Source organism: Bacteroides sp. CACC 737 (assembly GCF_013874375.1).
Lineage (GTDB): Bacteria > Bacteroidota > Bacteroidia > Bacteroidales > Bacteroidaceae > Bacteroides > Bacteroides uniformis.
Map to the genome: position 1 here is coordinate 2,188,907 of NZ_CP059408.1, position 57,671 is coordinate 2,246,577.

At 45.8% G+C, this 57,671-nt stretch carries 44 protein-coding genes, 1 tRNA gene, 5 pseudogenes and 1 riboswitch (2 of these 51 running past the window's edge); of the genes and pseudogenes, 24 read left to right on the forward strand and 26 right to left on the reverse strand.

What is annotated here, in order from left to right; genetic code table 11:
• Nucleotides 1-1,418: the 5' portion of a ferrous iron transport protein B gene (gene feoB, locus H1A11_RS09530; protein ID WP_117965418.1), read on the reverse strand. It extends 1,054 nt beyond the left edge of the window; only the first 1,418 of its 2,472 coding nucleotides appear in the window; it begins with the start codon at nt 1,416-1,418; its stop codon lies beyond the left edge, outside the window.
• A gap of 464 nt (nt 1,419-1,882) precedes the next feature.
• Between feoB (H1A11_RS09530) and tilS the strand changes: the two genes are divergently transcribed.
• Nucleotides 1,883-3,151, forward strand: a complete 1,269-nt coding sequence (tilS, locus tag H1A11_RS09535; protein WP_117600354.1) for a tRNA lysidine(34) synthetase TilS — start codon at nt 1,883-1,885, stop codon at nt 3,149-3,151.
• Nucleotides 3,152-3,154: 3 nt separating this feature from the next.
• On the opposite strand, the gene H1A11_RS09540 is transcribed toward tilS, so the two are convergent.
• The gene (locus H1A11_RS09540; protein WP_181758059.1) at nt 3,155-3,988 is read right to left on the reverse strand and encodes a 4Fe-4S binding protein; all 834 of its coding nucleotides are present in this window, start codon (nt 3,986-3,988) and stop codon (nt 3,155-3,157) included.
• Nucleotides 3,989-4,280: 292 nt separating this feature from the next.
• Between H1A11_RS09540 and rho the strand changes: the two genes are divergently transcribed.
• The 6 genes from rho (at nt 4,281) to H1A11_RS09570 (ending at nt 12,321) form a co-directional block, all read left to right on the forward strand.
• Complete coding sequence (gene rho, locus H1A11_RS09545) at nt 4,281-6,344, forward strand: transcription termination factor Rho (RefSeq protein ID WP_174647004.1); 2,064 nt, start codon at nt 4,281-4,283, stop codon at nt 6,342-6,344.
• A 289-nt stretch (nt 6,345-6,633) separates the two neighbouring features.
• Nucleotides 6,634-7,956, forward strand: a complete 1,323-nt coding sequence (gene ffh / locus H1A11_RS09550; RefSeq protein WP_117965352.1) for a signal recognition particle protein — start codon at nt 6,634-6,636, stop codon at nt 7,954-7,956.
• Nucleotides 7,957-7,967: 11 nt separating this feature from the next.
• The gene (gene folD, locus H1A11_RS09555; RefSeq protein WP_009038180.1) at nt 7,968-8,849 is read left to right on the forward strand and encodes a bifunctional methylenetetrahydrofolate dehydrogenase/methenyltetrahydrofolate cyclohydrolase FolD; all 882 of its coding nucleotides are present in this window, start codon (nt 7,968-7,970) and stop codon (nt 8,847-8,849) included.
• A gap of 7 nt (nt 8,850-8,856) precedes the next feature.
• Entirely contained in the window at nt 8,857-10,002 is a 1,146-nt protein-coding gene (locus tag H1A11_RS09560) for a CapA family protein (RefSeq protein ID WP_181758060.1), read from the forward strand.
• Nucleotides 10,003-10,092: 90 nt separating this feature from the next.
• A tRNA-His gene (locus H1A11_RS09565) sits at nt 10,093-10,166 on the forward strand.
• Between the two features lie 460 nt (nt 10,167-10,626).
• A complete protein-coding gene (locus H1A11_RS09570; RefSeq protein WP_138345561.1) occupies nt 10,627-12,321 on the forward strand; it encodes a B12-binding domain-containing radical SAM protein in 1,695 nt (564 codons plus the stop codon).
• A 61-nt stretch (nt 12,322-12,382) separates the two neighbouring features.
• Here H1A11_RS09570 and H1A11_RS09575 read toward each other — a convergent pair whose 3' ends face one another.
• From H1A11_RS09575 to feoB (H1A11_RS19735), 15 genes and pseudogenes are all read right to left on the reverse strand, one after another.
• Nucleotides 12,383-13,885 (reverse strand): glutamine synthetase family protein, encoded by a 1,503-nt coding sequence (locus H1A11_RS09575; RefSeq protein WP_181758061.1) that lies wholly within the window; start codon nt 13,883-13,885, stop codon nt 12,383-12,385.
• Nucleotides 13,886-14,026: 141 nt separating this feature from the next.
• Entirely contained in the window at nt 14,027-15,028 is a 1,002-nt protein-coding gene (locus tag H1A11_RS09580) for a beta-ketoacyl-ACP synthase III (RefSeq protein ID WP_117600361.1), read from the reverse strand.
• Between the two features lie 185 nt (nt 15,029-15,213).
• Entirely contained in the window at nt 15,214-15,567 is a 354-nt protein-coding gene (locus H1A11_RS09585) for a hypothetical protein (RefSeq protein ID WP_117600362.1), read from the reverse strand.
• Nucleotides 15,568-15,635: 68 nt separating this feature from the next.
• Entirely contained in the window at nt 15,636-15,953 is a 318-nt protein-coding gene (locus tag H1A11_RS09590) for a hypothetical protein (protein WP_181758062.1), read from the reverse strand.
• Between the two features lie 161 nt (nt 15,954-16,114).
• On the reverse strand, nt 16,115-16,270 hold the full coding sequence (locus H1A11_RS09595; protein ID WP_252195214.1) for a hypothetical protein: 156 nt from the start codon (nt 16,268-16,270) through the stop codon (nt 16,115-16,117).
• 720 nt (nt 16,271-16,990) lie between these two features.
• Nucleotides 16,991-17,281, reverse strand: a complete 291-nt coding sequence (locus tag H1A11_RS09600; protein WP_060386410.1) for a helix-turn-helix domain-containing protein — start codon at nt 17,279-17,281, stop codon at nt 16,991-16,993.
• Nucleotides 17,282-17,284: 3 nt separating this feature from the next.
• Entirely contained in the window at nt 17,285-17,440 is a 156-nt protein-coding gene (locus tag H1A11_RS09605) for a helix-turn-helix domain-containing protein (RefSeq protein WP_082709332.1), read from the reverse strand.
• Between the two features lie 478 nt (nt 17,441-17,918).
• Nucleotides 17,919-18,695, reverse strand: coding sequence for a DUF6047 family protein (locus H1A11_RS09610; RefSeq protein WP_224207122.1), 777 nt, complete (start codon nt 18,693-18,695; stop codon nt 17,919-17,921).
• A gap of 6 nt (nt 18,696-18,701) precedes the next feature.
• Complete coding sequence (locus H1A11_RS09615) at nt 18,702-19,022, reverse strand: hypothetical protein (protein WP_060386407.1); 321 nt, start codon at nt 19,020-19,022, stop codon at nt 18,702-18,704.
• An 11-nt stretch (nt 19,023-19,033) separates the two neighbouring features.
• Nucleotides 19,034-19,750 (reverse strand): DUF6047 family protein, encoded by a 717-nt coding sequence (locus tag H1A11_RS09620; protein WP_060386406.1) that lies wholly within the window; start codon nt 19,748-19,750, stop codon nt 19,034-19,036.
• Between the two features lie 183 nt (nt 19,751-19,933).
• Nucleotides 19,934-20,881 (reverse strand): DUF6047 family protein, encoded by a 948-nt coding sequence (locus tag H1A11_RS09625; RefSeq protein WP_117742427.1) that lies wholly within the window; start codon nt 20,879-20,881, stop codon nt 19,934-19,936.
• 110 nt (nt 20,882-20,991) lie between these two features.
• A complete protein-coding gene (locus H1A11_RS09630; RefSeq protein WP_060386404.1) occupies nt 20,992-21,627 on the reverse strand; it encodes an RteC domain-containing protein in 636 nt (211 codons plus the stop codon).
• 185 nt (nt 21,628-21,812) lie between these two features.
• A complete protein-coding gene (locus tag H1A11_RS09635; protein WP_060386403.1) occupies nt 21,813-23,111 on the reverse strand; it encodes a sigma-54 dependent transcriptional regulator in 1,299 nt (432 codons plus the stop codon).
• Complete coding sequence (locus H1A11_RS09640; RefSeq protein ID WP_181758063.1) at nt 23,083-25,473, reverse strand: hybrid sensor histidine kinase/response regulator; 2,391 nt, start codon at nt 25,471-25,473, stop codon at nt 23,083-23,085. The genes H1A11_RS09635 and H1A11_RS09640 overlap by 29 nt, the downstream gene beginning before the upstream one ends.
• A 322-nt stretch (nt 25,474-25,795) precedes the next feature.
• Nucleotides 25,796-27,933 (reverse strand): annotated as a pseudogene (gene feoB, locus H1A11_RS19735) (ferrous iron transport protein B); the annotation flags it as partial.
• A 275-nt stretch (nt 27,934-28,208) separates the two neighbouring features.
• On the opposite strand from feoB (H1A11_RS19735), the gene H1A11_RS09650 reads away from it, so the two are divergent.
• The gene (locus tag H1A11_RS09650) at nt 28,209-28,652 is read left to right on the forward strand and encodes a Fur family transcriptional regulator (protein WP_060386398.1); all 444 of its coding nucleotides are present in this window, start codon (nt 28,209-28,211) and stop codon (nt 28,650-28,652) included.
• A 102-nt stretch (nt 28,653-28,754) separates the two neighbouring features.
• Here H1A11_RS09650 and map read toward each other — a convergent pair.
• The 3 genes and pseudogenes from map to H1A11_RS09665 form a co-directional block, all read right to left on the reverse strand.
• Nucleotides 28,755-29,608: pseudogene (map, locus tag H1A11_RS09655) on the reverse strand (type I methionyl aminopeptidase).
• A 1-nt stretch (nt 29,609) separates the two neighbouring features.
• Entirely contained in the window at nt 29,610-31,616 is a 2,007-nt protein-coding gene (locus H1A11_RS09660; RefSeq protein WP_117667436.1) for a heavy metal translocating P-type ATPase, read from the reverse strand.
• A 512-nt stretch (nt 31,617-32,128) separates the two neighbouring features.
• Nucleotides 32,129-32,671, reverse strand: coding sequence for a hypothetical protein (locus H1A11_RS09665; protein ID WP_060386396.1), 543 nt, complete (start codon nt 32,669-32,671; stop codon nt 32,129-32,131).
• 50 nt (nt 32,672-32,721) lie between these two features.
• On the opposite strand from H1A11_RS09665, the pseudogene H1A11_RS18860 reads away from it, so the two are divergent.
• The 16 genes and pseudogenes from H1A11_RS18860 to H1A11_RS09750 form a co-directional block, all read left to right on the forward strand.
• Nucleotides 32,722-33,584 (forward strand): annotated as a pseudogene (locus H1A11_RS18860) (phage integrase SAM-like domain-containing protein); the annotation flags it as partial.
• A 635-nt stretch (nt 33,585-34,219) separates the two neighbouring features.
• A riboswitch (cobalamin riboswitch) is annotated at nt 34,220-34,412 on the forward strand.
• 151 nt (nt 34,413-34,563) lie between these two features.
• Nucleotides 34,564-35,481, forward strand: a complete 918-nt coding sequence (locus tag H1A11_RS09680; RefSeq protein WP_060386395.1) for a DUF4465 domain-containing protein — start codon at nt 34,564-34,566, stop codon at nt 35,479-35,481.
• Between the two features lie 63 nt (nt 35,482-35,544).
• Nucleotides 35,545-37,326, forward strand: a complete 1,782-nt coding sequence (locus tag H1A11_RS09685; protein ID WP_117667438.1) for a PKD-like domain-containing protein — start codon at nt 35,545-35,547, stop codon at nt 37,324-37,326.
• A 14-nt stretch (nt 37,327-37,340) separates the two neighbouring features.
• Nucleotides 37,341-39,431, forward strand: coding sequence for an epidermal growth-factor receptor (EGFR) L domain protein (locus H1A11_RS09690; protein ID WP_060386393.1), 2,091 nt, complete (start codon nt 37,341-37,343; stop codon nt 39,429-39,431).
• A 61-nt stretch (nt 39,432-39,492) separates the two neighbouring features.
• Entirely contained in the window at nt 39,493-40,560 is a 1,068-nt protein-coding gene (locus H1A11_RS09695; protein WP_117667440.1) for a YncE family protein, read from the forward strand.
• An 18-nt stretch (nt 40,561-40,578) separates the two neighbouring features.
• A complete protein-coding gene (locus H1A11_RS09700) occupies nt 40,579-42,657 on the forward strand; it encodes a TonB-dependent siderophore receptor (protein ID WP_146265156.1) in 2,079 nt (692 codons plus the stop codon).
• An 11-nt stretch (nt 42,658-42,668) separates the two neighbouring features.
• Nucleotides 42,669-43,808: an ABC transporter substrate-binding protein gene (locus H1A11_RS09705; protein ID WP_060386391.1), complete on the forward strand. Its 1,140-nt coding sequence runs from the start codon at nt 42,669-42,671 to the stop codon at nt 43,806-43,808.
• Nucleotides 43,809-44,789, forward strand: a complete 981-nt coding sequence (locus tag H1A11_RS09710; protein WP_060386390.1) for an iron ABC transporter permease — start codon at nt 43,809-43,811, stop codon at nt 44,787-44,789.
• Nucleotides 44,786-45,544 carry an ABC transporter ATP-binding protein gene (locus H1A11_RS09715; protein ID WP_060386389.1) on the forward strand — a complete coding sequence of 253 codons (759 nt, stop codon included), beginning with the start codon at nt 44,786-44,788 and terminating at the stop codon, nt 45,542-45,544. The genes H1A11_RS09710 and H1A11_RS09715 overlap by 4 nt, the downstream gene beginning before the upstream one ends.
• A pseudogene (locus H1A11_RS09720) lies at nt 45,541-46,109 on the forward strand (DUF2284 domain-containing protein). The gene H1A11_RS09715 and the pseudogene H1A11_RS09720 overlap by 4 nt, the downstream one beginning before the upstream one ends.
• An 871-nt stretch (nt 46,110-46,980) precedes the next feature.
• Nucleotides 46,981-47,235, forward strand: coding sequence for a hypothetical protein (locus tag H1A11_RS09725; RefSeq protein WP_181757155.1), 255 nt, complete (start codon nt 46,981-46,983; stop codon nt 47,233-47,235).
• Nucleotides 47,236-47,267: 32 nt separating this feature from the next.
• Nucleotides 47,268-48,278, forward strand: a complete 1,011-nt coding sequence (locus H1A11_RS09730; RefSeq protein WP_134855148.1) for a fusion protein — start codon at nt 47,268-47,270, stop codon at nt 48,276-48,278.
• A gap of 64 nt (nt 48,279-48,342) precedes the next feature.
• The gene (locus tag H1A11_RS09735) at nt 48,343-48,933 is read left to right on the forward strand and encodes a hypothetical protein (RefSeq protein WP_117742428.1); all 591 of its coding nucleotides are present in this window, start codon (nt 48,343-48,345) and stop codon (nt 48,931-48,933) included.
• 25 nt (nt 48,934-48,958) lie between these two features.
• On the forward strand, nt 48,959-50,893 hold the full coding sequence (locus tag H1A11_RS09740; RefSeq protein ID WP_060386385.1) for a ParB/RepB/Spo0J family partition protein: 1,935 nt from the start codon (nt 48,959-48,961) through the stop codon (nt 50,891-50,893).
• 128 nt (nt 50,894-51,021) lie between these two features.
• The gene (locus H1A11_RS09745) at nt 51,022-51,261 is read left to right on the forward strand and encodes a hypothetical protein (RefSeq protein WP_060386384.1); all 240 of its coding nucleotides are present in this window, start codon (nt 51,022-51,024) and stop codon (nt 51,259-51,261) included.
• A 359-nt stretch (nt 51,262-51,620) separates the two neighbouring features.
• Nucleotides 51,621-52,082 (forward strand): hypothetical protein, encoded by a 462-nt coding sequence (locus H1A11_RS09750; RefSeq protein ID WP_060386383.1) that lies wholly within the window; start codon nt 51,621-51,623, stop codon nt 52,080-52,082.
• A 21-nt stretch (nt 52,083-52,103) separates the two neighbouring features.
• Here the strand turns inward: H1A11_RS09750 and H1A11_RS09755 are convergent.
• From H1A11_RS09755 to H1A11_RS09780, 6 genes and pseudogenes are all read right to left on the reverse strand, one after another.
• Nucleotides 52,104-52,822, reverse strand: a pseudogene (locus tag H1A11_RS09755) (M48 family metalloprotease); the annotation flags it as partial.
• A 138-nt stretch (nt 52,823-52,960) separates the two neighbouring features.
• On the reverse strand, nt 52,961-53,413 hold the full coding sequence (locus H1A11_RS09760; protein WP_060386382.1) for a copper resistance protein NlpE: 453 nt from the start codon (nt 53,411-53,413) through the stop codon (nt 52,961-52,963).
• 76 nt (nt 53,414-53,489) lie between these two features.
• On the reverse strand, nt 53,490-54,506 hold the full coding sequence (locus H1A11_RS09765) for a hypothetical protein (RefSeq protein ID WP_008781907.1): 1,017 nt from the start codon (nt 54,504-54,506) through the stop codon (nt 53,490-53,492).
• Nucleotides 54,507-54,551: 45 nt separating this feature from the next.
• Nucleotides 54,552-56,888, reverse strand: a complete 2,337-nt coding sequence (locus H1A11_RS09770; RefSeq protein ID WP_181757156.1) for a TonB-dependent receptor domain-containing protein — start codon at nt 56,886-56,888, stop codon at nt 54,552-54,554.
• Nucleotides 56,889-56,980: 92 nt separating this feature from the next.
• The gene (locus H1A11_RS09775; RefSeq protein ID WP_195399624.1) at nt 56,981-57,289 is read right to left on the reverse strand and encodes a hypothetical protein; all 309 of its coding nucleotides are present in this window, start codon (nt 57,287-57,289) and stop codon (nt 56,981-56,983) included.
• 185 nt (nt 57,290-57,474) lie between these two features.
• A protein-coding gene (locus tag H1A11_RS09780; RefSeq protein WP_060386379.1) for a pirin family protein crosses the window boundary here: on the reverse strand, nt 57,475-57,671 show its 3' end. It continues 667 nt past the right edge of the window; the window shows 197 of its 864 coding nt (coding positions 668-864); its start codon lies off the right edge, out of view; the stop codon is at nt 57,475-57,477.

Sequence of the window (57,671 nt, forward strand, 5' to 3'; positions counted from 1 at the left end):
CCTACCAGCCACTCAATCCCCTGCATAGGATAGTCGCCCAGCACAAAGGTGCCTTCGAACATCAGATAAAGGAAAAGGAAGAAAATGGGATAGCCCCATACGCGGTGGGTAACGATTGAGTCTATGATTTGAGTGGTCCGCGACGTATCCTGATGATTGTCCACATAGGTCTCGCGCAGGGCACCGGCTATAAAACCATACTTGGCGTCGGTGATGGCCTGCTCGCTCTCCTCGTTCATCACCTCGGCAATCCGTGCCTCTTCCCGGTCGCAGACGGCAAGAATTTCCTTTCCGTTGGGCAGCTCCTCCACAATCTTTTTCAAGTCTCCGTCGTTCTCCAGCAGCTTGATGGCAAGGAAACGCGTGGAATATTTGTGACGGATGTTCTCATTGACGCTGATGACGCGCTTCACCTCCTCAATGCTACGCTCCAACTCTGGACCGTGATTGATGTGGATATGGCGGAAAAAGCCGCGCGGCTGTTCCACCTCTTCTTTATGGCTGCCGAAATCATGGTCGGGAACATACTCCTGATGCCAGCTGCGAAGGTCATTCAATATCTCGCTGCGTATCCTTCCTTTATGGTCGAGGAAATCGCACCCTTCGTAAATATTGATAATCACATGAAACAGCTGTTCGATGCCCTTCCCGCTACGGCTGACCGTAGGCAACATCGGGACTCCGAACAACTGGCTGAGCTTTACATAATCCAGCGTATTTCCACTGGCTTCCAGCTCATCGTACATGTTCAGTGCAATCACCATGCGCACGTTCATGTCAATCAGCTGGGTGGTGAGATAAAGATTGCGTTCCAGATTGGAAGAGTCCACAACATTGATAATGATATCCGGCGTTTCATTGATGATGTGCCGACGAACATAGATTTCTTCAGGGGAGTAGGCCGAGAGGGAATAGGTTCCGGGAAGGTCGACAATACGGAAGTGATAGCCCTGGAAGTCAAAATACCCCTCCTTGGCATCTACCGTAACGCCACTGTAATTGCCCACATGCTCGTGCGAGCCGGAAGCGATGTTGAAAAGAGAAGTTTTACCACAGTTGGGATTTCCCACCAAAGCCACATTTATAGTGCGGCGTTTGCCGAGGGCCAGTTGCTTCAGCTCATCTTCGCCCAGATGCATGTTTTCGCCCAGCCCCTCGTGGTAATCGGGCTGCACAGCCTGCTCCTTCGCTTCCTGCTCACTGATAATCTCTATCATCTCAGCCTCCTGCCGACGAAGAGAAATCTCATATCCCATTACTTTGTATTTGATAGGGTCACGTAACGGAGCATTCAGCAAGACCTCCACTGTTTTACCTTTAATAAATCCCATTTCCACAATCCGTTTGCGGAAACCACCGTGTCCCAGCACTTTTACGATTACACCTTTTTCACCGGTATTCAATTCGGACAAACGCATAGTCTTTCTGCCTTTCTTTTCTATTTTGGGGGCAAAGATAATACTTATGCCCGCAAGGCACAAATAATTTAGAATGTTTTTAAATAAGCAGACACGGTTCTTTCCTTTAAAGGTGTCCCCCCCCTTAACTCCTATAAATGAAAGAGCCGTGATAAGCGAAAGAGAAAAGATTGAACCATCATTTAATTCCCCCAAAAGATACTGAACAATAATGCCCAAAAGGCAGAACACTATTTCCAGAGATACTAAATCGTAACTTCACCACATCTTTGTTCTTTTCTTACCACAGTTGTGGTAAGAAAAGAACAAAGATGTGGTATGCATAAAACACAGCTGTGGTAAGATTAGCTTTTAGCAAATACGACCTTAGCCGATAAAGATTCTGAAAATAGATACTTGCAGATGTGGCAATAAAAAATCGTTTGCACTATCTTTGCACTACTCTATAGTCGAATAAGTTGAATATGCAGAAGGTAGTACAATACATCGAGCGCCACAAACTCTTCTCGCCGGACGACAAGATACTTGTGGCACTGAGTGGCGGGGCGGACTCCGTGGCGTTACTGCGCCTGCTCCTCAGCCTGGGATACACATGCGAAGCCGCCCATTGCAACTTCCATCTGCGCGGAGCGGAATCCGACCGCGACGAGCACTTTGTACGCCAGCTCTGCCTGGAGCACCGGGTGACGCTGCACACCGTCCATTTCAACACAGAGCGGGAAGCAAAGGAACGGCATATCTCCATCGAAATGGCTGCAAGGGAATTGCGCTACGCGTGGTTTGAAAAAACAAGGGAAGCATGCAGTGCAACCGTCATTGCCGTCGCCCACCATCAGGATGACAGTGTGGAGACATTGCTGCTCAATCTGATTCGCGGTACCGGCATCAACGGATTGCGGGGCATACGCCCCCGAAACGGACATATAGTCCGTCCCTTGCTCTGCCTGGACAGAAAGGAAATCACCGATTATCTGGAAAGTATCGGGCAAGCCTACGTGACAGACAGCACCAATCTGCAGGACGAATATACCCGCAACAAAATACGCTTGAACCTGCTTCCCATGATGCAGGAGATAAACCCCTCCGTCAAGGAAAGCATCCTCAAAACGGCAGAGCATCTGGACGATGCGGCCTCTATATATAATATAGGTATAGAAGAAGCCAAACTGCGGGTCAAGACATCGGAAGGCATAAGTATCAACGCCCTGAAGCAAGAAGCGGCATCGGAAACGGTCTTATTTGAGATCTTGCATCCGCTTGGATTCAACGCCGCACAAGTAAGGGACATCTGCCGGACATTGGACGGACAGCCCGGCAAAGTCTTTACTACCCCCGGCTGGCGTGTTATCAAAGACCGCGGCTCGTTGTTGATAGAACCCGTACAAGAAGCCGTAAAGCCGCTACTGGAAATAAAAGAGCATCCCTATACACCGGATTTCATTATTCCACGCGACAAAGCCACCGCCTGCTTTGATGCCGACAAACTCAAGCATCCCCTCTCGCTGCGCCTTTGCAAGCAGGGAGACAGTTTCGTGCCCTTCGGCATGAAAGGACGGAAGAAGGTAAGCGACTACCTGACCGACCGCAAGTTCTCCCTTCTGCGCAAAGAACGGCAATGGGTACTTTGCTGCGGAGATGACATCATCTGGCTGGTGGGAGAACGGGCGGACAACCGTTTCAGAATAGACGAAAAAACCCGGAAAGTGCTGGTTGTATCAACCACCGGCCAGTAGCCATCACAGAATGATTCTGTCCTCCTTCTGTTTCTTGAAGCAATCGGAAAGCAATACGGCAAACGGCGTGTCATACGTGCGCGCCTTCTGCGGACAGCCTTTCACACAAGCACAACACTTGATGCATTTCTCTGCAACCGTGTTACACTCGTCTCCTTTTATAATGGCTCCTGCAGGACAATGCTTCACGCAATATCCGCAATGCGTACAACGTTCCGCATCCACTTCCGGAGTGCGGGGCATAGGCACCCCACTCTTACGCAACTTGACGACTCTGCGCAAAAAGCGTAGCAACGGGAAGAAAGGCTGGCGCGGGCGCTGGATACGGGCCACATCCACTCCATACAGTTTCTCCATATCTTCGGCTGCCGCAATTTTAGCACGTATCTTTTCACCAAAAAGCTTTGCATACTCCAAATCGTCCGCATCCGGACGTCCGGCCGCTACCGGGTATTTCTCACTGCTATAAGAGTGCTCGCCTACAAACGTAGCGCCTGCAATTACCTTGAAACCCAACTTCGTGACAAAAGCATCCAATTCCACCAAAGCCTTCTCATAGGCCCGGTTGCCGTAAACCACCACAACCACGGCAGGTGCACCGTCAGCACGAAGCTCCTTCATTCGCTCCAATGCCAAAGGAGCCACATGACCGCCATATACGGGCACCGTGATGATCGCCAAAGCATGGGAAGGCACCTCCCTTTTACCCGCCGCTTCCAAGGTGAGGTCCACTTTGGAGACAGACGAAATTCCCGTTCCGTGAACAATTGCCTCTCCCACTTGTTTAGAGGTACAAGTAGGTGAAAAAGTTATCAACTGCACTTCATCTATATTCATAAACCAATCCTTCATGTTGTTGTTAATACAGCAAAGATAAAGTTTTAAATTTAAAAAAAAGATGATTTGTTTATGAAACCAAAAATATTTATTACCTTTGCACCGTTGAAACATTCTGCGACTTCTTGCTGTGGCGAGAATTGTTTATCAGATTTCCGGTTCAATAATAAATATCCCATATAAATCATATATCACAAGGTAAACTTGCCCAAGTTGCTTCCTACAACAACTGCAATTGTGCACTTATGCCTTTCAATAAAAGTAAATTTTAAACCATTCACATATATACTGTATGTATAACATCATTCAACTGAACGACAAAAATTTGTCGGAACTACAAACTATTGCCCAAGAACTGGGTATAAAAAAAACAGACTCACTCAAAAAAGAAGAACTTGTTTACAAGATACTTGACGAACAAGCTATCGCAGGCGCTACCAAGAAAGTTGCCGCCGACAAGCTGAAGGAAGAGCGCAAAGGGGAAAAACAAAAACGCTCGCGCGTCACTGTAAAGACCGTAAAAAAGGAAGGTGCCGACAAAGTGTTCTCAGCCAATAAAAACGGAGACCTCACCAAAGCCAAAACTGAGGAAATACCGGCTGCGAAAGAACAACCCAAAACTGTGGAAGCACCCCAAGAACCGACCATAGAAGCTGCAACGCTGGCGCCAGCCAAAGAAGCCGCCCCCCAAAAACGCAAACCGGGACGTCCCCGCAAGGTAAAGGAAGAGGCTGCCGCACCCCAAGCAACAGAAACCCCGAAGGTTGCCGAACCGGAACTGAACTTCGAGGCTAAAGCTCCGAAAACAGAACCTCAAGCGGAAGCTAAAAAAGTGGAAGCTAAAAAAGCCGTGAAGAATATCGTACCGGACGAAAGCCCTATTCTGGCCGAGGCGGCAGATGACTTCATCCCCATTGAAGACCTCCCCACAGAAAAGATAGAGTTGCCTTCCGAACTTATCGGTAAATTCGAAGCGACCAAAGCAGAAACTCCCGCAACTCCCACTCCTGCCGTTGCCCCTGCCGAACTACAACCGCAACAGCCACAACGCCCACGCCTCCGTCCCCGTGACAACAACAACCCATATAATAATAACAACAATAATAACCGTACCGGTGGCTATAACCAACAGCGCCCCGCGCAGCAGCGCCCTGCACAACCCTATAACAACGGAGAGAACTATCCCGCCGCTCCGGAACGCAAACCCGTAATAGAACGCGAGAAAGCGTACGAATTCGACGACATCCTCACCGGAACCGGTGTACTGGAAATCATGCAGGATGGCTACGGCTTCCTCCGTTCCTCCGATTACAACTATTTGTCCTCACCGGACGATATTTACGTATCACAATCACAAATCAAATTGTTCGGCCTGAAAACCGGTGATGTGGTAGAAGGCGTAATCCGTCCCCCGAAAGAAGGCGAAAAGTACTTCCCGCTGGTAAAAGTATCCAAAATAAACGGACGTGACCCGGCTTTCGTACGCGACCGCGTACCGTTCGAGCACCTCACCCCCCTCTTCCCGGACGAGAAGTTCAAGCTTTGCAAAGGCGGATACTCCGACTCTATGTCGGCCCGTGTCGTAGACTTGTTTGCTCCCATCGGCAAAGGTCAGCGTGCCTTGATTGTAGCACAGCCCAAAACCGGTAAGACCATCTTGATGAAAGACATTGCCAACGCCATTGCCGCCAATCATCCGGAAGTCTACATGATTATGCTGCTCATCGACGAACGCCCGGAGGAAGTTACCGACATGGCTCGCACCGTCAATGCGGAAGTAATCGCCTCTACCTTCGACGAACCGGCAGAACGCCACGTGAAGATTGCCGGCATCGTCCTTGAAAAAGCAAAACGCATGGTGGAATGCGGACACGATGTTGTCATCTTCCTCGACTCCATCACCCGTCTGGCACGTGCCTACAACACCGTATCCCCGGCTTCCGGCAAAGTGCTTTCCGGTGGTGTGGATGCCAACGCATTGCATAAGCCCAAACGCTTCTTCGGTGCAGCACGTAACATCGAGGGCGGTGGTTCACTGACCATCCTTGCCACTGCCTTGATTGACACCGGCTCGAAGATGGACGAGGTTATCTTCGAAGAATTCAAGGGTACGGGTAATATGGAGTTGCAGCTCGACCGCAACTTGTCCAACAAGCGTATCTTCCCGGCTGTCAACATCGTTGCCTCCAGCACCCGCCGCGACGACCTGCTGCAAGACAAGCAGACACTGGACCGCATGTGGATTCTCCGCAAGTACCTTGCCGACATGAATCCGATAGAAGCCATGGACTTCGTAAAAGACCGTCTGGAGAAGACCAAAGACAACGACGAATTCCTGATGAGCATGAACAGTTAACAATAACTGCATACAGATATTGTACAAAAGCTTCCATTTACGTCCATAAACGTAGGTGGAAGCTTTTTTATATCCGTTTTTTCATATATAGAAAATAAGTAAAAAGCCCTCAAAAAACAGAATAATATAGATAATTATCAGTGCCCTGACCGGCACTTCCATTCTTTTCGCCCATCCACTGCAAGTCTTCAATAATATTCTGCTTCAAAAGAAGGCAGTTAAAGGGATTTTTTGTACTTTTGCGCCTCAATAAGAGTAATTTGTAATTTAGTAATTGTAATTAGATACTATGTTCGATAATTTAAGCGAGAGACTTGAAAGGTCGTTTAAAATTTTGAAAGGTGAGGGCAAAATCACCGAAATCAATGTTGCGGAAACCCTGAAAGACGTACGTAAGGCACTTTTGGATGCCGATGTGAACTATAAGGTAGCCAAAAACTTCACCGATACCGTTAAGGAAAAAGCCTTGGGACAAAACGTGCTGACAGCCGTTAAGCCCAGCCAGCTGATGGTAAAAATCGTGCACGATGAACTGACCCAGCTCATGGGCGGCGAGACTTCTGAAATAAACCTCGACTCCAAGCCTGCCATTATCCTAATGTCCGGTTTGCAAGGCTCCGGTAAGACAACTTTCTCCGGAAAGCTGGCCCGCATGCTGAAGAGCAAGAAGAACAAAAAGCCGTTATTGGTGGCTTGTGACGTATACCGTCCTGCTGCCATCGAGCAGTTACGCGTACTGGCTGAACAGATTGGCGTACCTATGTACTCGGAACCGGACAGCAAGAATCCGGTAGCCATTGCCCAAAATGCCATCCAAGAAGCCAAAGCCAAAGGCTACGACCTTGTAATTGTCGATACAGCCGGTCGTTTGGCAGTGGATGAGGAGATGATGAACGAGATTGCCGCCATCAAGAAGGCCATCAATCCGGACGAAATTCTGTTCGTAGTGGATTCAATGACCGGTCAGGATGCAGTGAACACCGCTAAGGAATTCAACGAACGGCTCGACTTCAATGGTGTAGTATTGACCAAACTGGATGGTGATACCCGCGGTGGTGCCGCCCTTTCTATCCGTTCGGTGGTAAACAAGCCCATCAAGTTTGTAGGTACCGGTGAAAAGCTGGATGCCATAGACCAATTCCATCCCTCACGTATGGCCGACCGTATCCTCGGTATGGGTGACATCGTATCTTTGGTGGAACGTGCACAGGAACAATATGACGAGGAAGAAGCCAAACGCCTGCAAAAGAAGATTGCCAAGAACCAGTTCGACTTCAACGACTTCCTGAGCCAGATTGCACAAATCAAGAAAATGGGTAACTTGAAGGAACTTGCCTCCATGATACCGGGCGTAGGCAAAGCCATCAAGGATATAGACATTGACGACAATGCCTTCAAGAGCATTGAAGCCATTATTTACTCCATGACTCCGGAAGAACGCAGTAATCCGGCCATTCTGAACGGTTCACGCCGCCAGCGCATTGCCAAAGGTAGCGGTACGAATATTCAGGAAGTAAACCGCCTGCTGAAACAGTTTGACCAGACCCGCAAGATGATGAAGATGGTAACTGGCAGCAAGATGGGCAAGATGATGCCGAAATTAAAAAGATAAGATAATAGCCTATGACACTGATTGATGGAAAAGCAATTTCAGAGCAAGTAAAGCAAGAGATTGCAGCAGAAGTAGCCGAAATAGTGGCTCGTGGGGGTAAACGCCCGCATCTGGCCGCCATTCTTGTAGGACACGATGGAGGTAGCGAAACCTACGTTGCCGCCAAAGTAAAAGCATGCGAAGTTTGCGGATTCAAGTCCTCCCTTATCCGTTACGAGGCAGACGTTACCGAAGAGGAACTGCTTGCCAAAGTACGCGAATTGAACGAGGATGCAGATGTGGACGGTTTCATTGTACAGCTTCCCTTGCCCAAACATATCTCTGAGCAAAAGGTGATTGAAACCATCGACTACCGTAAGGATGTGGACGGTTTCCATCCCATCAATGTGGGACGGATGTCCATTGGTCTTCCCTGCTATGTATCCGCTACCCCCAACGGTATCCTTGAACTGCTGAAGCGCTATCAGATAGAAACTTCAGGCAAGAAATGCGTGGTATTGGGACGCAGTAACATTGTCGGCAAACCCATGGCTGCCCTGATGATGCAGAAAGCTTATCCCGGCGACGCCACAGTAACCGTATGCCACAGCCGCAGCAAAGACCTGGTAAAGGAATGCCAGGAAGCGGACATCATCATTGCTGCGTTGGGACAACCGAACTTTGTTAAGGCGGAAATGGTCAAGGAAGGTGCTGTCGTTATTGATGTAGGTACTACCCGTGTGCCCGATGCCTCCAAGAAATCCGGGTTCAAGTTGACCGGTGATGTGAAATTCGATGAAGTAGCTCCTAAATGTTCATTCATTACCCCCGTACCGGGAGGCGTAGGTCCGATGACCATCGTTTCCCTTATGAAGAATACATTGCTTGCCGGCAAGAAAGCAATCTACCAATAACAACGTCATGAAAACGCTCGTCGTCTTCATGACTGTCTTACTGTATAGCGTAACCCTTTCCTCCCAGGAAAGGATTACGCTATTATTTGTCGGTGACCTGATGCAGCACCAGGCACAAATAGACGCAGCACATGTATCTGAAGGAAAATATGACTGCTCCTCCTGCTTCTCCCTCATAAAAGAGCAAATATCCCAGGCAGACCTCGCCATAGGAAATCTGGAAGTCACATTGGGGGGCAAGCCCTATCGGGGCTATCCTATGTTCAGCGCCCCCGATGAATATCTTCAAGCCATAAAGGACGCCGGATTCGATATTTTACTGACAGCCAACAACCACTGTCTGGACCGTGGGAAAAAGGGGATGGAGCGTACCATACAATTGCTCGACTCCTCCGGTATTCGTTACGCAGGCACCTACAAGAATCTGTCGGAGCGCAGGCAACGCTATCCCCTGTTCATCAACAGAAACGGCTTTCGCATTGCCCTACTCAACTATACTTACGGCACCAATGGTATCAAGGCTACCTCTCCCAATATCGTAAACTATATTGATAAGAATACCATCCTGCAAGATATCCAAAGTGCCAAGGCACGCCAACCGGATGCCATTATTGCCTGCATGCATTGGGGAGAGGAATATCAGTCCCTTCCCAACCGTGAGCAACGCGAACTGGCCAACTGGTTGCTCCAACAAGGCGTAACACATATTATCGGTTCACACCCTCACGTCATTCAACCAATGGAACTACGTACCAACGGTACCGAACAGCACATCATAGTCTATTCCTTGGGAAACTTCATTTCCAATATGAGCAAGGCCAACACTGACGGCGGCCTCATCTTCACTTTGCAGTTGGAGAAACATCCTCTCCCCCAACCCATCCGTCCCTCTTACATCGGTCAGAGTCAGACGCCCCTGCCAGACTCCAATCCTCTGCCTTTTCCATACTGTCGTGTTTCCTATTGTGGATATAATCTGGTCTGGACCGGCCGGCCGGAACTTACTAAAGAAAAAAATTACATTCTTTATCCTGCCAGTTTTCCTACAGAACATTTAACTCCGGAAGCTCGTAAACACCTGGAAATCTTCGTCAAAAGCTCTCGAAAGCTGCTCCAGCAGCACAATATAGATATCTACGAGAAGAAAAAATAATGCAGAAATCTCAAAAAATTTCGTCTCATTCTTTGCAATATTAAAGATTATCCCTATCTTTGCACCGCATTTAAGAAATGCACTAACATGGTGGCTGTAGTTCAGTTGGTTAGAGCGTCAGATTGTGGTTCTGAATGTCGTGGGTTCGAGTCCCATCTGCCACCCGCAAAGAAGAGGAAATTCGAAAGAATATTCCTCTTTTTTGTTATTGTCCAAACAATTCCCCTCAAAGGGAGGCAACGTGGAATCAATGTAAAAAATTGTAGGGATACTCCTCACAGAGTATCCCTACATCATAGGAAGGAATCAATTACCTAAACCAGTTCTTGTACAAAAGAGTTTACTTTCTCAAAATGTTCAAAATAGCTGGAAACTTATTCCGATATTTTGCATTCTGTATCAATCACACTTAATAGCACTTCCTTCCTTACTTTATCAAGCCAGTGATAAGATAACCCTTTATCACCTTATAGAAATAAGAATACAAAAGAAATATTTCATCTTTCAAAAAACATTCTATACCAACACTCTACTATTTTCGATTTCCGTCATGCAAATATAACCCTTTTTGTTTATACGAAAAGCAAAATCAGTTATCTTTGCAAAGATGAAACTCAATTAAACATGAAAATTCTTTGGATAGACCTCAATAGCTCGTATGCACACTCTTCGTTGGCACTCCCTGCACTGCACGCACAAATAGCAAAGAACAATTCCGTAAAATGGGAAATCGTATCTGCCACCATCAATGAAAACGTAGGAATGATTGTCGACGAAATATACCGGCACCAACCCGACATCATTGCCGCAACGACATGGTTGTTCAACCACGAACAACTGTTGCACATCACGGCGAGATTAAAAGCATTGCTTCCCAATAGCTGCTTCATTTTGGGCGGACCTGAATTCTTAGGAAACAATGAAGACTTTCTGCATAAAAACCCTTTCATCGACTGTGTATTCAGGGGAGAGGGAGAAGAAGCATTCCCCCAATGGCTGTCTTGCTGGAACCAGCCGGAAAAATGGGACAGCATTCCGGGGCTTTGCTATATGAATCCTCAAAAGCAATATATAGACAACGGCATAGCCCGTGTACTCAACTTTTCCCGACTCGTACCGCCGGAAAACAGCAGTTTCTTCAACTGGAGCAAACCATTCGTACAACTGGAGACTACCCGAGGCTGTTTCAACACATGCGCATTCTGCGTCAGCGGTGAAGAAAAACCGGTGCGCACACTGTCCATTGAAAGTATCCGTGAACGCCTTCAAATTATCCACAGCCATGGAATAAAAAACGTACGCGTCCTCGACCGGACCTTTAATTATAATCCGCGCCGTGCTAAAGAATTACTGCAACTTTTCCTGGAATTCAACCCGGACATATGCTTTCACTTAGAAATACACCCTGCACTATTATCCGAAGAGCTGAAAAATGAATTGAAAAAGCTACCTAAAGGATTGCTCCATCTCGAGGCCGGTATTCAAAGCCTGCGCGAACCGGTCCTCCAAAAAAGCCGTCGGATGGGAAGCCTGGAGGACTCACTGCAAGGTCTTCGTTTCCTATGTTCCCTACCCAATATGGAAACACACGCCGACCTCATTGCCGGCTTGCCTCTATACCGCCTATCCGAAATATTTGAAGATGTGCGTACACTTGCCGGATACAATGCCGGCGAGATACAGCTTGAATCCCTGAAGTTACTTCCCGGCACAGAAATGAGAAGAAGAGCGGAAGAACTGGGCATCCGATATTCTCCTCTCCCCCCTTATGAAGTGCTTCAAACAAATGAAATCAGTGTCAACGAGCTTCAAACAGCCCGGCAACTGTCACGTCTTCTGGATGGATTCTATAACACAACTGCTTGGCAAGCCATCACCCGCAAGCTGATTCTGGATGACAACGACTTCCTACGTCGCTTTCTGGAATTTTTAATCGATAAAAATCTTATAGACCAGCCCATGAGCCTGGAAAAGCGAGGTCTCGTACTCTATGAATTCTGCAGTATGCATTATCCGGCCTATAAAATCATGGTCACCATTGCCTGGATAGAGGCTGGCATGTCATTAAAGAAAAAACCAGCAGAGAAAGTCAAGACCAAGCGCCAGATGCCACCGGAATATTGGGAAGTCATCTATGGAAACTACAAAGAAAGCCTCCGCTTATGTTTTCTACCCATTGACGACAATACCCAAAATGGTTATTGGTTCGGCTTCGAATCGGAAATACAAAAAGCAGAACCAGTATTCAAAGCCAAAGGAATAATGGAGAGGTGTCAAAATACACAATCACCGCAGATTAACACAGATAAAAGTTCCTGATTATCAGAAATTCTATAGCAATCTGTGTAACCTGCGGCGAGTTATGCCCTCATTTCTTCTCCTATCCGCAGTGGAAATACTTCTCGACCAGTTTCAGCATCTCCTCCGGACTGTCTTGTATCTCTGCACGCAAGGTTCTATCCTCGTAAGAACGCAGTTTAGAGATAACCCCATCAACCATTGCAGGACTGAACACATGGTATTGTTCAAAGACAGCACGCTGTCTTTCCAAGCAATCGGCAGAAGCGGCACAACTATCAGGAAGCTGTTCCAGTTGTTTCAACTTATCTTCATTTTCTTTCTTGTGGATATTTACATTGACATATGTTTTTTCTGCAATTCCTAAAGCATCGTCTATCTCAAATCCATAACGGCAAGCTACAGCAAGTCCGGCAATCAATTGATACAAATCGGCCGAACCGTCAGGCGAACGCATTTCCACCGTCTGTTTCTGTGTAGTATCATAATGACTTGGGGTCTCCAACGGATTTGCCAACATGCACATATCCGTTTTTGCCGACCAGCCCAACGGAACGCGTACCAATACCGAACGGTTGCGGTCGCCCCAGCAAATGTTGGTCGGTGCTTCCTGATGAGGAACCAGACGAAAATAGGAAGTAGGATTTGTATTACCGAAAGCCGTAATGGAAGAAGCCAGCTTCATCATGCCCGCAATGGCCTTACGGGCTGTTTCAGAGAGTACCCCATCTTTCAGCATCTGGTTCTGCCCGTCCTTCATGATACGCATATGTATATGCAATCCGGAACCGGCTTTTCCTGCCGTGATTTTCGGTGCAAAAGTAATGTTATATCCATACTGGCTAGCCAGATTACGGATAACCCATTTTGCTATCACCAATTGGTCAGCAGCCTCCTCGGCACGCACCGGCAGGAATTCTATTTCATTCTGCTCATAAATCTTATCGTCCAGCGTAAAATTACCGACTTCAGAATGCCCATACTTTATCTGTCCGCCTGCCTGCGCAATATATGACATACATTCCGTACGGAAATCATTGAACTTGGCATAAGGGGCCGATTCGTGATAACCACGCTGGTCGGTAGCCGGGAACAATCCGTCATTTTCAGAAATGACATAATATTCCAATTCTCCCATAGCCTGAAATTCCATCCCCGTAACCGTAGTGAATGCCTGACATGCCTTACGCAGGGTATATTCCGGAGAACTTTCCAGCGGTTCACCATCCTTATTGAAATAAGAACAGAGCATTGACAGTGTGGGCAATTCAGAAAAAGGGTCTATAAAAGCAGTCCGAAAACGCGGCACTACATACAAATCACTGCTACCGGCCTCTATAAACGGAAACAAGCTGGAACCGTCTACGCGTTCACCACATGTAAGTATGGCATCAAGGTATGCTTCATTATTGATGACAAAGTTCAGTGTCTTCAGTCTCCCGTCTGCCGCAGGATACATGAAGTTCACCATACGAATGTCGTTCTCCTTTATATAGGAAACAATGTCTGCTTTCGTAAACTCGGAAGCCGGTTTTTGAAGGGCAGCCACCAATAGATTGGGGCTCATGGATAATTCCTGGTTCATAATACGCTGATTGTTTTTAGTTTTCTATATGGTTAACAAAACACATGCAATTTTCTGTCACAATAAAAAACTGCTGTTTCGCAAAGATACTAAAAGTTGTATCAGAAAAAAAACAAACAACCTAAATCTTATCAGAGAGCCTCAACCTTTTCCGTCGTATCCCCACTTCACGTAAATAGCCCCCCAAGCAAATCCTGCTCCGAATGCTGTAAAAACCAGTTTATCCCCCTTTTTCAGCTTATCCTCGAAATCCCATACGCACAATGGAAGCGTGCCGGCACTTGTATTTCCATACCGTTCTATATTGACCATTACCTTTTCGGGAGATACTCCCAAGCGTTGCGAAACAGCAGTAATTATACGCATGTTTGCCTGATGGGGAATCACCCAGTCAATGTCCTCCTTCGTCAAGTGATTCCTCTCCATGACTGCCTCACAAGCATCCGCCATATTGGCCACAGCATATTTAAAGACTGTACGTCCTTCCTGATAAATATAATGCATCCGATTGTCCAGTGTATAGTAAGATGGAGCACATACGGAGCCTCCCGCTTTGATATGTAAAAAAGGCAGACCTTTCCCGTCTGTTCTCAATACGGCATCCATTACTCCCATATCCTCCCGGGTGGGTTCCAGCATGAAAGCAGCAGCACCGTCACCAAAAATAGGACAGGTAGCGCGGTCTGTATAATCAATCACCGATGACATCTTATCAGCTCCTACTATGACAACCTTCTTATATTTTCCGGAACGTATGAAATTCGCCCCCGCCTCCATTGCATACAGAAATCCACTGCAAACAGCCTGCATGTCAAAAGCAAAAGCATTGTTCAGGCCCAATTTGTCACATAAGATGGACGCGGTAGAAGGAAAGTGATAATCGGGAGTGGTAGTAGCTACGATAACCAAGTCAATGTCATTCGGGCTGGTCTTTGTGCGCTGCATCAGTTGTTTCACAGCCTTACGAGCCATATATGAAGTTCCAAGCCCCTCCTCATGCAAAATGCGTCTTTCCTTTATACCAATGCGCCCCATAATCCATTCATCATTGGTATCCACCATTTTAGATATTTCATCATTAGTCAAGACATAGTCCGGAACATATCCTCCAACTCCCGTAATCACTGCATTCAAATTCTCCATTAATCCTATCCAGTTTAGTGTAAAATCAGGAATAACCCTATTATAAATATGCTATCAGAATATCACACTTTTTTCAGAATAGTCGTGTGACAATCTTTAATTAATGGGCGCAAATATACGAAAAGAGAATAAAAATCAATGAATCTGACAACAAAAGACATTAACTGTCTACAAATAATAACACTTTAAAACACAACGGGATTCACTACTATCCGAGCCCTGCAGGAATACTTCCGCATAACCTTTCTGCAAATAAAGAACAAAAAATCCGCTACCTGCAACGATGACGCACGATTGGCCGCACAACCGGCCACATTTCCTTTTCCAGCGAATGGAGCATCGCAGGCGGTTGGATGGGAGTTTTGATTACTCACATACTCATAACCGCCATACGTCCAATGCGTGTCTACATTCCCATTATCCAGGTCTGGCATATCCCACAAAGAAACACCAAACCGTGCATACCGGCGGGGAATGGGGAAGAGGAGATAACCTTTCTTCAGTATCTCCGTTGTCATGGGGCTCATTTCTTTTTCCATCTTTGTCTATTCTTAATTCGATAACACAACAAAGGTAAGGGAGAAGCCAGGGGAATACAAATAAACAGTTAGAATCGGCTAAAAATTAATGAAATAAATAAGGTGGCGGAAGAGGGATTCACTTCATCCTCCACCACCCTATATAATAATATACTAAAATAATCAGAATGTATTAGAAATACATTCTCTATTTTGCATATTTTTATTAATAAAACATGTTGCAAAGTTAGAATGGGAGAGACGTTGGCGGCTGCCATGCCATGAAGGATAGCACCCTCAAAGTTACTTTTCAATTCACTAATGATTTCACCTTTATAGGTAATACAATCCTTTTTAAGACCAAGAACTTTGCCAAACAAGCAATTGTCTTCTTCACCGTATTCCACGCTACCGAAATGTCCTTTGTACTTTAACTGTCCTATACTATTTTGTTATCTTTTGTTCTTTACTTTATTAATATTTCTCAATCAGTCTATTCTCACGAATATAAGTTAGTAATTGTTCATCACATCTCCTTTCATTATATTCGACGGATGCGGCTTATGCATTATATACGAATTTTTCCATCCGAACTAACCAATTTACTTCCTCCCCCCAACTCCTCCCCTTCCTCCTTGAAGTAGCCCAGCACCTTGGCTGGCGTGAGACGGCAGCGTTCCACGCTTTTCAAGCGGCTCTGAAAGATGTAGCGGGAGCGCAGCATGAGGTATATAGTTCAAGCTACGGTGCAAGCGGTGCTGAAGGCAGGCTCTGACATCTTCAGCGGAGAGTTTCATTCCTTTGTTTAGGGTTGCTTTCATTGTAATGGTTATTTTAGAATTGACTGTTGATGTGACGGATTTGCAAAACGCATCATCCATCTGTGCCGGATGCATAATGCACACCGGGCAAACGGATGATGCGTTGGGAGCAAATGCACGTTGCGTTTTCGCTGATAAAGCCTTAATGAGCATTAAGGGTTGTTATATAATATAATATTAACCGCTGCCGGTTTGGAGGTTAGCGGAAAACATGTACATTTGTAATGTGTTTTTCATAGTATTAGATTTAAGGTTAACAAAAGATTGGCTGTCTGGGATAGATGGCCTTTTTTATGTTGTTTTCTGACCTGCTTCGTAGGATTAAGTTTTTAATAGATAAATACTTTAAGGCAGGCATAAGGGGATAAAAAAAGTCCCACAAATCATTGGATTTGTGGGACTTGTGTGTTTACTGTCCGTTTTTTCCGGTTAATTCAGCGGAGAGACAGGGAACGATTAACTTTTAATTTCCCTATTCATTATCAGTATCTTACCAAAAGCCTCTGCTCCTATGACACCGAATAATTCACCGCGTATATGCTGCAACTTTCTTCCTGTTACACTCTTACTTACTTTTACAAAAGTAGCAAAAAAATAGCATAAATACAAATTATCCACTTGATTTAACGAATATAATTTCTATAATTTTCTTCCAATAACAATTGCAATTTAGAAAGAGGATAAAGGAACTTACCCCCTATGACAGTATAAGCTATCCCCCGTTCATCACGTAACTTTTGCAAAGTTCTGTTTGAGATATGCAACATGCCACATATCTGTTCACCGGTCATATAGACCTCACCAGCTATAGGAACAGGCAAATCCTGAAATTCAAGTATCTCTTTTGAGCATTTCTTAAGCATCCTCATCATCATTATGTACTCTTCTGACTGCCTTGTGATTACTCCGTCCATATGTTATCTTTCTTTTTGAATTAATATTTTGGCCAAATCACTCTCTTTATACATATATTTGCCGCCTATACAAGAATATGGAATAATCCCGTACTCCCTATAGCCTTGCAAACTTCGTTTGGAGATATTCAAAGCCAGACAGACCTCCTGGGCATCCAGTCACTTTTCCATTTCAACCGGACCAATTTTCTTTTTAACGGATTCAATCTGGGCGGATAAACTCTCTATTTGCAGTTTTAACTGTAAATACGCATGTTTCTCTATAACAACTAATTCCATAACAATTTGATTTATAATTTCACTATTTACAAAGCAAATAAAAGCATATTTCCACACTTGACAAAACATTCAAAATTAAAGTCATCCGTTGGCGTGCATTGTCACTCCAAATATACCAAATATCCTCATCCGGACAGATAACATATCTAACCATTTCCGTAACCCAGCCATCGGTTTCTACTCCTTCCATATTTTCATTCCATAATTATACCTATTATGACTGCTTATTTCCGCCAAAATGTCATTTACAAAACTGAAAAAATTCAAACTAAGGTTACTGCTACCACAAAATAAAAAGAAAAGCCCCGTTATCTGCATCCAAACAGTAACGGGGTTTCCCCTGCCATTTTTTATCACCCTATATCTTTATACCCTTATTTTTTTTCACATGCTCTTTTTCCTTTACGTCTGTTTTCCGCCGTATTTCCGAAAAGTGCTCTTTCAACAATTTCCCTGCCAGTTTCTTCGCCTTCTCCTGCATCACATCATACACATCCCATCTGTTGCGGCCCAGCAGTTTGTTTTCTATCTTCTCGAATTTATCGTAAAAACTGAAGTTGTCCGGGTATTCATCTATCAGTCCGTCTCTCGGATAGCCTTTATCCATGATATACAGCAGTGTCATCCAGTCATAATTATACGGACTCCGAGTAAGGCCCAGCCCCTTTCCGGAATCAGTCAGCCTATAATAGTTCTCCCATGTAGGAGCAAGATCATAACGCTCACTGTCCGTTATACTTTTCAATGCCGATTTGTCCACAAAAGCATCTGCCGGAATCTTCTCCAACGGCAACAAACAGCCGTAATCATCGCAACAGCGGTTTACTTTCCCTTCCATCAATGAAGGCCATCCCCGTAACTCATACACATTCAGATACTTTTCCTCAAAGTCCGGTTCAAAGAAACGCTTCTCTATATTCGTTGCCATAAAATCCCCGTATTGACGGTTTCCTACGTAATCCCTACCGAACAGCAGCACCCCTTTACCCGTCTCAACACCTGTATAATACGTGTTCCCATGCTTCAAATCATCCTGCATCTCCGCTATCACTTCGGGTGGTGCGGACTTTATCTCCCGCCACATCTCCGGTGTAAGTTGTCGGGGATAGTTCTCGTCCCTTGAAAGCGGGTCCATGTACTTTCACAGGCAATACACCACTTCCGACAGAGCCAGGTATCTATGCGGCTTAATCCCATGTCCGTCCATCGCCTTTTCCAGTCTTCGCAGATAATCATCATTATTCCCTTCCCGCAAACGCGGAATAATCCTCATATCAGGCACATTATAGTACATCATGCCCATGGTAGGCATTTCCGTTTCCTTGAGCGCCTTCTCCACATCTCCCAGCATAAACTCCAGAAAACCTTCCTCACCCGTACCTTTCATACTGACATGCACCGGGTTGAGATGTCCGTCCACTGTGACATACACACTGCCACTGTTCGTATTCTCTTTTTCCATTCATCAAAAAATTAAATGTTCATTCCTTGTCCTTTTCTCTTTGCCGGAATCCGCACCCTCATTTCCACGTTCGGGAACCGTACATTATCCGGTCGTGCCACCAGTGACGAGACTATCCGTTCCTGTTCTCCGGTCAGCGGCATAGGCTGCCGTTGCAATTTTCTCAGCCTGTTAAAGTTCCTCAGCGTAGGTGCCATGTCGCAACATGCCACACAAATCCCATATCTCACCATATCCGAAGAAACCGTCTGCCCGTCACCTATTTTTGCCCGGCATGCGGCATTCAGCGGAGCCACCTCATAAAACCTCAAACTCTCAGGTTTCCGCTTGCCGTCAAAAAAACGTTCGGCCAGCCCACTCAGAAACTCATCCAGCATCCTGTCCCCACCGTCTGTCTTGTCAAACAGCAATACCTTCCGCCCGTGTTCCACCGACATGTAGGTGGGAAAAGCAGCCAGCCCGCTGCGTATCACATCCCCGTTCATTCCGAAACGATGTCGCAGCCGCCTGTAATCCTCATTTTCCAGCAAATCCGTATGTTCCGCTGATAATGACAGATGTACAATCCCCCGTTCCTCACAGAATGCCGCATCCCGGAGTCTCACCACCCCCAACGGATATATATTCTCCCGTTCCAGTACAGGACAGAGCTGTTCCAGATAATCCGCATTGTCCGTACCGAATATGGGAGGAATCAGACTTTTGTCTTTAAAGTCGAAACGGAACATTCAGTGGTCGGGAATAAATTCCCGACCGGGTCGTATGAGACCGCACGTTGTTACTGATATAACGGGAAAATCCCTCTTCCCCCTGTCCGCGCATACTCAGATACACGGGTCTGTAAAAGGCGTCCAATGTCATATACAGACTGCCGCTTTCCACCGCTTGCTTTTTCTTTTCTTCCATAGATTCTATAGGATTAATTGTTTCTTCTCCTTCTTCTGTGGGGTAATGGAAGCTGCATGCTTCACCTGCCGTTGGCTGTCAGACATCCGCTGTTCAGGAGCTTCCTGCCTGTAGTGTGTTTCCGGTAACCCGCCGGTCTGTTCCTCTTCCGAATGCGGATACGACACCGGATGTGACATTTCCATCCTTTCTATTCGGCTTATCCGTGCGCCCAACCTGAACTCTCCATCCGTAATATGGAACTCCGATTGTAACAAATCCGCCGCCATCTCCTTTGCCTCTTTCTGTAAGGCCGCATAGCCGAAGTCGTGTGCCGACAAAGGCGCGTTCATCCGTGCCCTCATGCTGTCTCCCAGCTTCTCCGCCAGTTCCCTGAACTCATACTCATAGCTGAACGGATGCACCTTGTCTGCCGCAACAATCCCGGCGTACCCGTTTTCCGAAATATACAGCAATGACGCTACATCATAGTTCCGGGGCGAGATACCCAAACCGAATTCTTTTGTCAGCCGGTCGAAGTTATGGAAATCGGGCCGCAGGTCGAACTTTGCCCTGCACACCCCACCGTCCAGCACACTTCTATCCGCAAACTTGTCGGAGGTGAAGTTCACCACCGACCTGCGCAATTGTGCGTCTGTGCTTCGCAAATCCGCTTTGGACAGCTTTTCGATGCAGTTGTCCGCCAGCCCGGCCACCCGTTTGGTAGGCAGGTCAATCTCATATATCCGCAAAGTTTCGGGTACTTTGGTCACGTTGAAGAAGCCGTCGGCCAGATGTTGCAGATAGCTGTTCCGTGCCTTCATACCCTTGGGGGTGTCGGAAAACAGTATCACGCCCTCTTCCGTAACCACCGCATATACCCGGTTTTTCGTCCCGGAAGTTTCCGTTACCGCCGCTTTCCGCCTGTCCGGTTTCCGGGCAATGCGGTTCCAAATATCATTCAGGATTGACATAGCTTGTATTTTTAGACATGATAACCGGCGACAAAGAAAAACATTCAGCCGCCAATCTGCAATACCTCATACATACGAGTCATCCGTTGGCGGCTGTTGGCGTACAACCTTTACGCCAGCCGTGCGTCCAGCATCCGGTTATAACTTTTGCGCAGGGAGTCGATGAACGGAGTGGTGTCCGTACAACGGTCGAACACCTTGCCACGCTTGGTGTACAGCGCATTGATTTTCAGACGGAACACTTCCTCGAAAACGCGGATAACATCCACAATTTTCAAATTCCGGCCTTCAGCCGTACCTATCGCACCGGCTGCCATCAGTGCGGCCACCAGTTCAATCAGGTCGCTGTCCGTACCGTTCCATGTCAGTGTGACGGAACTTTTGCTTCCGCTTCCCCGCACTGCTTCCGCATGGAATCCGGCAGACACAGTACCATGACGAAGCATCTCCTTCAGTATTTCCGCTTCCGCATCCAGCAACGCCAACGTCTTGTCGATAAACACGTCATACAGGATATTGCGGCAATCTTCAGCCATTCCGTTGCAGGCCTGCCGCATAAAGGCCAGCTCTATTTTTGTGTAGTTCAGACAACGTAGCTGTCCCGTCAGGTCCCCTGCCGGTGAAAGCGTAGCAAGGCAGTTCACGAAATCGTCATAGGCAGCCGGCAACTCACCTAGCGCAGGTCCGGCACCGTTTGTATAAGAGGCGAACAGATTAAAAAGAGAGGTTTCCACCAATGTCTTCATCGTATCATGTTTTTAGGTTCCACAATTCAACTCTCCACTCATCCTGCCGGAATAAAGACAAGTGCCATGCCTGAAACAGTACACAGATAAAACATTGGAAATAAACCATATAGAAAGCAGTAAAAATGATGTGTACATAAAAGCATTGTGGATTGGACATGATGTGTCCGAATTTCGGACATATTCTAATCCAGACGATACTTCCTCAGTTTCAGATAAAGCGTGCTCCGGCTGATGCCCAGCAGCCGTGCGGCAGCCTTCCTGTCATTGCCCGTTGCCTCCAATGCTTTCAGAATGGTTGCCCGTTCCATCCGCTCGTCATTAAGTGAATACTCTCCCGGTTGCCTGCCTTTATCGGGAATGTCTATCTCCCCGGTGGTTATCCAGTCATCTTTAGCCAATAAGGTGGCCCGTCTGACAACCATCCTCAGTTCCCGTATGTTTCCCGGCCACGAATAAGATTTCAACCGTTTCTGTACTTCGCGGTCAAAGCCTTTCACTTTCCTTGAGAACTCTTGATTGGCGGCATCCAGCATGAATTCCGCCAACGGGATAATATCCTCAATGCACTCTGCCAGCAATGGTACATGCAACGGAAATTCATTCAGACGATGGAACAGGTCTTCCCGGAAACGTCCTTCGGCTATCGCCTTCTCCAGGTCCTCATTGGTAGCAGCTACCAGACGGATGTCCGTCTGAATCTCCTCTTTACCGCCTACGGGACGGTAGCGTTTTTCCTGCAAGGCACGCAACAGTGCCCTTTGTACTTCGGCATTCAGATTACCCACCTCGTCCAGAAACAGTGTCCCATGGTTGGCGGCGGCAAACATGCCCGTCTTGTTTTCCGTCGCTCCGGTAAAGGCACCCTTCACATGACCGAACAGTTCCGATGCCGCCAGTTCCTTCGGAAGTACCCCGCAATCCACTGCGATGAAAGAAGCATCCGACCGACCGCTCAACACATGTATCTGCCGGGCCACATACTCCTTGCCTGTCCCTGATGCGCCACGTATCAGCACGGCTAACGTATCCACCGGAGCCACCAGCCGGATATGCTCCTGCAATCTCAATGCCAAAGGGCTTTTGCTTGTATAGAATCTTTGTTTTGTATTGCCGTCCCTTCTCTTACGTTCCAATGCTTTCCGGATAATACCGAGTACCTTTTCTGTCTGCACAGGTTTGGGCAGATAGTCCACGGCACCTTTTTTAACCGCTTCCACGGCACCGGGTATATCCCCGTAGCCTGTCATGATGAGGAAAGGAATACGATAGCCATGTGTATTCATCCATTCCAGCAGTTCCATGCCATTGCCGTTGTCGAGACGAAAATCCGATAATACCAGATCCACATCATGGTTGTCCAAAAACTCCTTTGCATTGTCCACGGATAATACATAACGAGCATTGATACCATTTTTCACCAGCCAGTTTGTGGTAGCACGTGCATACACACGGTCATCCTCTACTATCAATACAGTTTCCATATACTCTTTTCTTTATTCTTTTTGCTTTCTCTACAGCATGTTCCACAGCTTTAATCAGTTCCTCTATTCTTTCGTCCGATAAGCCACCCCATTTTTCGGAAGGCATGGAAGCCATTTCCCTCAGTTCACTTTGGGGAATGTTTATACGGATCATTTCCCAAAGCGGCGCGGCTTTGTGTATGATACTTCCCAACTTCTTATAATCTCCCGTGGAAAAAGCGTCCCTTATTCCGGCAAGTTCACCCATGGTATCCTTTATGAACAGGTCCAGCATCTCTTCCACGTTTTCCTCTCCTTCCATGATGGCAGCAAAAGCAGGTCGATCCATCTGTGAAACTGCCGCCAGCAACTCTTCCTCAGAGAAAGGCTTATACAGACAGTCGGCAAAACCTGCGGTAAGATACTCTCCCTTTTTATCGGAACGTGCCGTGATGGCTATGACGGGAATCTCCCATGCCCGGGGAATGTTCGAGGTCCTCAACAGCTCAAGGACCGAGAAGCCATTCGTACCGGGCATCTGTATGTCGGTCAGCAGAAGGTCGTATTTCTGTTTGTTCAGACAATCCATCAACTCCCGGACATCCGAGCAGCAGTCACAGTGAATCTGATTACGGGAAAGCATTTTACTGATGACTCCCAGCTGGATACGGTTGTCATCAATGACCAGCACACGGATATCAACGGGCAATTCACAAACAGGAGAAAACTTCTCTTCCGGACAGACGGGGTGTCCGGCCGGTAGCATAGGCAGGAAAACAGAAAAACGGCTGCCCTCACCGGGTACACTCTCCACTTCCACATGCCCCTGCATCAAGGATACGAGTCGGGCCGTGATTGCCAACCCCAACCCGAAGCCGGGGATATTACGCACATTGTCGAGCCTTTCGAAAGCTCCGAATATCCGTTTTTTCTCCTCAAGGCCTATTCCCATACCCGTATCCAGGACAGAAATATGAAGATTTCCCGGCCGGTATTCCACCTCAAGAAACACCTTCCCGTGAAATGTGAACTTCAAGGCATTGGACAGCAGGTTGCCGACTATCTGCCGGATATGCGAGCTGTCACAGTTGACCATAACATCCAGACCGGAGAAAGATGCAGTGAACGCAAGTTTTTTCTGCCGGGCGGCAAGACGGTGGCTGTCCGCTATTTCTTCAAACAGAGTTTTCAAGCTGAAGAGTGTGTTTTTGGAGTGCGTCCCACCTTCATCCATCCGGTGATATTCCATCAGCGTGTCTACCAGAGCGAGCATATAATCGGACGAATGCAGGATATTGTCCAGATAACCGACCCTGCAACTACCATCGCTTTCCGAAGACAACTGTTCCGCACAGCCTCTGATAGCTGCCAGCGGAGCACGCAGGTCATGGGCCACTGAGGCCATCAGCTCCTTACGTGAACGGAGCAATTCTCTATTCCGATTGTCGGACTGTTCAAATTCCCTCTCATACCGAAGACGACGGTTCAAATCCCGGTGAATGAGGATATACAATACAATTGCCAGTAAAGAGATAGACAAAGCCAAGCCGGCTACCACATAGTAGGAATTATTCCGTTCAAGGACAAAGGTTCTGTAGCGTGCAGCAAAACGTTCGTTATTCTCCCGTTCAAATTCAGAGACTATGCTGTTCATCCTTTCGTTCAGTTCCATGCCGCCAACGTATAAGCTGTCCATCTGTGCCTGTATTTGCACTAATCTTTCAGCCTGTTCCAAGGACAGAGAGTGGAGCATACATGTTGCCATTCCGATTGAAGGGACAATGAACAAAGAGCAATGCCTACATTCGCCATCTTCCTTCTGTCGCTGACAGGCAAATTTATTCTCTTTTAATGGAAAAATATCCCAAATTCCCTTCTTAGAACTATCTCTCGTACCGGATTTAAACAAGACCATATTCCTCTTTTGCTGCACAGCTTGTCTCCCAGCAGTCAAAATAATGGAAGGGATACTTTCCTGTACAATATCGCCAATACTCTGCAATTCATTGAAAGTATGCATTGTCTTGGAAAGAAGAATTTCTTTATTCCAAAGAAGAAGACACAATGAGTCAATACGGTTTTTTTGTAAGGGAGTATGGACATACTCCTTTAGGAGTTGCAGACTGTCACAAACCCCATATCGTTTATAACTGTAGTTCTTCAAATCGTTGTCATCCCATGTTATGGCAATTTCCGCATGAGTAGAAAGATCCAATAGGCCTATGTAACTTTTTTCTGCTAGACTATGTATCGCTGCCAACTCCTTCTCTTCTTTGCGCAGCATGTGTCTTAGTACCTGTTCCTTGCGGAACTGATAGACAATGAAAGCTAACAGTAAAACTAAAATAGCATAACCGAAGCATATTTTTAACTTTAACCACATAATGATACCGACTGTAAATTTATATAATGTTCACATCAATAAGTGCAATATCTGAAAAGGCAAAATAAAAAACTTATTAGTATATAGTGACACTAATACTAAATCATCTTGTATTGATAAATTGCACTGATAATGTAGTGCTTTTAGCTGATTGACAATCAAATTTTACTATACATTAAAGCTCTTTTTGTTTTTATAATTACACGAACTTTTCAATTTTAACAATATTAAGAAGAGAAATAGAACATATAATTTGTATATAGTGTATCTAAAAGGAAATAAGAACAAATATTCACATTATAAAACGGAATAAAATAAGGTGTTTTTTTTTAAATCCTAACAGTTTCATCACCGGACTTATAAAATGACCTATTCTGCCGATATAGGAATTTTCCTGTTGTTTCAAGTTTCGGAAGGCAGTCAATTCCTTTATCTTCTGTTCTTTTGTTGAAAAGTCTTTTTCTGTCTGTTCTATCCGGCTGATTTCTTTGTCGAGGGCATCAAGCTTTTCAGAATGATGGGGATAATATCCAAGAAACCATACGATGACAGAAGCTACAAGAATGACACTTCCCCTTTTATGCAGATACTGTTTGGCTTTTTCCCACATATGTATACAGATGGCGCGTGTAGTAGGCATCCGGTAAGGAGGCAGTTTCATTACAAAAGGAACATCCTCGTTCTTGAATAAAAACTTTCTGAACAATCTGGCCATGCATACCGCAGCTGTAATACCTGTAAGGCATAAGACTAAAAGCATGGTTCCCGCATATTCCGCAAAAAAAGTTCCGCATATTAATACATAGAGAGGCAGACGGGCACTGCAACTCATCAGAGGGACAGCCAGCATGGTTATCATGCGGCTACTCCGGCTTTCTATGGTACGGGTAGCCATTACAGCCAATACGTTGCATCCGAATCCCATAATCAGCAGAATGAACGACTTGCCATGCAAGCCCATTTTGTGCATCAATTTGTCCATAATAAATGCTGTCCGTACCATATATCCGAAATCCTCCATCAGTAATATGAAAAAGTACAGAATCAGAATTTGCGGCAGGAACACAATGATACCGCCCACACTGTTTATAATTCCGTTAGTCAGCAAATCCGCCAACGGACCGGGAGCAAAATTCTCCTGTACCAGTTGTTCCATCCAGCTCATCCAGGAGTCGATCCATCCTTTAGGATATTCTCCGATGACAAAAGTGGCTTCGAACATGAGCCATAGGAAGAAAATGAACAGAGAAAAACCAAGCAACTTGCTGGTGGCAATATGGTCAATCAACTTTGTTTTGTCTTTTTTATGCATGGGATTTTCATGATAAGTCTCCCGGAGTGCTCCTGATATAAAGCCATAACGGACATCTGTGAAAGCGGTTTCCGAATCAGTCTGCAACAAATCTTGAATGGTGTTTATAGCCTTTTCCCTCACTGCCATCAGCCGGGAATAATTCCCCCATCTCTTGACCATTCTTTCTATCTCCACATCCTTTTCCAATAGTTTGATGGCAAGGAAACGTTTGGAAAAACGCTCGGCTACGTTCCCGTAGATTTTCAATTCCTTATGCATTCTATCAATTTCCGTTTCCAGCGTATTGCCATAGTTTATGTGTATATGGCGCGTCAGCGGTTCTTTGCCTCATACACTTCTATGATTTTTTTCAGCAAGCTGTCTATGCCGAAACCGGTTTTACCGATAGTGGGTATAATCGGTACACCTATCATCCGTGCCAGAGATACATAGTCGAACCTGTCGCCTTTCTTCTCAAGTTCATCATACATGTTCACGGCAATGACCATGTGGGTATCCATGTCAATCAACTTGCTGGTAAGATATAGATTCCGTTCAAGATTCGATGTGTCAATCACATTGACAACAATGTCTGGCTAGTCCTCTTTCAAGTATTTACGGACATATAGTTCTTCCAGAATATAGGTGGACAAGGAATAAGTTCCCGGAAGATCTATGATTTTAAATGTATATTCGTCCTGGGTGAACACCTCTTCTTTGGCATCTACCGTGACTCCACTGTAATTGCCTACATGCTCATACGCTCCAGATGCAAAATTGAACATAGATGTTTTTCCACAATTCGGATTACCGACCAGTGCGATATTGATAGTTTTCCCTCTGTCTTTAGCAAATCGAATAAAATCTTCGTGTGACAGAGTAGTAAGTGTATTAACCTGTGACTCCGTGTCTGTTATTGTACCATATTCGTGTTGATATTCATTCATGCTTACAACTTCCACCAGCTCTGCATCACTTTTGCTAAGAGAAACATTATAGCCCATCACCTTGTAATAGACAGGATCGCCCAAAGGCGCACTCCGGACAGCCTCCACTTCTTGTCCCTGTACAAATCCCATCTCGATAATGCGCTTTCTGAAAGGCCCTCTACCGAGTACTTTCGTAATGATTCCTTTGTCATCCCTTTTTAAATCAGAAAGTTTCATATCAATATTTTAATGTTTGATTTTTATCTTTTATCGGCAAAGTTAGAGCGGATTATTTGCAATCTTGTTGCATGTTTTTTTGTTGTTTCGATAAAAAACTGTAATTCAATAATTAATGTTATTTCTAAACATATTTGCAACAAGATTGCAAATAAAAAAATGTATTTTTGCAGTGCTAAAACAGATAAAGAATACTGCATGGAAAAGGCGGTATAAAATACCGCCTTTTCCACTTGATAGCTTTACTGATTGTTGAACTTTAAAAATTCATATCCATGTCAATAAAGCAATGTGAAGACAGACTGCTGGACAGGGGACTACGTCCGACCCCGGCAAGAATCCTAACTCTACGTAAATTATCCGAACTGGAATATCCTGTTTCTCTGCTTGAACTTGAGACTATGCTTGACACATTGGACAAGTCTACCATTTCCCGTTCATTGGCTGTACTCCTGAAACGTCATGCCATTCATTCATTTGAAGATGGAAGCGGATCAACCAAATATGAGATTTGCAGAAGTACGGTGGAACATTGTCCTATAGAAGAGCAACATGTACATTTCCATTGTGAAGCTTGCAACAGAACATTCTGTATGAAAGAGCATAAAATCCCAATAATCAGCCTTCCCAATGGCTATGCAATCGAAAACATCAATTATACCATAAAAGGGGTATGTCCTGAATGCCAATGTCAACAACGAAAGGTATTGACAAATTAGGAGAAAGACAATACCACATAGGTGTAAATATTGAGTTTAATATAGAAAGAGACTCCTTATAGTAATTCTTATGGAGTTACTCTTTCTTTATCATCATTGTTGTCAGTGGGCTAAAATTTCGGGCTCTGACTCTGTGATTAAAATGGTATACTCCCATTGTGCAGACGGCAGGCGGTCTTCTGTATAAACAGTCCATCCGTCTGATTGATCCATCACGACTTTCCAAGTACCCATATTAAGCATCGGCTCTATGGTTAATGTCATACCAGGAACCAATAGCATACCTGAGCTCTTTCTACCATAATGCAACACTTCCGGCTCCTCGTGGAACTGTATTCCTACACCATGACCGCAAAAATCACGAACTACAGAAAAGCCATTGCGCTTGGCATGGCACTCTATTACATGACCTACATCACCCAAAAAAGTAAACGCCTGAGCGGCTTGCACTCCCTTTTTCAGACACTCTTCAGTAACACGTACCAGCTTTTCTTTTTCTGAAGAGGTTTTCCCAATAATAAACATCCGTGAAGCGTCTGCATAAAAACCGTTAACTATCGTTGTACAGTCTACGTTTACAATATCACCTTCATGGAGCACCTGATTCTCATTAGGAATGCCGTGGCACACCACTTCATTAACCGAAATACAACAGCTATTCGGAAAACCGTGATACCCCAATGTTGCAGGAATACCCTGGTGATCCATGGTATATTCATACACCAAACGGTCTATTTCTGCGGTACTGATACCTTCCCGAATATTTTCCTCCACACAATCCAATACAGCTGTATTCAACAGTCCACTTTTCCTTATTCCTTCAATTTGTTCCGGCAATTTAATGAGTTTTCGTGAGGGAACCAGTCTGCCTTTTTTTCCCAATACATCACTTTTTTATCAACTTCTGTCAAAGGCATGCCCGGAATGGGATGCCATTGATACTTTGCTTTCTTCATCTTATTTAAATTTTTTAGCCAAAATACGGATTGAATTCAACACAGCTAATAAAGCCACTCCTACATCAGCAAAAACAGCTCCCCATAATGAAGCGTATCCCAAGACCCCTGCCAACAAAATGATAACTTTCATGCTGATAGCCCCAATGATATTCTGCCATACTATACATTGTGTGGCACGTCCTATTTCAATGGCTGTAGCCACCTTCGATGGTTGGTCTGTTTGAATTACCACATCAGCACTTTCAATGGCTGCATCCGACCCTAGACCACCCATGGCAATACCTACATTGCTAAGAGCCAATACAGGTGCATCGTTCATGCCATCGCCTACAAAAGCTACAGTACGAGTAGCATGAAATGACAACTTCTGAATATAGGTAGCTTTGTCTTCAGGTAGCAAGTCACCATGTGCCTGCGGAATTTCCAGTTCGCGAGCCACTTTTTCCACTAATGATTGCTTGTCGCCTGATAGCAGATGGATATCTTTTACGCCTAATTCCTTTAGATACCGGATAGCTTGTACCGCATCCTCTTTCAATTTGTCAGCCAACCATACAGCTCCGGCATATACTCCGTCTATAGCACATACGACAACCGTCATTTCAGATTCAAGTACCTTAGATGGTACTACCGTCTTCCGCATCAAAAGTAGTCGTGGATTCCCTACCAGTACATTTTTTCCATCAATAATGGTTTCCACACCATATCCAGCTATTTCCTGCATGGATAAGGCCGAATGTAAGGAAATATGCTGCCCCCGCACATACTGCTGAATGGCTTGTGCAATAGGGTGAGTACTCTTCTGTTCAGCCGTTCCGATGATTGCAAGCAATTCCTCTTTCTTCAAGGTAGCAGCTTGGACAGATGCTACTTCAAACTGCCCGGTAGTCAATGTTCCGGTTTTATCAAAAGCAATGCTGTCTAATTTTGTGATAGCATTCAGATAATTACCTCCTTTAAAAAGGATACCCGCACGGGAAGCAGCACCGATTCCACCATAATATCCCAAAGGAATACTGATGATCAAGGCACAAGGACAGGAAATCACCAAGAAAACCAGTGCACGATAAAGCCAGTCGGCAAATACATAATCGAAAGAAGGAGCTAACCATTCCACCACTGCAGGTATTATAACTACCAGTGCCGAAAGGAATAGCACCAAAGGCGTATAAATCCGGGCAAAACGCCGTATGAACAGTTCTGTCGGAGCTTTCCGTGCGGATGCTTCCTGAACCAAAGAGAGAATACGAGCTAATGCACTCTGCTCGTAAGGACGTTTCACTTCTAAATCAACCTTCTGGTTAAAGGCAATCATGCCTGCCAGCACCTCACCGTTTACCTCAATAGAACGAGGCATACTTTCACCTGTCAAAGCCGAAGTATCAAACAGTGCCGATTCGTTTATCAATGTACCGTCCAACGGTATTCTTTCTCCCGGTTTCACCTCGATGCGCTCACCTACCTGCACCTCCTTGGGTGCCACTTCGATAAAAGCTCCATTCCGGAATACCTGGGCACGTTCCGGACGGACATCCAGCAGTTCTCCAATATTCTTAGTAGCACGTTCCACAGCTCCATGCTGCAACATCTCCCCTACTGTATAGAGTAACATTACAGCTACAGCTTCGGGGTATTCACCGATACAGAAAGCTCCGATTGAAGCAATGAGCATCAAAGTGAACTCATTGAAAAAATCCTTGTCACGCATGCTGTGCCAAGCAGCATGCAACACCGGCAAACCTACAGGCATAAAGGCAAGCAGATACCACACAGACTGGATTGTACCCTGAAACCAACTTAGCTGGATATAGCTCATCACGATACCTGCCAACAACAACATCCCCGAAACAAGAGAGCTCCATTTACCGGACACTCCATCGGCATGATGATGGGCACAGCAAGAGTCGGCATGAGGTGAAGATACAGATGGGGATACATACTGGGCTTGGCAGCAGGATTCTGCTGCATGTAGTTGTTGAAACGGATTAGAATGTATTGTTTTCATACTGAGATATATTTTTCTTTCACACTGCAAAGGTAGAACATATCTCATACAACTTGGTTGCAAAGCACATATCAGCACCTGAAAGAATAAAGACGGATGCCCTATAAATTAAGAGCATCTGCCTTCTTCTTTAATTACACGGTCACACTACATGCTTACGACTCTGATCCGGTCAGTAAAAGCGGACTAAGCAGCTTTTGCCCCTTCTCCCCATGGATATGACAATCTGCTTATACGCCATATCAGAAACGTCACAGGCAGCATATACTTCCGGAACAGAGAGCCAGTTTGTCCGTGATGATTTCATCCGCATTGTTTACTTGAACAACATCCCGGAAGAAAAAACTTCTATAGAGATCATATTTTTTCTGTTCTTTAATTATATACATTATCTGTAACAAAACACAGAGACATTAAAAAGAAAGAAGAGAAATACACATTAATAAGGTATTTCTCTTCTTGGCACAATCATCTGTGGTTTATTTATGTACGGAAAAAATGACTATTTTCTTTTAGTTACCTTGAGAATGTCCGTCATGGAGAGGGATTTCATAAAAATCTTCTGCCCCGATTTCTTCGATAATATGTGTACCATCTGATGAAATATATCCTACAGATGTAGCATAACGTTCCCAATCGGAAACTAACTCCTTCAGTTTGTCGGTATATTGATGAGACAAATCTTTTTTCTCGGAATAATCACGACTTATATCATACAGCTTCCAGTGCATACCGTCCCCATAAGGAGGAAGTAGAAGGGTCGCTTTCCACTGTCCCTTTATGACTGCCTTGCTTTCTGCCATTTCAAAACAGATGGCCTCGTTATCCGTGCGTGACGGTGTTTCTGATGAGAAAGTAGCACGGAGAGATTTTCCATAAAGTGGTGCAAGCTTCTTGCCCCTGTACACATCCGGTCTGGAAATCCCGACATAATCCAGTACTGTAGGAAACAAATCAGTGACATGCATCAAGTTGCTGGTATCTATCTTGCCTCGCTGTACATCCAGACCAGAAACAATCAATGGTACACAAATACCTCCTTCCGCTGTAGTCATTTTATAATACGCATAGGGCGTGTTGCAAGCCTCCGCCCATGCCTTTCCTAAAGATACATCAGTACATTTGCGATCATGACAGTTTTGTTACGGCCAAGAAAGTATATAACCGCTATGCAGGTTTCTCAAAGGAATGCCATACTCTTATGGTACTCTTCAGAGAACAGATTGAATCGTATAAAGAAAAGATAGGCAAAGGAAAGGCGGAAAGCACTTACCGTGGACTGGTTGCCGACTACAAGAGTCTTTTGCTTTTCATGAAAACCAAAAAGAACATCGAGGATATAGCTATTGACGAGCTTGAAAAGTCGTTCATTGAGGACTATTACACATGGATGCTCGGCACGGCAGGCAATGCGAATGCCACCGCTTTCAACCGTGTCAATACCCTGAAATGGCCGATGTACATCGCGCAGGAAAAGGGTTGGTTGCGAGTCCATCCTTTCACATCCTTCGAGTGCAAGCCGGAATACAAGAAAAGGTCTTTTCTTACTGAAGAGGAATTACAGAGAATCATCCACGTGGAGCTGAAATACAAACGCCAGCGTGCCATGCGAGACATGTTTCTCTTCATGTGCTTCACCGGTCTTTCCTATGTGGACCTGAAAGCCATAACATACGATAATATCCATACCGACTCCACGGCGGCACATGGCTGATGGGCAACCGTATAAAAACGGGAGTGGCGTATGTCGTAAAATTATTGCCTATTGCTATCGAACTGATTAAAAAATATAGGGGTACGGATGAAAAGAAAGACTCTCCTGAATGTGCCTTTCCGGTAGGTGAATACAATGCCATGCGGCTCAGCCTTGGAATCATAGGCAGGAAATGCAACTGCCGGGTCGAGGTCATCCCGTATCTTGCACGCCACGCATTTGCCGTTCTGGCCATACTCAAGAGGATGCTGCTGTAAACCCTTCAGAAAGTGTTTGGGCATAAGTCCATCACATACGTCCTGCGCATCCATTCACTTGTCCGGCGCAGACGGGGCAATCTTTTTCTGGAAGTCGCCCATCTGTACGACCAGCGTGCTGACCAGCTTTCTCAACTCCTAATACGCACTTGTTTCAATAATTGTCAGTTCCATACTAAAATTCTTTTTAAGATTCTGAATATGCGACAAAGTAACGCACATCCTATATCCTTTCCAAACAGATAATATCAGAGTCTTCCGTTGGCGTGCATTGGCGTATCTAACGTTAAAAGAGAAGGCCCTTCACCTGCATCCATGCGGCAACGGAACTTCCATTCCCTTACTTGTTTTCCATAAATTTATAGGATTAATTTCTGGTGCATAATATTAATAGTCATTATTCTGTCTGTTTTTTTTGCTTGCATAATTGCAGCTAACAGTTATCTATTCCAAAACGCATTGTTATGGAAAATGGCAAGCTGTTTTGGTGGTTTATGGATATTGTGTATGATAATTGCCGTCTTCGTTTGTCGTAAACTTGAATGCTCTAATTAAAACAGTACGGTTGTCATGCTTTGTGTGTTTTATTATAAATATTATGAATTATTTGGAATTGATATGTAATATAGATAATTTTGCAGTCAAGAAATGGTTTCGGGAGGTTTACGTCTTCCGAATGAAAAGGGAACCCGGTGAAAATCCGGGACAGTACCCGCTGCTGTGAGTCCACAAAAACGGACATCGAACTTTTGCCACTGGTGTAATACCGGGAAGGCACGATGACCGGGACGAGTCAGAAGACCTGCCATGACTGGAATGAGATTTACACCTGCGGGATATACGGGTCGTAATCAAATAAGGAATAGCTCATTGGCCATTCAATATTTGAAGACAGACATATTCCCGTTCGTGTAAGTTCGCACGAACGTTTTTTTTGTGTTTGTTAATAATATGTTTACATTAAAATGAGTGACCTATGAAAAGAAAATTACGCTTTCTGGCAGGTGCCTGTCTATTTACCGCAACCGCCTTGTTCTCCGGCTGTAGCTCGGACGATGACTTTTTGATGGAACCGGTTGATTCCGGAACTTCGCAAACCCGTGCTGTGACAAATCCGGACGGTACTTTAACTGTCACTTTCGATGATTTCAATCCCGGCATGTTGGCAGGACCTACCTCGGCCGGAGAAAATCTTTATTCGTACCAAGGGTATCCTCAAGTAACCACCATTTATGACAATACTCCGGAAGAATATCTCTTTCTTTCAATGTTTAATACAGTAGGTGGAAGCACAGAGTATTCCAGCGGCGGCATCGCACTTTCCAACTGGAACATCCGCTCCAATCAATCGGGGAATACCGGAGACTGGTGGTATTCCTATCTGAACCAGTGTTCTGTCTATAACACTGCGGTGGAAGCGGAAGGACAGGATAAGGAAGCCGGGCATAGCGGCTCCAATTTCGGTGTCGTTTACGGATATGTGGATGCTTACAATCAGGCATGGATGGCTAAACCAGAATTTTATTTCAATGTTCCCCGGAAATTGGTCGGCCTGTGGATCTGCAACACCTCATACACTTATGGTGTCATCACTTATGGTAATCAGTTCGGTCCTACGGGGGTAGCGACTCCTCTGAAAGAGATGAAAGGGTATTTCCAAGTGAATCTGGAGTGTTATGATGCGGATGGCGGTCTGATCCGCACTTACAAACGCCTTTTAGCCGATTATCGTGACGGCCAACAACAGGTTGATCCTATCACGACATGGGATTATTGGGAAATCAATGCCGAAGAGGTGCAAAGTGTGAAATTCAACTTCGAGGGTTCGGATTCGGGAGCATACGGTTTGAATACTCCGGCTTATATCTGTATCGATGATATCACCATACAATAAAAAGAATACAGGGATATCCCTTCTGTCGGGGTATCCCTGTTATTTTTCTAAAATCCACACATTATGCATCGTTTTTACTATTTTATTATTTTTGCCTGTATGCTGTTTACCTCCTGCAACAAGGATGAAGTCATTACCGAAGAAGTAGGAGGACAACCTATAATAGAACTTGACAGCGAGACCGGCATTTACACGGTCAAGGTCGGTCATGAATTGACTATCGCCCCGACATACCAGAATGTTGAAGATGCTCTTTTTGCTTGGACGATAGACGGTACGCTGGTTTCTTCGGGTCCGTCTCTTCAACGTACATGGAATGAATGCGGGGATTTTTACGTCAAACTAAGAGTAGACAATGCGGAAGGCTATGCCGAAGAGGAACTGAAAGTAGAAGTGAAAGAACTCACCCCTCCGGTTATCTCACTGGCACTTCCTTCGCAGGGATTAAAAGTCGTCCGGAATACCGATTACACATTTACTCCCGATATTCAGCATTCGGATGTAGAAGGGTTCAAAATCGAATGGGTACGGGAAGGAAAAATCGTTTCCACCGAGAATACTTATACCTTCAATGAAAAAGAACTCGGTGTTTATACGGTGACAATCAACGCTTCCAATATAGATGGGACAACAACAAAGGACGTAAGCGTAGAGGTCGTGGAAACGATGCCCTACGTTGTCAAATTCCCGACCCCGTCTTACCAGCAAACATCCACGGACAGGTACACTTTTGCCGACCGTCCTGTTTTCCTGCGCCCATTGTTGGAGTATTTCGATAATCCCCGTTTTGAGTGGAGTGTGGACGGTCAGGTCATGGAAGGAGAAGTGGAACGCATGTTCAAGTTCACGCCGTCCGCACCCGGAGAATACACCGTCTCCTGTACTGTTTTGGAAGACACACCGACGGAAAAAATAAGTAGGAATATCGACAAAGGAAAGACGGCTGTCACTGCCACTGTAAAAGTCGTCTGTGTGGACAAAAAAGAGCAGGACGGATTCTTGGCTTCGGGAAGTTCCAAGCTCTGGAATAAAGTCTATGAATATACCCCGGCTCCCGGCCAATTTATCAACGAAACGAGCACGATAGGCGGTATGACCGGCAATGAGACATCCCCTGAAGCGGCTGTCGCATGGGCAACACAGCGTCTAAAAGACAAACTGCACGTCTCTTTAGGTTCTTTCGGCGGTTATATCATCGTCGGTTTCGACCACAGTATTCCCAATTCGGGTAACCAATATGATTTCTGTGTTCAGGGGAACGCCTTTGACGGAAGTTCCGAACCGGGTATCGTATGGGTCATGCAGGATATAAACGGAAACGGATTGCCGGATGACGAGTGGTACGAACTGAAAGGATCTGAAGCAGGCAAGGAAGAAACAATACAGAATTTTGAAGTGACCTATTACCGTCCGGAAGGCAAAAAAATGGATGTCCAATGGATCAGTTCCGACGGTAGAAACGGCTGGGTAGACTATCTGTCCGCTTATCATACACAGGACTATTATTATCCGGCTTGGATTTCGGAAAACAGTTATACCCTGACAGGCACTTGTTTGGCCGCCCGCAACACCCAAGATTCACAAACCGGTTATTGGGATAATCAGAGTTATGACTGGGGGTATGTGGATAATTTTGGAAACGACCAGATAGAAGGCGGCAGTACGGTAGATGGAAGCGGGCAAAGGAACGGTTTCAAAATTTCCAATGCCATCCATGCCGATGGAACGGAAGCCAATCTGCAATATATTGATTTTATCAAAGTGCAATGCGGTGTCTTGGCCAAAAGCGGCTGGTTGGGCGAAGTTTCAACGGAAGTATTTTCTTTTGAGGATTTAACAAAATAACAATAAATACAAGTATGAAAAATTATTTTCTTCCCATGCTCCTATCCTTGTTCTTTTTGGGAGCATGTGACAAAAACGATGAAATTATACCTGAAGATGCAGATGAGAATTTCATCACGTCAGTTGTGATGACTGTGGACGGAAAATCGTACACGGCCGATATTACGGACAATACAGTAACGATAACCGTTCCTTATACGGTATCGTTGAACAATGCCGAAGTGGAATTCAAGTACACCACTTCTGCAACAATCATACCTAATCCAAAAACGGTAACGGACTGGGATAACGAACGGACCTTCCGGGTGACATCCTATAACGGAGATGCCCGCGAATATGCCTATAAGGTGGTGAAAAGCGAAATAGAATCTGATGGAGATGTAGAGTTGAAGACCACCGAGGAGGTAGCTTCTTTTGCCGCAACCAAAACAACCGTTGTCAAAGGGAACCTGATTATCGGTTCTGATGCGGAAGAGGCAGAAAAAATCACTGACATATCTGCATTGGCATCTTTGAAAGAGGTTACAGGCAACATTGTCATTCGTAACAGTTACAACGGTGCAGACTTGACAGGGTTGGATAATATCGTTTCAGCCGGAGGTTTGCAGTTAGGTTCGGTCGATGTCGCCTCGAAAGCTACGGAGCTTCACATGATTTCCATGAAAGCTCTGGAAATGCTCTCCGGAGACATATCGGTATATAACGACCAAGTGACTTATGTCCTATTCGAGAAACTGGCAACTATTGAAGGAAGCGTGATGTTCAATGCGCCGTCGTTACAGAGTTTTGAGTTTCCGGTTCTGACCACTGTAGGTCAGGATCTGAATATCCAGGGACTCAATGAAGAAAACAAGGCAGCCGGAACAATCGCTTCTTTAGAATTATCGGAACTGACAAGTGTCGGAGGTGTCTTGTCCGTGAACAATCTTGCCAAACTGACTTCCATGAGCTTCCTTAAGCTGAAAGAGACCGGTGGCTTTGATTTCCACACCGTCCCCGTGATGTTGGAAACCATTAATCTACCGGAAGTCGAGACAGTAAACGGAAGTATTATTATGGAAGCCAACATGGAAACTCCTCCTACCGGTAGTTTTGTTCCCCAACGAAATGACGTGCTTCAGGCTTTCGGTGGAATGGACAAACTGACAACGGTGAAGGGGCAGATAAAGATAAAAAATTTCACGGCGCTCAAGCAGCTTCCTGACTGGAGTAAAATCACCACACTTGGAAGCATTACGTTGGATTATCTTGAAGACGTGAGCGGAACACTGATGTTGCCGAACGCCCGATTTGAAACCTTCGGAGAAACAGCTCCCCAGATTGAAATTATAAACAAGGTGCAGCTCTCCAAAATTGAAACAGCCGAAGATTTGTCAAATGTAAATTTTGTCATCACCAGTCTTACGAATAACAAGTTCCCTGAAATCATGTTCAAGAATATCAAAGACTTCACTTGTAAGCCAACCACTAACAATCCCGATTATACCATATCGACAATTCAACATGTACATGGAAATCTGTATGTGACAGGCCAAATGCGAAGCAAGGCAAAATTCCCTGACTTGGAAATCGTAGACGGATATGGATACATCCAAATGCCTATGATGGGGACTGTTTCAATGCCTGTATTGAAAGAGGTGGGTGGACAATTTTATTTGTCCGGCAATCTAACCAGTTGTGAGTTGCCTTTGTTATCCAAAATCTGTTGCTCAGCCTCTCCTGTATATTATAAAGAGGGAAAAGGTTCTTTAGCAATGACTTTACAAAGTAAATCACTGAATCTTCCGGAATTGCTTCACGTAGGAGGTGAAGGGTTGTTCGTTAATCAAGCAACAGGTATTACTTGTGCTAAGTTACAGACAATAGATGGTACGTTACAGATAAAACAAGCGAAATCTCTTTCTCAGGAAACATTTTCCATGGAGAAGTTGAAGACCTTGCATGGGGTTGTTTTTGACGGTTTGACAAAATTCACCGACTACACTTTCTTCGGTAAGTTCATAGAAAACGGAATGATTACGGAGGAAAGCTGGAGTGTGACGAAATGTGGGTATAACCCAACCTTCCAAAAAATGAGGGACAAACAATATACGCAGCAGGATTAAACCTTATACCTTAACCAGAGTACCCGTAATGATTCGGGTACTCTTTTTTATCTGAATGACAATGAGCAGAACAATACAACGGATTTGCCTTTTTCTTTTCTGCCTGCCAGTTTTCGGCAGTTGCATGAAATGGGATTATGGGGAGATGGAGAATTTCTCGGCATCGGCTTCCGGTCTTTTCATCACCAACGAGGGAAATTTCCAGTACGGCAATGCCTCGCTTTCCTACTATGATCCTGCCACGTGCGAAGTGGAGAATGAAGTGTTTTACCGTGCCAACGGGTTCAAGTTGGGCGATGTGGCCCAATCTATGGTTATCCGGGACGGTATAGGCTGGGTCGTGGTGAACAACTCGCATGTGATTTTCGCCATCGACATCAATACTTTCAAGGAAGTGGGCCGTATCACAGGTTTCACCTCACCCCGGTATATCCATTTCCTGTCGGATGAGAAAGCCTATGTGACGCAAATATGGGACTACCGCATCTTCATCATCAACCCCAAGACATACGAGATTACCGGCTATATCGAATGTCCAGACATGGACATGGAATCGGGTTCCACCGAACAAATGGTGCAATACGGCAAGTACGTCTATGTGAACTGCTGGTCGTACCAGAACCGCATCCTGAAAATCGACACGGAGACGGACAAGGTCGTGGACGAACTGACCATCGGCATACAGCCTACTTCGCTGGTCATGGACAAATACAACAAAATGTGGACCATCACGGATGGCGGTTACGAGGGCAGCCCATACGGCTACGAGGCACCGTCTCTCTACCGTATAGACACCGAGACTTTCACCGTAGAGAAACAGTTCAAGTTCAAGCTGGGCGACTGGCCTTCGGAAGTCCAGCTCAACGGTACACGGGATACGCTTTACTGGATCAATAACGATATTTGGCGAATGCCGGTGGAAGCCGACCGTGTTCCCGTCCGACCTTTTCTGGAGTTTCGGGACACCAAATACTACGGCCTTACGGTCAATCCCAACAACGGGGAAGTATATGTGGCCGACGCTATTGATTACCAGCAGCAAGGTATCGTGTATCGCTATTCGCCGCAAGGTAAGCTGATCGATGAATTTTACGTGGGAATCATTCCGGGAGCTTTCTGCTGGAAATAACGAGGAAGGAGGACAAAAATGAAAAGACATCTTATTCTATTGTTCGTGGGGGTAAGCCTGCCCTTTCTGCTTGCCGCCCAGCAAAAAAATTCCGTCAGCATTACCAAAAGGGTGCTGCGTATTCCGGAGGTTACGGTGGTAGGCAAACGACCGATGAAGGATATAGGCGTGCAACGAACCCGTTTCGATTCCATCGCCATGAAAGAGAACATCGCCTTATCTATGGCCGATGTGCTGACATTCAACTCATCCGTTTTTGTCAAGAACTACGGACGCGCCACGTTATCTACTGTAGCTTTCCGGGGTACCTCTCCCTCGCATACTCAAGTGACGTGGAATGGTATGCGCATCAACAACCCGATGCTGGGCATGACAGATTTTTCCACCATCCCTTCTTACTTTATCGATGATGCCTCGCTGCTGCACGGAACTTCGTCGGTAAACGAAACGGGCGGCGGCTTGGGTGGTCTGGTCAGGCTCTCCACTTCTCCGGCCAACCATGAAGGATTCGGGTTGCAGTACGTGCAGGGAGTGGGGTCGTTCAGCACGTTCGACGAGTTTCTCCGCCTGACCTACGGTAACAAACACTGGCAGTCCTCCACCCGTGTGGTATATTCCTCTTCTCCCAACGACTACAAATACCGAAACCGGGACAAGAAGGAAAACATCTATGACGAGGACAAGAACATCATCGGTTCCTATTATCCGACGGAGCGCAACCGCAGCGGGGCTTATAAGGATCTGCACATTTTGCAGGAAATTTATTATAACACGGGCGAAGGTGACAAGTTCGGGCTAAACGCCTGGTATATCAATTCCAACCGGGAACTGGCGATGCTCACCACGGATTACGGGAACAGCATGGACTTCGAGAACCGCCAAAGGGAGCAGACGTTTCGCAGCGTCCTCTCGTGGGAACGCGTGCGGGAGAAATGGAAGGTCGGTGTAAAAGGTGGCTATATACACACATGGATGGCCTATGATTACAGGCGGGACAAGGGAAACGGCGAAATGGCTTCGATGACCCGCTCGCGCAGTAAGATTAACACGTTCTACGGAAGTGCGGACGGGGATTATGCACCTTCAGAGAAATGGCTGTTCACGGCCGGTGTTTCCGTACACCAACATTTGGTGGAAAGCGCGGACAAAAATATCATCTCGCAGGAAGGTAACAAGGCTGTTGTCGGGTATGACAAGGGACGTGTCGAGTTTTCCGGTTCCGTTTCTGCGAAATGGCGGCCTGTCGATCGTTTTGCCGCCTCGCTTGTTCTTCGCGAGGATATGTTCGGTACGGAATGGGCCCCGGTTATCCCGGCTTTCTTCATCGACGGGGTACTGTCGAAGAAAGGCAATATCGTGGCGAAAGCATCCATCTCCCGAAACTACCGTTTCCCCACGCTGAACGATCTCTATTTTCTGCCGGGCGGTAATCCCGACCTAAAAAGCGAGCACGGCTTCACATACGACGTGGGGTTGTCATTCTCGGTGGGGAAAGAAAATGTATATGCTTTGAGCGGTGGTATCAACTGGTTCGATTCGCACATCGACGACTGGATCATCTGGCTACCCACAACCAAGGGATTCTTCTCTCCCAGAAACCTCAAGAAGGTACATGCTTACGGGGCAGAGACCAACGCCCACCTTGATGTAATGCTCGGAAGGGAATGGAAACTGGATATGAACGGAACTTTCTCGTGGACTCCCTCGATCAACGAGAGCGAACCTATGAGTCCGGCAGACCAATCCGTCGGCAAACAGTTGCCATACGTACCGGAGTTTTCCGCAGCGGTGACCGGATGTCTGTCATGGCGGACATGGAGCCTGCTCTACAAGTGGTGTTATTACAGCCAGCGTTATACCATGTCGAGTAATGATTATACCCTGACGGGCTATCTGCCTCCTTACTTCATGAATAACGTGACACTGGAAAAACAGCTCTCTTTTCGATGGGCCGACCTGTCGCTAAAGGGCAGCATCAACAACCTGTTCGATGAAGAATACCTTTCCGTATTGTCCCGTCCCATGCCGGGCATCAATTTCGAGATATTCATCGGCATAACGCCCAAGTTCGGAAAAAACAAAAATAGTAAACGATAATCTGCATCAATATGAACGCATTAAAGAATTTAAGCCTGATTCTGTTGCTTTCTCTGGCATTTACAGGCTGCCACAACAAAAGTTCAAAACTCAATGATTTCAACCTGCTGCTTTATGCTCCCGAATATGCCTCCGGCTTCGACATCAAAGGGGCGGACGGGAAGGAAAGCGTACTGATAACCGTCAGGAATCCCTGGCAGGGAGCAGACAGCGTAACCACATGGCTGTTTATCGTCCGCAACGGCGAAGAGGTTCCCGAAGGGTTTGCCGGACAGGTACTCGAAGGAGACGCCAAACGCATCGTGGCGATGTCTTCCACTCATATCGCCATGCTTGACGCGATCGGTGAAGTCCAGCGCATAACCGGCGTTTCGGGAATCGACTACATTTCCAACCCCGACATCCAAGCTCGCCGCGACAGTATTGGTGACATCGGCTATGAAGGAAACATCAACTACGAGTTGCTGCTCTCGCTCGATCCCGACCTCGTTCTGCTCTATGGGGTGAACGGCGCAAGCGCAATGGAAAGCAAACTCGAAGAACTCGACATACCGTTCATGTATGTCGGCGATTATCTCGAAGAGTCGCCTCTCGGTAAGGCTGAATGGATGGTAGTGCTTTCTGAAGTCACAGGGAAACGTGAGAAGGGTGAAAAAGCCTTTGCCGCAATCCCGGTCAGATACAACACTTTGAAAAAGAAAGTGGCCGACAGTATCCTTGGCACTCCTTCGGTTATGCTTAATGTCCCTTATGGAGACTCGTGGTTCATGCCTTCAACCCAAAGTTATGTCGCCCGCTTGATTGCCGATGCAGGCGGTCGCTATATCTACCAGAAGAACACGGGAAACGCTTCTATCCCCGTTGACTTGGAAGAAGCATACCTACTCGCGTCAGATGCGGACATGTGGCTGAACGTGGGAATGGCGAACTCCCTTGACGAATTGAAGGCATCATGTCCGAAATTCACCGATACCCGATGTTTCAAAAATGGAGAGGTGTATAATAACAACGCCCGTATCAACACAGCCGGGGGTAACGACTATTACGAGTCTGCTGTCGTGAATCCTGACATCGTGCTCCGCGACCTTGTGAAGATATTCCATCCCGAACTGGCGCAGGAAGAGTGTGTGTATTACAAGCAACTGAAATAGATGCGTTCCCGTTCGACTATATTGTCCTCCATATTGATTACGCTCACGGTCGGTCTTTTTTTACTGGACTTGGCCGTGGGAGCTGTCAATATTCCAATCCGCGATGTATGGGCAGCGCTGACTGGGGGAGATTGTCCCCGTGCCACGGAAAAGATCGTACTCAACATACGCCTCATAAAAGCTATAGTGGCACTGTTGGCCGGGGCTGCCTTATCAGTCAGCGGTCTTCAGATGCAGACCCTCTTCCGTAATCCTCTTGCCGGTCCCTATGTCCTCGGTATCAGTTCCGGTGCAAGTCTCGGTGTGGCACTCGTGGTACTTGCTGGGCTCGGTTCATCAATAGGCATTGCCGGAGCTGCATGGGTGGGTGCGGCTGTCGTATTGCTCGTGATAACTGCCGTTGGACAGCGAATAAAAGACATCATGGTAATCCTGATTCTGGGTATGATGTTCTCATCGGGCGTAGGCGCTGTCGTGCAGATTTTGCAGTATATAGCCAATGACGAGTCTCTAAAAATGTTTGTGATATGGACGATGGGAGCATTAGGGGATGTGACAGCGCAACAACTTGCCATCTTTGTTCCATCAGTATTAGTCGGGTTGTTATTGGCTGTAATAACAATCAAGTCGCTTAATCTTTTGTTGTTTGGAGAAGAGTATGCCATAACGATGGGACTGAATATTCAGCGTTCACGCGGCCTATTGTTTCTCTCGACAACGCTGCTCGCCGGAACGATAACCGCTTTTTGCGGTCCGATAGGTTTCATAGGTCTCGCTATGCCTCATGTCACAAGAATGCTTTTCCAAAATAGCGATCATCGTGTCCTTCTACCCGGAACAATTCTTTCAGGAGCATCGATATTGCTTCTTTGCGACGTCATTTCCAAAATATTCACCTTGCCGATCAACGCCATTACAGCTCTATTGGGAATCCCAATCGTCGTATGGGTGGTTTTACGCAACAAATCCATCACCGCATGATAGAATTACAGCATTTTTCCATAGGTTACAAAGAGAACTCGTTGCTCCACGAGGTAAATGCCACGATAAAAAAAGGTCAATTGACAGCCCTTATCGGAAGAAACGGGACAGGGAAATCGACGCTACTCCGCGCCATAGCCGGTCTGAACCGGTGTTATTCCGGAAAAATCATTCTCGACGGGCACGACATCGCCTGCATGAGAACCGAAGATATGGCAAAAACGCTGGCCGTCGTCACGACCGAGCGCACGCGCATCGCCAACCTGCGGTGCAAAGATGTCGTAGCCATAGGCCGTGCTCCTTATACCAACTGGATAGGCAGGATGCAAGAGGCGGATAAGGAGATAGTCATGCAATCGCTCATCTCGGTGGGAATGGAGGCTTATGCAAACCGCACGATGGATAAAATGTCGGATGGCGAATGCCAGCGTGTGATGATTGCTCGTGCATTGGCACAGGATACTCCTATCATTCTCCTTGATGAACCGACTTCCTTTCTTGACATGCCTAATCGCTACGAACTTGTGGCGTTGCTTCGTAGGCTTGTCCACGACGAGAAAAAATGTATCATGTTCTCGACACATGAACTTGACATCGCGTTGTCCATGTGCGATTCGATAGCATTGTTAGATACCCTGAATTTAAACTGCTTGACCGCGTCTGAAATGCGGAAAAGCGGATACATTGACAGACTTTTCCAAAATGAGAACATTCGTTTTGACTCCTTATGCGGTACAATGATTTTGAAACAATGAGTACATACACTGTAGAAAATTTTACTTCAGACATCACTGTTGAAGGATATATCGCCGAATTCCGTGACGAACCACATTTTCTTGAACTTTGCAAACAATGTACCAATTATGGCAAAAGTTGGGGGTGTCCTCCATTTGATTTTGATACGGAATCGTTTCTCCGGCAATACAAGTATGCACATCTTATGGCAACGAAGATAATCCCTGAAGACAAAGATATTCCGATTGAATATACACAAAAACTCATTTTACCGGAACGAATACGAATCGAGAGCGAATTATTGGATATGGAACGGAAATATGGAGGGCGTTCATTTGCCTATATAGGTAAATGTCTTCACTCTGCCCCAATAACGAGTGTACGCGTAACTGCGGCACACCATGCCGACACCCGGAAAAAGTGCGTCCGTCACTCGAAGCCTTCGGATTTGACATAGCCAAAACGCTTGCTGAACTTTTTAACATCGAACTTCTTTGGGGAAAGGATGGCAAATTACCTGAATACCTTGTTCTCGTAAGCGGATTTTTTCATAATGAATACGAACTTTGCAACATAGCATACTAATGATTCGGACATGAAACAAACAGACAAACTAACCACATTCGGTTCAATCTGTTTTGTGATTTCAAATGAATTATAGTTAGATATGTAAAAAGCGACGCCGGAGCTTGAAATAAGTAACGGTTTATCGGTGTATCCTCCGTTAAACCGTTCATTTTCGGTTAAACGAAAACACAACATGCTGTCCGCTGGAGCGGAGCACGTTTCTTCAATAATTATTGTGTATCATACCGTTGTGTGGCTATTTTCCTGTGGTTTGTGGGGCTTTTCCATCAGATATTTGCCGGCTGTTCTCCTCATTAAAGGATAGATATATCTCCATGACCATGCGACTTACGCCCATAATTCGGGGATAAGGAGGCGAATATACGGAAAATCTGCCCTTTACATGCCCTATTGTCCATTAATGGATTAATACTTCTACACATCTGCAAATGGAGAATGACAGGTCTCGTTTTTTAATTTAATATCTTACTTGAAAAGAAATATAAGATATACCATTCCCCTGATTAAATTCAGTTTTTTTTCTGTGTTATATTACTTGTAAAATTCTATTATACCATTCAAGCAACAGCCCTTGAATCCCGCCGTATTTCAATTCTCTTTTTCCCATATAACGATTTTCCCATTTTTATTTATCCCGTCAGTAGCTCCACCTTGCCGGGTTCAGGGTGCGAAGCTACGGACGGGACCCCTAAAAATCTGCAAGGCCGCTTCGCGCCCTGCGGGTTTTGGCGAAAATTTTTCAATCCGTCCAGCCGGGCGGTTGAAAATTTTTCACCAAAAGCCTTGCATATTTTCTCCCCGTCCGTATCTGCCCCCTGAAACGAGCAAGGTGAAGCCACCGACAAGGCATAAAAAAAAAGTCAATGTTATGAAAAAGAGAATTGAAATACAGCAGGATTGGAAACGAGGCTTCGGCTCCGCTCCAACCGGCATTAAAAATTGGGTGAAGTGGTCGCTGGTCGGTTTCGTGGTCTATGTGGCGGTGCGTTTCGTGTGTGCCTTTTGGGGTGGTATTCTGCCCATGTTGGCAGTTTTGGCGGTGGTGGTTTTCCTCATCCGTGCCGTGTGGTGCATCCTTTGCGTGCTCGCTCTTTTCATCCTTGCGCTTTGCGTGATACTCTGACAGAATATGAATCATTTTAAAATCAAATCATTATGAACAAAGTACATTTATTGGGAGCCAACAGAAGTTACGACAGAGACGTTCAGACCGTTTCAGTCAACCAAGTGGTAGTATTGGATAGCTATGACAGCTATGTTGTGTATGAAGTAACCCGTGACAAGTGGGGAATAACCTATCATCTTGTCAATTTGCAGACATACGAGTTTCATACATCCGACCTTATCCGGCCGTTATCGGAAAAATTCGGAATAGGAATCTATTACGATGATGCGAACCCCAAGTTTTTAGATCCGTTGGAAACAGCCGCTTTACTCACCAAGGCAAAAGAGAAGAAAGCCGAAGAAGAAAAGAAAGCGAAGGAAACAAGAGAGGAATACGGACGTATCGCCAAAATCGGTGCGGAGCGTTTGCGCCCCCTTGTCCCGACGGATGCAAAGGCGGTCATTATCGGCACGTTACGGGTAAACGAGTGCGACAGCTATACGGACTATTATGACTACAGTATAGCAAGAACCGTCATTTTAGGCTTTTCCAAACATACACGCAACCTCTTTTCAGAAATGCGCAAGCATGCCGCCAATTTTGAGGGAACAGCCTATTTGGCGGAATATAACGCAGATTACGAACACCGGGAAAATTACAGCATGGGAGACGGTATGTATCTGGGCAGGAACAAGTACAGCGGTTGGACGGTTGAGAAAGAGCCTATCCACGACCTTGAAAAATTCATAGAACGGTATGCGCACACCGCAGGGGATGAAGCCAACCTTTGTATGAAAGCACCGCAGACGGACAGCGATACGGCAGAACAATCCACAGCAACCGCAGACTTTTCAACCCTCAGTCTTGAAATCGTGGAATACAGCGAGAAGGCGATTGCCGTATTCGGTGACACCAGGCCGATAAAGGACATTCTGAAAGACCTGAACGGTCTGTTCCGTGCGAACCTCACCTATAAGGGCGAAAGGCGTGCAGGGTGGATATATTCCAAGAAGCAGGAAACGAAAGTAAGGGAAGCACTCGCCACGTGCATCCGTGTATGACAGCATGAACGGCAGGGCGGAACAATCCGCCCGCCTATCAACGAACCCATAAAAAAGTAACGACATGAGAACGGAAACAAGAACATACACCCTCTATCGGATAACCGAGTTATCCGAGGAAGCCAAAGAGAAAGCACACACCGAATGGTTGTACAACCGATATTTTTACGGTTGGACACACGAGAACCGTCAGACCCTTAATACCTTTTGCGAACGCTTCGGCATTGTGTGCCGTAATTGGAGATATGACGCATGCAATTACAGCTATGACTACCGCAGCAGGCAGGAAGACTGCATAGACAGGCTAAACGGTTGGCGGTTGGCGGCCTATCTGATGAACAACCATTGGAACGACCTATACACGCCAAAATATTTTTGGAAAGGGACGAAAGGACGAAAAAGCAGGATATTTGTAGATGCCTGTTGTCCCCTTACGGGCTATTATATAGATAACTGTATTCTTGATCCGATTTATCAGTTCTTGAAATCCCCCACCGAAAATATCACGTTTGACTGCCTTATGAACGAATGTCTCGACAGTTTTTTCCGTGCTTGTCGGGATGATATGGAAAGCACCCGGACTTTGGAACACTTCACGGAAGAAAGCAACGCCAACGGTTGGGAATACCTTTCAGACGGAAAACCATTCAATTAATTATCAACATTTAAAACTTATCATTATGAAGACGAACAAGAAAGTACAGACGAACAGCGTACAGAAATCAGAGAAAGAAAATGCAGTAAAGGTGACCGCTTTGGCAATCATCCCGAAACCGATGACACTACTCACACCGCAGGACGTGCCCACGGCTACCGAAGTGACAGAAGCACCCGAAACGGCAACCATTCCCACCGTTACGGAAGAAGCATCGCAGCAGGCCACTTTCAAGACACCGCTTGCAACGGCCACAGCCGAAACAGACCTTGACATCACTACCATACACCCAAGCACGGACAACCACCGCAAGACGTTCAATGACGCATCATTGCAGGAACTTGCGGAAAGCATTCGGGAAGTAGGAATCCTGCAGGCCATTGCAGTACGCCCACGCACGGAAGGCGGTTATGAAATTATATACGGTGAACGCCGTTACCGTGCCTCATTGCTTGCAGGAGCAAAGACCATAAAGGCAACCATATATAACAATGTGACGGACGATGAAGCGGAAGACATGTCGTTAAGCGAGAACTTGCAGCGTGAGCAGGTACGCCCCACTGAAGAAGCAAAAGCGTTCAAGCGGTTGCTTGAAAAGGGCAGATATGACATGTATTCACTGACCGCCCGTTTCGGACGGAGCGAGAAATATATCTATACCCGATTGAAACTGAACGAACTCTATGCGCCTGTCGGTGAACTGTTGGACAATGAAACAATCACTGTCAGCGTAGCCGAGGAGATAAGCACCTATGAGCCCGATATACAAAAGGACGTGTACGAGAAGCACCTCAAAGAGGGGAACGGTGAGGATTGGACGGGATATACATTGAACCTCTTCAAAAGGTACTTTGAAAAATACTATACCACCGACCTTGGGCAATACAAGTTCGACAAGACGGAATGCAATACATGCGTACACAACGCAGCCAATTACAACCTTTTTGCCGAGCATAACGGGTGCGGACACTGCACCAACCGCAAATGTCTGGAGGCCAAGAACGCAGCCCATGTGGCAAAAGAGACGGAGAAACTTTTGAAATCCGATCCGAAGCTGGTTGTCGCACGCCCCTACTACGGAAGCCGTAACGATATGGCACTACAGAAATTGGACAAGAAAGGGCATGAAATCAAGGAACTTGACTACAACGTATCGGCAAGGGAATTCCCCAAAGCACCCGAAGCACCGAAGAAAGAGCAGTTCACCCAAACGAAAGAGTACGAACAGGCGGTGCAGACATTTGAGCGCAGAAACGAGGAATATGCCCGAAAGGTGGAGGAACTTGACCGCATGAAGGAGGAAGGCAGGATAAAGACCTATGTAAAGGTGGGACAGACAGAACCCGAACTCTGCTACGTGGAGATAAACAGAAAGGAAACCGCCCCCGTCACTATCGGGACATTGCAGGAAAGGGACAAGCGTTTCAAACAGCTTTCCATCGAAAAGACCGTTGCCGATACGAAAAAGATTGTCCGTGAGAACGACTATCCCGAAAGCTCGTTCACGCAGTACGAAGACGGTATGGTTTATTTTGCCATGCTTGCCCAACTTCAAAGGAGACATTTCCCGCTTTTCGGCATCAAGGACCAGCCTTTCGCATTGGACGAGAAACAGCGGATGAAAATCGTTGCCAAACTGACGGACACACAAAAAACGGTAATCAAACGGGACTTCATCAGCCACTTCCTTTGTGAGAACGGCCACGGAGACAACAACGCATCCAAGCTGCTGAGGGACTTCGCAAACATGCACTTCCCCGACCAATACGGACTTGTCAAAGCCACCCACGAGGAAGAATATCAGAAACGGCATGAACGTTTGGAGGAAAGGATAAAGGAAATGAAGAAAGCGGAAAAGAAAGCTGCCAGGGAAGCCGAAAAACAGCAGACGACAGAAAAGACGGAAAAGAAGACCACCGCCCCGAAAACAGAGAAGCCCGAAAGCGGAAAAGCCGCCTGACACCAAGCGGAAAGCATGTGCCGGAAACAATATCCGGCACATCTTTTTCACCGCCCCAAGAGAACAGAGGGCAGGGCCGGACGACCCCACCCACACCGCCACCGTAAAACCTTTTAAAATATTTGCGAATGAAATATATAAGAATGTTCCCGGACGTGGAGTATTCCACCGACAGGGATTTTTTCCTTGAAAATCAGATTGTCTGCATTGTAAGCAGGGAGGGCACGAAGTTTTGCAGCCTGATAGAAAACCGTCTGTTCATGCGTTCCCAAAGCCGCCATATCAGCAAGCGGATGCAGCTGCATATCATGTGTGAAATCCACAAGGAAATCTGCCGCCTTCGCTATGGCGGCGAGCCGGTGGAATGACCTGCCACACCCCACACCTGAATACTTCCTCTCAAAAAAGTCGGGCAATCCCTATGCGGTTGCCCGGCTTTTTTCTATTTTTGCAGGGTTGAATCAAAAAAAGAAGGTTATAAGATTAAAGAATTTGAATGATAACATATTAGAATAGCTTTTAGCTGTTTATTCCCGAACACGAAACGACCAATTTTAATGCAGGAGAATAAACGAGCGGAGTCCTTGTCATATCCATTGGCACGGACTTAACTCGTCTCCTGCGAGGCGCTTGGTCGTGCCTGTGTTCGGACTTGTTAAGTTCCGTGCTTTTTTCGGTACTTAACAGTAATTACGGACAAGGCATTAACAAAAAAACTCATGGAAATATGTATGACAGGAATGTTGCCGTTACAGGCTGTACCATTGAAAAGACAAGCCGATACGACCGGTTCAGGGAAAACAATATCCGTATGGAACTCTACCGTATTATTCTTGCACTTTATGATGAAGGATACCGCATGTTTTCCTGCAATCTGAATACCTATATCGGATTATTGGCGGCAGATACGGCCATCATACTCCGTGAAGCGGACAAATGCCCGGAGATACATCTTTCAGCCGTCATCACCGGTACATGCTATCCGGCAGATACCGACAAAGTGTATTGCGCCTTATATGATGACCTGATAAAGAAGGCGGACAGCAAGGAGACGCTTTCAGAGAAAGACAGCCTCACCGGTGCGCTTGCCGCAAGCCATATCATCTGTTATTACGAGGACTTTTCTTTGGAAATGCAGCGGATACGCATGTCCGCCACTCCTTGTACCAATATCCGCAAAATGATATAGGCATCTATTCTTTATCGCAGGTTACAACAACTTTTCCAGCCGGACAATCCGTTTTTCGGTTGATGGATGCGTGCTCATGATATATTCGGTGAACGAAGGCCGCTCCCCACCCGTTTCCGCCACCTCCAGCCGACGCAGGAACGAGAGCAGGCCCTCCCCACAACCGTAACGTACCGCATACGTGTCGCAACGGTATTCGGCATATTTGTTGATATTCACGTCTGCTATCCGACTGATACCGTAAATCGTATGATGCAACAGTTTATAAAGGCTCCACCAGAGTCTGGCCATCCCCACCACGGCGAAACGGACAGCCGGGACCACGGCGATTATCAGATTGCCTGCCAATCCGAAAAACAGGGCCGGAATCAGGAACAGCCCGTACAGGCAGCGGTAGCCCAGCAACTGCATAGAGAAAAGAAGCACCTGATAGACAAAATCATAATGCGAGATGTGTCCCACCTCATGGCTGATTACCCCTTTGAGTTCCTCGTCCGATGCCGTCTGAAGAATACCACCTGTCAGCCCGATTGTATGGAACCCGAAAGTCACGGCATTCGTACGTGCGTCCCTGTTGCAGTAGATATTCAGCTTCCTCTCCATCCCCATTTCCGAGAGCAGACGTTCCACCCGCATCCGTTCCTCACCGTCCAACGGTTTGTAACCCTCTTTCATCCACATCATTCATACGTTCAATGGTGAAAGGTTTTATAATATGTAAACAAAACAATAATGAAATACAGCTGTTCGTATGAACTGTTTTTTCTTAGGGTATGTTCCATCTTGATTTATAAAAACAGGAAAAGATGAAGAACTGATTGGCTAGATATACGGTCAATTCTTCATCATTAGCTCCGGATGCAATTATGCAGTATCCTTTATTGTCTTTTCAAAATATAATGTTCAGCCAATTCACTGCCGTTGAGCGTTCCCAGACTGTCGGACAACGCGACTGAACCATCGAGAATTTTATAGAATGTCTTCTCCCCGGAAGAAGGAGTTACCAGTTCTATGATGTTTTCACCCACAATGTTATAAATGCCACTTTCTTCAAAGACGCCATCCTTCCTTCCCAAATATTCACTCCGCAGTTCGTAGGTTGTATCACTGTTGATTTTCAGTGTTGTCCTGATACCACTGCAATCGGCGCAGGGTAATGTGCCCTCATAAGTCCCATAAAAATTTTTATTTTTGGTATTGACTGTAGTGGTGGCCATAGTAGCGCTTTCTTTTTCCTGTTGTGTAGTTCTCTTCTGTGATCCGGTACAGCCTGACATTGACGTTATTATGGCTGTTGCTACCAATAAAAGATTGAATCTGTTAAATCTCATAATTCCGAATGTTTAATAAATTAAATATTATAAATCTTTAAATCAATCTGTTGTGGTTATACTCCTTACAAGAGACCTATAGCCAGATAGCCCCTCCTTCAGTATCTCCCGCCTTATAGGTATAAGTTATGAATTCCTCAAGCGCTTCTTTCCATGTAAGGTTGAAGGTTTTCATAATGGAATGCACGGTACGGTTGCTTTCTTCATCAAGACTATCTTCTTCGATTTGGTTAACATCTGCATCCGGTTCTATGTCAAGATATTCATCACGACTCCAGAATACCACTATAGGAATACTTAAGTTGATATCCCATGTGCCACGCTGGATCAATATTCCGGAAGGCTTGTAGAACGGATCAAAAGTACCAGTTTCCGGATTGGTCTTGGATTTGTAACCGTGATAAAGACGAATTTTCAAGTCAAATTCCTTACGATCTTTCAAAAAACGGATGACACCTTTCAACCCGACAGGATTGCTTCCTCCTGTTATTTCAGCCTCCTTGTCATGTCTGGTCTTGTCCCAAGGGGTAGTATCTACATAAAGATAGTCCACTAATTTTTGCGGATCATTGTCATCAGCTTCCGGCTGCCCGTCAAAGGTGGGTTTTACATTTTCTGGTGTAAAGAAATGTTGATGTATTTTATCCTGTCCATTTTCTATAAACTGGTTATTCATCAACTCTCCCTTACTATTGTAGTAATAAATAAACATCAGATAAATAGGGGCTGGAGTAAAGTTGTCTCCATTTTTATATTCTCCGTTTTTCTGTACGTAGAACTTGTTTTGACTGCCTTCGGCAAGTGTCCAGCCCTGGCCGGTCTTCAGTTCGTAGGTTATTTCTTGAATACGTTTCATGTGTCTGGCTGGAGATTCCGGATTCTGATGAGGACCACCGACTTTCTGTATTTCATTCCAATCTGCATGCAAGTGGCATTCCACAAGACGGATTGTCATTTTGGAAGGATCTTCATGCAATTTGTTTTTTGTCTCATTTTCAGGAATCACAGGATCTTTGCTGCATGAATTAAATAATAAGGTAAAAGATGCCCCCATCAGGAGCATTAATGCGATTTTACATACATTTGTTTTCATTTTACTTGTAATTAAATAGGTTTGTTGATTATGTCTCGTTATAAGTCAAAAGCTCCAACTCACTCCGCAACGCACATCGCGCCCCATGTCGTGCGCATAGTAACGCGAACGGTTGGTGTATTCTTTATATTCTTTGTTCAGAATGTTGTCTGCCGATATCATGAACCGTAATATGTGTCCACATCTTACGGGACATTCCAGATCCACATCGGCTCCAAAAAGATGGTATGCCGGAGGAGTGTACGGGATAAGATCCGTATCCGGGTCAAACCGGGTCTGTTTTGCCACGAAACGGTGCCGGACACCCAGACGCAACCGGAAATGCGACCGGGTTCTGTGGTTCCATGAAAGCTCATGGTTGAGATGGAAAGGGGGGATATAGGGAAGATAATTTCCTGTTGTCCGTTCGTTTGCCCGTATAAAGGAGGCGGTCAGATGGTAATCCCATGAATCTGCAGGCATGAAGTGAAAGTCAAAATCCATTCCGCGGAAGAAAGCCGGGGTCTGCCTGTATTGGAATATAGGATATGCCCCTGAAATGACAGTAATGTTCTCTTTTTGGGGCTCATCATAGATATAACCGCTTATCCATTGCAGATAACCGTCCGCATGGACGCTGAACACCTTGCCACTGTAACTGATAGAGGATATCCATTTATAGCTTCTTTCGGAATTCATGACCGAATCCCCTCTGACAAACATTCCTGATCCGAGTTCATTCCCATTGCTGTACAGCTCATACACGTGGGGGGCCCTCCAGGCCATCCCGAAATTGGTGGTAAGTTTCCAGTGTCCGGAAAAAAGGTGATGGGTTCCCAGACTGTATGATATGTTATTGAACTTTCTTGTTCCCCCATAGGGATTTCCAGTCCAGTCATAGCCGCTGGCACGGGTTTCCTGCCCGTCAAAGCGAACACCCGCTTCAACTCCTCCCTTGCTGTAATTATACTTTCCAATGCCATATATTCCTGCCTGTGTCTCCGTGTAATTGGGAATAACAGGAACAACACCTGTCCCTGCCCGGCTGTGATTGTCTATGAACATGATTTGTCCCCCAATCTCCGTTTGCCATGAATTATAATTCCACTTCCACCGGAGGGAGTTTTGAAATGAATACAAGTGCAGGGAAACAGCCGGGATGTCGGATCCCAGGCGGCGGATACGTTTTTCCTGCCGGTCATCCTTCTGCCAGGAACCCTGCCAGTAAAGATTTCCAACATCCCACATGCTGAATCTTATTTTGCCAACGGCTGTCTGATGGGTGACCTCCTGATATGGATATGTGATACTTCGGGCGAAAGGGTCCGTATGCAGGGGACGTCCCAGCCGGATACGTTCCGCCAGCAGATCCTCACTTCCCATCTGGGCACTGAGCATTACCCCCATGCGGTTGTAAAAGCGGCTGTAGAACCCTTCTATTCTTAAACGGCCATGATCATAGCCGAGTGAAGCGGAGGTATGCAATTCCCTGGTTCCGGTATTGTTAAGAAGATAGTTCGCGGTAGAACGGTCTCCTGAATTCGAGCAGGTTCCCTGTACACGCCAGGCAATGTCACGGAGAAAAGGGAAGGTTCCCTCCATCTGTCCGGTAAGGACAAAACGGCGTCCGTTACTGCCATAAAGCATGGATCCCTTTCCTTTTAAGGACTTTGTCCGGAAAGGCAGGGCGGCCTGTTCCATGATAATAATCCCCCCCAAAGCCTCTGAACCGTACCGTACCGCATCGGATCCTTTCACCACCTGGATGGAATTGCTACCGTTCATGTCCACTTCCGGAGCATGATCGGCCCCCCATTGCTGCCCTGTCTGGCGGGTGCCATTGTTGATGATCAATATCCGGTTGCCATACATCCCCTGGATGACGGGTTTGGCTATTGCCGTCCCCGTACTGATAGAGCTTACACCACTGACCTGTTCGAGCAGGGCACCCAGGGAGGTCCCCAACGCATGATTGATTGCAGGGGATGGGATTTGCCCGCTCACTGCATTCCGGGTTATTCCGGAACGTTCACCGATAATGATGACTTCCCCCAATGTCGTCATTTCCGGAGAAAGACGTATCGTATAGGTGTTCTTTCTTTTAAACACATCCTTCAAGGATATATATTGAGATTTATACCCCAGACTCTGTACAAGGACTGTATCTGCGGAATTCCTTGAAGGAATAGTTACCGTTCCTTCGGATAAGCTGACAAGCACCTGCCCGCCGGCTAATACACCGGCTCCTTCAATAGGGTTTCCGTTTTCCCCGTCTATAATCAGCAGGGTCCTGGTTGTGTCTGATCGTTGCCGGTATTCCTGTGCATGCATATGTGCAGAAAATGCCATATACAGACAGGTAAGGAACAGACACACATATCGGAAATATGCATGAAATGTCATATTTTATAAAAGCGTTATAAATTGTTCAGGATAGTCAATAGGCATAAGAGCCCTTTACATGTCATCACATAGTGCATGTAATCCATAGAGAATTATGACATTCGGACAGGAGGAGCGCGAAGAGACAAAAGGAGAATTGTAGCAGTGACGCCCTGCTCCTCCAAAATAAGATATTTAACAGGCTTTACAGTCAAGGTATGGGTGTACTCCAAACTTTCCGCTTCGGTAAATAAGGATAAAGTGAAAAGACAGATAGCACATTTATCTGCTGAATCGTGATGAGGGAACTGTTGCCCGTCATGAATACATGCACGCTCCTTATGAACATGAAAGGCTTTCACAAAAAAGAAAGGCATCATGCTCAGTAACAGCAGGTATGCTACGGCTGTTCTATTTTTCATTATTCCATCCATATTACAAAGATAGTGGATTATATAGCTTCATACAATACCTACAAATAGGTATTTTTCGTTTTTTTTATATGGTCGGCAACGGCATGGAATATAACCACAGCCGTCATAAGCCTACCATACATTTTATATCCGTTCATCCGGGGGAGACGGTTGCCTCAGTAAAATAATGCCGTTTATTTGATGAATGTTCCATTTCTTAATTCTCTAAAAGCTTCCTCCAGTTCCTCCCGGCTATTCATCACTATGGGACCTCCCCAGACAATAGGTTCTTTCAGGGGAGGAGCCGACAACAAAAGGAAACGTGCGCCTTCCGGTCCAGCTTTCACCTCTACCGGTTCGTCCGTATCTTCTCCAGGAACGGGAACAGAAT

Bases quoted from the DNA above. Each gene is read 5' to 3' on its own strand.
- tilS (WP_117600354.1), top strand. From the start codon at position 1,883: ATGCAGAAGGTAGTACAATACATCGAGCGCCACAAACTCTTCTCGCCG.
- H1A11_RS09540 (WP_181758059.1), bottom strand. From the start codon at position 3,988: ATGAATATAGATGAAGTGCAGTTGATAACTTTTTCACCTACTTGTACC.
- rho (WP_174647004.1), top strand. From the start codon at position 4,281: ATGTATAACATCATTCAACTGAACGACAAAAATTTGTCGGAACTACAA.
- ffh (WP_117965352.1), top strand. From the start codon at position 6,634: ATGTTCGATAATTTAAGCGAGAGACTTGAAAGGTCGTTTAAAATTTTG.
- folD (WP_009038180.1), top strand. From the start codon at position 7,968: ATGACACTGATTGATGGAAAAGCAATTTCAGAGCAAGTAAAGCAAGAG.
- H1A11_RS09560 (WP_181758060.1), top strand. From the start codon at position 8,857: ATGAAAACGCTCGTCGTCTTCATGACTGTCTTACTGTATAGCGTAACC.
- H1A11_RS09570 (WP_138345561.1), top strand. From the start codon at position 10,627: ATGAAAATTCTTTGGATAGACCTCAATAGCTCGTATGCACACTCTTCG.
- H1A11_RS09575 (WP_181758061.1), bottom strand. From the start codon at position 13,885: ATGAACCAGGAATTATCCATGAGCCCCAATCTATTGGTGGCTGCCCTT.
- H1A11_RS09580 (WP_117600361.1), bottom strand. From the start codon at position 15,028: ATGGAGAATTTGAATGCAGTGATTACGGGAGTTGGAGGATATGTTCCG.
- H1A11_RS09585 (WP_117600362.1), bottom strand. From the start codon at position 15,567: ATGGAAAAAGAAATGAGCCCCATGACAACGGAGATACTGAAGAAAGGT.
- H1A11_RS09595 (WP_252195214.1), bottom strand. From the start codon at position 16,270: ATGCTGCGCTCCCGCTACATCTTTCAGAGCCGCTTGAAAAGCGTGGAA.
- H1A11_RS09600 (WP_060386410.1), bottom strand. From the start codon at position 17,281: ATGGACGGAGTAATCACAAGGCAGTCAGAAGAGTACATAATGATGATG.
- H1A11_RS09610 (WP_224207122.1), bottom strand. From the start codon at position 18,695: ATGGACCCGCTTTCAAGGGACGAGAACTATCCCCGACAACTTACACCG.
- H1A11_RS09615 (WP_060386407.1), bottom strand. From the start codon at position 19,022: ATGGAAAAAGAGAATACGAACAGTGGCAGTGTGTATGTCACAGTGGAC.
- H1A11_RS09620 (WP_060386406.1), bottom strand. From the start codon at position 19,750: ATGTTCCGTTTCGACTTTAAAGACAAAAGTCTGATTCCTCCCATATTC.
- H1A11_RS09625 (WP_117742427.1), bottom strand. From the start codon at position 20,881: ATGTCAATCCTGAATGATATTTGGAACCGCATTGCCCGGAAACCGGAC.
- H1A11_RS09630 (WP_060386404.1), bottom strand. From the start codon at position 21,627: ATGAAGACATTGGTGGAAACCTCTCTTTTTAATCTGTTCGCCTCTTAT.
- H1A11_RS09635 (WP_060386403.1), bottom strand. From the start codon at position 23,111: ATGGAAACTGTATTGATAGTAGAGGATGACCGTGTGTATGCACGTGCT.
- H1A11_RS09640 (WP_181758063.1), bottom strand. From the start codon at position 25,473: ATGTGGTTAAAGTTAAAAATATGCTTCGGTTATGCTATTTTAGTTTTA.
- H1A11_RS09650 (WP_060386398.1), top strand. From the start codon at position 28,209: ATGTCAATAAAGCAATGTGAAGACAGACTGCTGGACAGGGGACTACGT.
- H1A11_RS09660 (WP_117667436.1), bottom strand. From the start codon at position 31,616: ATGAAAACAATACATTCTAATCCGTTTCAACAACTACATGCAGCAGAA.
- H1A11_RS09665 (WP_060386396.1), bottom strand. From the start codon at position 32,671: ATGACTACAGCGGAAGGAGGTATTTGTGTACCATTGATTGTTTCTGGT.
- H1A11_RS09680 (WP_060386395.1), top strand. From the start codon at position 34,564: ATGAAAAGAAAATTACGCTTTCTGGCAGGTGCCTGTCTATTTACCGCA.
- H1A11_RS09685 (WP_117667438.1), top strand. From the start codon at position 35,545: ATGCATCGTTTTTACTATTTTATTATTTTTGCCTGTATGCTGTTTACC.
- H1A11_RS09690 (WP_060386393.1), top strand. From the start codon at position 37,341: ATGAAAAATTATTTTCTTCCCATGCTCCTATCCTTGTTCTTTTTGGGA.
- H1A11_RS09695 (WP_117667440.1), top strand. From the start codon at position 39,493: ATGAGCAGAACAATACAACGGATTTGCCTTTTTCTTTTCTGCCTGCCA.
- H1A11_RS09700 (WP_146265156.1), top strand. From the start codon at position 40,579: ATGAAAAGACATCTTATTCTATTGTTCGTGGGGGTAAGCCTGCCCTTT.
- H1A11_RS09705 (WP_060386391.1), top strand. From the start codon at position 42,669: ATGAACGCATTAAAGAATTTAAGCCTGATTCTGTTGCTTTCTCTGGCA.
- H1A11_RS09710 (WP_060386390.1), top strand. From the start codon at position 43,809: ATGCGTTCCCGTTCGACTATATTGTCCTCCATATTGATTACGCTCACG.
- H1A11_RS09715 (WP_060386389.1), top strand. From the start codon at position 44,786: ATGATAGAATTACAGCATTTTTCCATAGGTTACAAAGAGAACTCGTTG.
- H1A11_RS09725 (WP_181757155.1), top strand. From the start codon at position 46,981: ATGAAAAAGAGAATTGAAATACAGCAGGATTGGAAACGAGGCTTCGGC.
- H1A11_RS09730 (WP_134855148.1), top strand. From the start codon at position 47,268: ATGAACAAAGTACATTTATTGGGAGCCAACAGAAGTTACGACAGAGAC.
- H1A11_RS09735 (WP_117742428.1), top strand. From the start codon at position 48,343: ATGAGAACGGAAACAAGAACATACACCCTCTATCGGATAACCGAGTTA.
- H1A11_RS09740 (WP_060386385.1), top strand. From the start codon at position 48,959: ATGAAGACGAACAAGAAAGTACAGACGAACAGCGTACAGAAATCAGAG.
- H1A11_RS09745 (WP_060386384.1), top strand. From the start codon at position 51,022: ATGAAATATATAAGAATGTTCCCGGACGTGGAGTATTCCACCGACAGG.
- H1A11_RS09750 (WP_060386383.1), top strand. From the start codon at position 51,621: ATGTATGACAGGAATGTTGCCGTTACAGGCTGTACCATTGAAAAGACA.
- H1A11_RS09760 (WP_060386382.1), bottom strand. From the start codon at position 53,413: ATGAGATTTAACAGATTCAATCTTTTATTGGTAGCAACAGCCATAATA.
- H1A11_RS09765 (WP_008781907.1), bottom strand. From the start codon at position 54,506: ATGAAAACAAATGTATGTAAAATCGCATTAATGCTCCTGATGGGGGCA.
- H1A11_RS09770 (WP_181757156.1), bottom strand. From the start codon at position 56,888: ATGACATTTCATGCATATTTCCGATATGTGTGTCTGTTCCTTACCTGT.
- H1A11_RS09775 (WP_195399624.1), bottom strand. From the start codon at position 57,289: ATGAAAAATAGAACAGCCGTAGCATACCTGCTGTTACTGAGCATGATG.